General features: G+C 70.1%; 50 protein-coding genes and 1 pseudogene (1 of these 51 running past the window's edge). 18 read left to right on the plus strand and 33 right to left on the minus strand.

All coding sequences use genetic code 11. The features are described 5' to 3' along the window. Positions 1-116: 116 nt before the first annotated feature. From pstA to BLV39_RS40990, 4 genes are all read right to left on the minus strand, one after another. Positions 117-1202, minus strand: coding sequence for a phosphate ABC transporter permease PstA (gene pstA, locus BLV39_RS40975; RefSeq protein WP_090804721.1), 1086 nt, complete (start codon positions 1200-1202; stop codon positions 117-119). A 46-nt stretch (positions 1203-1248) separates the two neighbouring features. Further along, a complete protein-coding gene (gene pstC / locus BLV39_RS40980) occupies positions 1249-2217 on the minus strand; it encodes a phosphate ABC transporter permease subunit PstC (protein WP_239084105.1) in 969 nt (322 codons plus the stop codon). Between the two features lie 3 nt (positions 2218-2220). Next, positions 2221-3327, minus strand: coding sequence for a phosphate ABC transporter substrate-binding protein PstS (gene pstS, locus BLV39_RS40985; protein ID WP_090804722.1), 1107 nt, complete (start codon positions 3325-3327; stop codon positions 2221-2223). Between the two features lie 110 nt (positions 3328-3437). Then, complete coding sequence (locus BLV39_RS40990) at positions 3438-4592, minus strand: agmatinase family protein (protein ID WP_090804723.1); 1155 nt, start codon at positions 4590-4592, stop codon at positions 3438-3440. A gap of 86 nt (positions 4593-4678) precedes the next feature. Between BLV39_RS40990 and BLV39_RS40995 the strand changes: the two genes are divergently transcribed. Next, complete coding sequence (locus tag BLV39_RS40995; protein ID WP_204083033.1) at positions 4679-6094, plus strand: pyridoxal phosphate-dependent decarboxylase family protein; 1416 nt, start codon at positions 4679-4681, stop codon at positions 6092-6094. Here BLV39_RS40995 and BLV39_RS41000 read toward each other — a convergent pair. From BLV39_RS41000 to BLV39_RS41015, 4 genes are read right to left on the minus strand one after another with little or no spacing between them, the layout of a single operon-like run. Then, complete coding sequence (locus tag BLV39_RS41000) at positions 6066-6956, minus strand: alpha/beta fold hydrolase (RefSeq protein WP_090804724.1); 891 nt, start codon at positions 6954-6956, stop codon at positions 6066-6068. The two genes, BLV39_RS40995 and BLV39_RS41000, sit on opposite strands and share 29 nt — an antisense overlap. A gap of 14 nt (positions 6957-6970) precedes the next feature. Continuing rightward, positions 6971-7684, minus strand: coding sequence for an SDR family oxidoreductase (locus BLV39_RS41005; RefSeq protein WP_090804725.1), 714 nt, complete (start codon positions 7682-7684; stop codon positions 6971-6973). A gap of 9 nt (positions 7685-7693) precedes the next feature. After that, positions 7694-8554 carry a DUF427 domain-containing protein gene (locus BLV39_RS41010; protein ID WP_090804726.1) on the minus strand — a complete coding sequence of 287 codons (861 nt, stop codon included), beginning with the start codon at positions 8552-8554 and terminating at the stop codon, positions 7694-7696. Positions 8555-8573: 19 nt separating this feature from the next. Continuing rightward, entirely contained in the window at positions 8574-9293 is a 720-nt protein-coding gene (locus tag BLV39_RS41015) for an SDR family oxidoreductase (RefSeq protein WP_090804727.1), read from the minus strand. 99 nt (positions 9294-9392) lie between these two features. Here BLV39_RS41015 and BLV39_RS41020 point away from each other — a divergent pair, with 99 nt between their 5' ends. After that, positions 9393-12110 carry a helix-turn-helix transcriptional regulator gene (locus BLV39_RS41020; RefSeq protein ID WP_090804729.1) on the plus strand — a complete coding sequence of 906 codons (2718 nt, stop codon included), beginning with the start codon at positions 9393-9395 and terminating at the stop codon, positions 12108-12110. Between the two features lie 143 nt (positions 12111-12253). After that, a complete protein-coding gene (locus tag BLV39_RS41025; protein WP_090804731.1) occupies positions 12254-12679 on the plus strand; it encodes a peptidoglycan-binding domain-containing protein in 426 nt (141 codons plus the stop codon). Positions 12680-12892: 213 nt separating this feature from the next. Here the strand turns inward: BLV39_RS41025 and BLV39_RS41030 are convergent, their stop codons facing one another. After that, a complete protein-coding gene (locus tag BLV39_RS41030; protein WP_090804733.1) occupies positions 12893-13153 on the minus strand; it encodes a YybH family protein in 261 nt (86 codons plus the stop codon). An 82-nt stretch (positions 13154-13235) separates the two neighbouring features. Here BLV39_RS41030 and BLV39_RS41035 point away from each other — a divergent pair, with 82 nt between their 5' ends. The 3 genes from BLV39_RS41035 to msrA all read left to right on the plus strand — a co-directional run bounded on the left by BLV39_RS41035 (position 13236) and on the right by msrA (position 15055). Beyond that, positions 13236-13898, plus strand: coding sequence for a TetR/AcrR family transcriptional regulator (locus BLV39_RS41035; protein WP_090804735.1), 663 nt, complete (start codon positions 13236-13238; stop codon positions 13896-13898). Between the two features lie 135 nt (positions 13899-14033). After that, on the plus strand, positions 14034-14504 hold the full coding sequence (gene msrB, locus BLV39_RS41040; protein WP_090804737.1) for a peptide-methionine (R)-S-oxide reductase MsrB: 471 nt from the start codon (positions 14034-14036) through the stop codon (positions 14502-14504). Next, entirely contained in the window at positions 14501-15055 is a 555-nt protein-coding gene (msrA, locus tag BLV39_RS41045; protein ID WP_090804739.1) for a peptide-methionine (S)-S-oxide reductase MsrA, read from the plus strand. The genes msrB and msrA overlap by 4 nt, the downstream gene beginning before the upstream one ends. A gap of 71 nt (positions 15056-15126) precedes the next feature. Here msrA and BLV39_RS41050 read toward each other — a convergent pair whose 3' ends face one another. The 7 genes from BLV39_RS41050 to BLV39_RS43485 form a co-directional block, all read right to left on the minus strand. After that, on the minus strand, positions 15127-15705 hold the full coding sequence (locus BLV39_RS41050) for an AMIN-like domain-containing (lipo)protein (protein ID WP_204083034.1): 579 nt from the start codon (positions 15703-15705) through the stop codon (positions 15127-15129). Positions 15706-15808: 103 nt separating this feature from the next. Beyond that, positions 15809-16702 (minus strand): DMT family transporter, encoded by an 894-nt coding sequence (locus tag BLV39_RS41055; protein WP_204083035.1) that lies wholly within the window; start codon positions 16700-16702, stop codon positions 15809-15811. 73 nt (positions 16703-16775) lie between these two features. After that, positions 16776-17270, minus strand: coding sequence for a PepSY domain-containing protein (locus tag BLV39_RS41060; RefSeq protein ID WP_090804743.1), 495 nt, complete (start codon positions 17268-17270; stop codon positions 16776-16778). Positions 17271-17327: 57 nt separating this feature from the next. Continuing rightward, positions 17328-18617, minus strand: a complete 1290-nt coding sequence (locus BLV39_RS41065) for a sensor histidine kinase (protein ID WP_090804746.1) — start codon at positions 18615-18617, stop codon at positions 17328-17330. After that, entirely contained in the window at positions 18610-19269 is a 660-nt protein-coding gene (locus tag BLV39_RS41070) for a response regulator transcription factor (RefSeq protein ID WP_090804748.1), read from the minus strand. Before BLV39_RS41070 ends, BLV39_RS41065 begins: the two co-directional genes overlap by 8 nt. Positions 19270-19331: 62 nt before the next feature. After that, the gene (locus BLV39_RS43480; protein WP_176985353.1) at positions 19332-19772 is read right to left on the minus strand and encodes a nucleoside 2-deoxyribosyltransferase domain-containing protein; all 441 of its coding nucleotides are present in this window, start codon (positions 19770-19772) and stop codon (positions 19332-19334) included. Next, the gene (locus tag BLV39_RS43485; protein WP_176985354.1) at positions 19769-20743 is read right to left on the minus strand and encodes a hypothetical protein; all 975 of its coding nucleotides are present in this window, start codon (positions 20741-20743) and stop codon (positions 19769-19771) included. The genes BLV39_RS43480 and BLV39_RS43485 overlap by 4 nt, the downstream gene beginning before the upstream one ends. Positions 20744-20908: 165 nt before the next feature. Between BLV39_RS43485 and BLV39_RS41080 the strand changes: the two genes are divergently transcribed. After that, positions 20909-23686: a TIR domain-containing protein gene (locus BLV39_RS41080; RefSeq protein WP_090804750.1), complete on the plus strand. Its 2778-nt coding sequence runs from the start codon at positions 20909-20911 to the stop codon at positions 23684-23686. Here BLV39_RS41080 and BLV39_RS41085 read toward each other — a convergent pair. Genes BLV39_RS41085 through BLV39_RS41100 form a run of 4 tightly spaced genes read right to left on the minus strand, consistent with a single transcriptional unit; the run spans position 23683 to position 27782 of the window. Then, a complete protein-coding gene (locus tag BLV39_RS41085; RefSeq protein ID WP_090804752.1) occupies positions 23683-24732 on the minus strand; it encodes an LLM class flavin-dependent oxidoreductase in 1050 nt (349 codons plus the stop codon). The genes BLV39_RS41080 and BLV39_RS41085 overlap by 4 nt on opposite strands. Before the next feature lie 10 nt (positions 24733-24742). After that, positions 24743-24994 (minus strand): hypothetical protein, encoded by a 252-nt coding sequence (locus BLV39_RS41090; RefSeq protein ID WP_090804754.1) that lies wholly within the window; start codon positions 24992-24994, stop codon positions 24743-24745. After that, on the minus strand, positions 24991-26502 hold the full coding sequence (locus tag BLV39_RS41095) for an FAD-binding oxidoreductase (RefSeq protein WP_090804757.1): 1512 nt from the start codon (positions 26500-26502) through the stop codon (positions 24991-24993). Before BLV39_RS41095 ends, BLV39_RS41090 begins: the two co-directional genes overlap by 4 nt. Continuing rightward, positions 26502-27782, minus strand: a complete 1281-nt coding sequence (locus BLV39_RS41100; protein WP_090804759.1) for a (Fe-S)-binding protein — start codon at positions 27780-27782, stop codon at positions 26502-26504. The genes BLV39_RS41095 and BLV39_RS41100 overlap by 1 nt, the downstream gene beginning before the upstream one ends. 205 nt (positions 27783-27987) lie before the next feature. Between BLV39_RS41100 and BLV39_RS41105 the strand changes: the two are divergent. From BLV39_RS41105 to BLV39_RS41120, 4 genes and pseudogenes are all read left to right on the plus strand, one after another. Then, positions 27988-28680: pseudogene (locus BLV39_RS41105) on the plus strand (DUF3103 family protein). A gap of 107 nt (positions 28681-28787) precedes the next feature. Beyond that, entirely contained in the window at positions 28788-30560 is a 1773-nt protein-coding gene (locus tag BLV39_RS41110; protein WP_239084106.1) for a VanW family protein, read from the plus strand. 63 nt (positions 30561-30623) lie between these two features. Continuing rightward, positions 30624-31598 carry an arabinan endo-1,5-alpha-L-arabinosidase gene (locus tag BLV39_RS41115; protein ID WP_090804761.1) on the plus strand — a complete coding sequence of 325 codons (975 nt, stop codon included), beginning with the start codon at positions 30624-30626 and terminating at the stop codon, positions 31596-31598. Between the two features lie 91 nt (positions 31599-31689). Further along, the gene (locus BLV39_RS41120) at positions 31690-32718 is read left to right on the plus strand and encodes a YihY/virulence factor BrkB family protein (protein ID WP_090804763.1); all 1029 of its coding nucleotides are present in this window, start codon (positions 31690-31692) and stop codon (positions 32716-32718) included. Between the two features lie 468 nt (positions 32719-33186). Here the strand turns inward: BLV39_RS41120 and BLV39_RS41125 are convergent, their stop codons facing one another. From BLV39_RS41125 to BLV39_RS41135, 3 genes are read right to left on the minus strand one after another with little or no spacing between them, the layout of a single operon-like run. Continuing rightward, positions 33187-33636 (minus strand): group II truncated hemoglobin, encoded by a 450-nt coding sequence (locus BLV39_RS41125; protein ID WP_090804765.1) that lies wholly within the window; start codon positions 33634-33636, stop codon positions 33187-33189. A 47-nt stretch (positions 33637-33683) separates the two neighbouring features. After that, positions 33684-35114, minus strand: coding sequence for a CoA transferase (locus tag BLV39_RS41130; RefSeq protein ID WP_176985355.1), 1431 nt, complete (start codon positions 35112-35114; stop codon positions 33684-33686). A gap of 19 nt (positions 35115-35133) precedes the next feature. Continuing rightward, complete coding sequence (locus BLV39_RS41135) at positions 35134-35730, minus strand: TetR/AcrR family transcriptional regulator (RefSeq protein WP_090804770.1); 597 nt, start codon at positions 35728-35730, stop codon at positions 35134-35136. A 98-nt stretch (positions 35731-35828) separates the two neighbouring features. Here BLV39_RS41135 and BLV39_RS41140 point away from each other — a divergent pair, with 98 nt between their 5' ends. After that, positions 35829-37268: an MDR family MFS transporter gene (locus BLV39_RS41140; protein WP_090804772.1), complete on the plus strand. Its 1440-nt coding sequence runs from the start codon at positions 35829-35831 to the stop codon at positions 37266-37268. Here BLV39_RS41140 and BLV39_RS41145 read toward each other — a convergent pair. After that, on the minus strand, positions 37229-37894 hold the full coding sequence (locus BLV39_RS41145) for a response regulator (protein WP_090804774.1): 666 nt from the start codon (positions 37892-37894) through the stop codon (positions 37229-37231). The two genes, BLV39_RS41140 and BLV39_RS41145, sit on opposite strands and share 40 nt — an antisense overlap. Further along, the gene (locus BLV39_RS41150) at positions 37891-39000 is read right to left on the minus strand and encodes a sensor histidine kinase (RefSeq protein ID WP_090804776.1); all 1110 of its coding nucleotides are present in this window, start codon (positions 38998-39000) and stop codon (positions 37891-37893) included. The genes BLV39_RS41145 and BLV39_RS41150 overlap by 4 nt, the downstream gene beginning before the upstream one ends. Positions 39001-39178: 178 nt before the next feature. Between BLV39_RS41150 and BLV39_RS41155 the strand changes: the two genes are divergently transcribed. Further along, on the plus strand, positions 39179-39622 hold the full coding sequence (locus tag BLV39_RS41155; protein WP_090805020.1) for a DUF6069 family protein: 444 nt from the start codon (positions 39179-39181) through the stop codon (positions 39620-39622). A 46-nt stretch (positions 39623-39668) separates the two neighbouring features. On the opposite strand, the gene BLV39_RS41160 is transcribed toward BLV39_RS41155, so the two are convergent. The 5 genes from BLV39_RS41160 to BLV39_RS41180 are packed head-to-tail and all read right to left on the minus strand — an operon-like array spanning position 39669 to position 48633. Then, positions 39669-40715 carry an amidohydrolase family protein gene (locus BLV39_RS41160; protein ID WP_090804778.1) on the minus strand — a complete coding sequence of 349 codons (1047 nt, stop codon included), beginning with the start codon at positions 40713-40715 and terminating at the stop codon, positions 39669-39671. Further along, on the minus strand, positions 40712-41998 hold the full coding sequence (melA, locus tag BLV39_RS41165; protein WP_090804780.1) for an alpha-glucosidase/alpha-galactosidase: 1287 nt from the start codon (positions 41996-41998) through the stop codon (positions 40712-40714). The genes BLV39_RS41160 and melA overlap by 4 nt, the downstream gene beginning before the upstream one ends. A gap of 40 nt (positions 41999-42038) precedes the next feature. After that, positions 42039-44543: a DUF4832 domain-containing protein gene (locus BLV39_RS41170; protein WP_090804782.1), complete on the minus strand. Its 2505-nt coding sequence runs from the start codon at positions 44541-44543 to the stop codon at positions 42039-42041. Positions 44544-44554: 11 nt separating this feature from the next. Then, complete coding sequence (locus BLV39_RS41175) at positions 44555-47215, minus strand: fibronectin type III domain-containing protein (RefSeq protein ID WP_090804784.1); 2661 nt, start codon at positions 47213-47215, stop codon at positions 44555-44557. 53 nt (positions 47216-47268) lie between these two features. After that, positions 47269-48633, minus strand: a complete 1365-nt coding sequence (locus tag BLV39_RS41180; RefSeq protein ID WP_090804786.1) for a DUF4832 domain-containing protein — start codon at positions 48631-48633, stop codon at positions 47269-47271. Positions 48634-48760: 127 nt separating this feature from the next. Here BLV39_RS41180 and BLV39_RS41185 point away from each other — a divergent pair, with 127 nt between their 5' ends. From BLV39_RS41185 to BLV39_RS41205, 5 genes are all read left to right on the plus strand, one after another. Beyond that, complete coding sequence (locus BLV39_RS41185; protein ID WP_204083036.1) at positions 48761-49639, plus strand: carbohydrate ABC transporter permease; 879 nt, start codon at positions 48761-48763, stop codon at positions 49637-49639. A 10-nt stretch (positions 49640-49649) separates the two neighbouring features. Continuing rightward, entirely contained in the window at positions 49650-50534 is an 885-nt protein-coding gene (locus BLV39_RS41190; protein ID WP_090804790.1) for a carbohydrate ABC transporter permease, read from the plus strand. Positions 50535-50589: 55 nt separating this feature from the next. Further along, positions 50590-51951, plus strand: coding sequence for an ABC transporter substrate-binding protein (locus BLV39_RS41195; protein ID WP_090804792.1), 1362 nt, complete (start codon positions 50590-50592; stop codon positions 51949-51951). 61 nt (positions 51952-52012) lie between these two features. Beyond that, the gene (locus tag BLV39_RS41200; protein ID WP_090804795.1) at positions 52013-53500 is read left to right on the plus strand and encodes a glycoside hydrolase family 36 protein; all 1488 of its coding nucleotides are present in this window, start codon (positions 52013-52015) and stop codon (positions 53498-53500) included. 69 nt (positions 53501-53569) lie between these two features. After that, complete coding sequence (locus BLV39_RS41205; protein ID WP_204083037.1) at positions 53570-54739, plus strand: ROK family transcriptional regulator; 1170 nt, start codon at positions 53570-53572, stop codon at positions 54737-54739. Here BLV39_RS41205 and BLV39_RS41210 read toward each other — a convergent pair whose 3' ends face one another. From BLV39_RS41210 to BLV39_RS41220, 3 genes are all read right to left on the minus strand, one after another. Continuing rightward, positions 54740-55213 carry a carboxymuconolactone decarboxylase family protein gene (locus BLV39_RS41210; RefSeq protein ID WP_090804797.1) on the minus strand — a complete coding sequence of 158 codons (474 nt, stop codon included), beginning with the start codon at positions 55211-55213 and terminating at the stop codon, positions 54740-54742. An 85-nt stretch (positions 55214-55298) separates the two neighbouring features. After that, positions 55299-56636, minus strand: coding sequence for a protein kinase domain-containing protein (locus BLV39_RS41215; RefSeq protein ID WP_090804799.1), 1338 nt, complete (start codon positions 56634-56636; stop codon positions 55299-55301). A 44-nt stretch (positions 56637-56680) separates the two neighbouring features. Further along, positions 56681-57671, minus strand: partial view of an aldo/keto reductase gene (locus tag BLV39_RS41220; RefSeq protein ID WP_090804801.1) — the 3' portion only. 59 nt of this gene lie beyond the right edge of the window; the window shows 991 of its 1050 coding nt (coding positions 60-1050); the start codon falls outside the window, past its right edge; it ends in the stop codon at positions 56681-56683.

A 57671-nucleotide genomic window follows, 5' to 3' on the forward strand; every position in this document is an offset into this window, starting at 1 on the left:
ACCGTCTTCGGCTCCACACGCAGGTTGATGTTGTCGATCGCCTTGAACGAACCGTAGTAGGCGGTGACCCCGGTCGCCTCGACACGCTTGGCCATGTGCAGTCCTCGTTGCTGATGTCAACGGCGGAGGCGATTGCGCCCCGCGAGCAGTTTGGCGGCGATGGTCAGGATGAGCACCAACGCAACCAGGGTGAGCGCCGCGGTCCAGGCGCGCGCCGGCGCGAATCGGGATGCGTCGCCCGCCTGCTGGAAGACGAATAGCGAAAGCGACGTCTGGTTGTTTTCAAATGGGTTGATGTTGACGGCATCGCTGCCGCCTGCCACTAAAAGTACCGGCGCGGTCTCCCCCGCCGCGCGTGCGATCGACAACATGATGCCCGTGATGATGCCGGGAAGAGCCGTCGGGATCACAACCTTGACGATCGTCTTCCATTTGGGTACGCCGAGCGCGTACGCGCCTTCCCGCAATGGCGCCGGGACGAGCCGCAGCATCTCCTCTGTCGACCGGACAATGGTCGGCAGCATCAGCACGCTCAGGGCCAGCGCGGCCGCGAAGCCCGAGAAGGTCGGCTGGCCGTTGTTGAACCAGGGCGTCACGATCAGCACCCAGAACGACAGCACGAACAGGCCGGCGACGATCGACGGGATGCCGGTCATCACATCCACGAAGAACCGGATCGCGAGAGTGAACCGACCGCGGCCGTACTCGACGATGTACACGGCGGCCAGCACCCCCAGCGGGATGGTGATCGCGGCGGCGATGGCGACCTGCTCCAGCGTGCCGATGATCGCGTGGACGGCGCCGCCGTCGGGGTCCCGAGCGCCGATGTTGTTCATCGACGTGGTGAAGAAGTTGAGGTCGAGGCGCTCCCACCCTTTGGAGATCAGCGTCCAGACCACGGAAACGAGCGGCAGCAGGGCGAGCACGAACGCCGAGCGGATCAGGACGCCCCAGGTGCGGTCGCGGGCGGCCCGACGACCCTCGTACCGGTTGACCGCGACGAAGGCGCCGACCAGGTAGAGGATCAGGCCGAGGACGACGGTGAGGACCCAGCCGCCGAAGCCGGTGCCGTAACAGATCGCGGCCGAGATGCCGAGCGCCACGACCGCGACACCCGCCAGGACGAGCACGGGGGTACGGTGCCCGCGCAGCCCGGGGTCCCGCCCCGGAGCGGCGGACGGCGTCTGCGCCGGCGCGGTCATCGCCGCTCCCGATGGTGCGCGGAGGCGCGCGACCGGCCGGGCGCGGTCATGCCGCCGACTCCGTGAACTCGCGGCGCCGGTAGATGATCGCCCGGGCAGCCATGTTGACGACGAGGGTGATGGCGAACAGGACGAGGCCGGAGGCGATCAACGCACCGCGGCCGATCTCGCCGGCCTCGCCGAAGCCGTTGGCGATGTTCGCGGCGATCGAGTTGCCGCCGTTCTGGATGATGTTGACCGTGATCTCGTTGATGAAGCCGAGCGTCAGCGCGAGCGCGATGGTCTCACCGAGCGCCCGACCGAGGCCCAGCATCACGGAGGCGATCACACCCGGGCGCCCGTACGGCAGCACCGAAGTGCGGATCATCTCCCACCGCGTGGCGCCGAGCGACAGCGCGGCCTCCTCGTTCGCGGTGGGCGTCTGCCGGAAGACCTCGCGGGACAGCGCCGTGATGATCGGCAGCACCATGATGGCGAGCACCAGGCCGCCCAGCATGAACGAGCGCCCGAACGGGCCGTCACCGCCGAACAGCGGGATCCAGCTGAAGTATTTGTTGAGCCAGACCGAGAAGCTGCGGACCGGCTCGATGAACACGGTGAAGCCCCACAGTCCGAACACGACACTCGGCACCGCGGCCAGCAGGTCGATGATGAAGCCGAACGTGGTGGCGATGCGCCGGTTGGCGTAGTGGGACAGGTAGAGCGCGATCCCCAACGCGACCGGCACGGCCACCACCAACGCGATCGCCGAGGTGACCAGCGTGCCCCACGCGAGCGCGGCGATGCCGAACTCGGGTGGCGTCTGGTTGGGGAACCACTGGGTCTCGGTGAAGAAGTTGACGCTGTCGGCCTGGAGCGCGGGCACGGCCTTCGCGATGAGGAAGACCGTGATCGCGACGATGATGACCAGGACCATCGTGCCCGCCGCGAGGGTAACGGTGCGGAAGACGGACTCCGCACCGAAACCCTTGCGACGTGGCAGCGCACCGCCGCCCGACCCGGAGTCCGCTGACACCGGTCAGGAGATGCTGTTGACCGAGGTCTGGACCCGGGACTGGACGTTGCCCGGCAGCGGCGCGTAGCCCAGGCCGTTCAGGATGCCCTGCCCCTCGGAGCTCGCCGTGTAGCCCAGGAAGCCCTTCAGCAGCGCGACCTTGTCCGACGGAGCGCCCTTGCTGCAGACGATCTCGTAGGTGGCCAGCACGATCGGATACGCACCCTGCGTCTTCGTGGCGTAGTCGATGTCCAGCGTCACGTCGTTGCCGCTACCCGTGATCGGAGCGCCCTCGATGGTCTTGCTGGCCGCCTCGGGTGTGAGCTCCTGGAACTGCCCCGCGCCGTTCTGGATCTTGGCCATGTTCAGCCCGGCGTTCTCCGCGAACGACAGCTCCATGTAGCCGATCGAGCCGTCGGTGCTCTTCACGGAGCTCGCCACACCGTCGGAGCCCTTGGAGCCGGTGCCGCCCGGTGCCTTCCAGGCCTTGCCGGCGCCGAAGGTCCAGCTGCTGCCGGCCGTGGCCGCCAGGTAGCTGGTGAAGTTGTCGGTCGTGCCCGACTCGTCCGACCGGTGCACGGTCTGGATCGTGGTCGACGGGAGCGACGCGTTCGCGTTGTCGGCCTTGATCGCGCCGTCGTCCCACTGCGTGATCTCGCCGGCGAAGATCTTGGCGAGGACGTCGGGCTTGAGCTGAAGGTCGTCGACACCCGACACGTTGTACGCGACCGCGATCGGACCGATGACCATCGGCAGGTTGACGGCCGGGCCGCCGTTGCACCGTGAGTTCGCCTGGGACTGCTCGTCCGCGGACAGCGCGCTGTCCGAGCCCGCGAAGTCGGCGGTGCCGGCGATGAACGCCTGCACACCGGCGCCCGAGCCGGACGGCTCGTAGTTGATCGTCGAGCCGTTGCACTGCTGCTGGTAGTTCTTGCGCCACTCGTCCATCGCGTTCTTCTGCGCGGACGAGCCCTGCGCGTTGAGGGTGCCCGTGGCGCAGTTGATCGCCTGGGCGACCCCCGCGCCGGCCACCGTCGCGCCGGAGTCCGCACCGTCCGCACCACATGCGCTGAGCGCGAGCGTCGCCGTCACCGCGAGAGACGCGATGATGCCGTACCGCCGGAGTCTCACCTGACGATTTCCCTTCGCGCGTCGTGCGGCGGTCCAGCCGACCACCAAGCACGAGTTAAGTGCACCTAAGGAAGGTTCGCGGGGGTTTCGTCGTAATAGTGCGGTATTCGCTAAGGCCGGGGTCCCCACGCGTGCCGGTTCTTGCGGGCGGCCTTCCTGCCGATCCGGCCCTCGCGCACCATGACCGCGAGCGCGTCGAGGACCACGCGGGAGCTGAGCAGGGCGGTCTGCTCCGCCCAGTCGTACGGTGGGGCGCACTCGACCACCTCGATGCCGGCGAGCCCAGGCGCGGCGACCGCCCGCACGAGGTTGAGCGCCTCGCGGGGCAACAGCCCGCCCGGCTCCGGCCATCCCGTCCCGGGCACGAACCCGGCGTCGATCACGTCGATGTCGAAGGACAGGTAGACGGCCTTCGCGCCCTTCCACGCCGTCTCCAGTGCCACCTCGGCGACCTTCTCGATGCCGACCCGCTCGACGTCGCCGACGGTGATGACGGTCGTGCCCCGCTCCCGGCCGACCTTGACCCCGGCGCGCGGCGACTGCCAGCCTCCGATGCCGACCTGGACCAGGTTGGTGGCCGGCGCGTTCCCGATGTTCGTCGCGTGGAACCACGGGGTCGTGTGCATGCGCTCGTCCAGGTCGGTCTCCTGGGTGTCGACATGCCGATCGAAGTGGATGATGCCGATGTTCCCGTCGACGTGCGGCGCGATGCCGCGGATCGTCGGGTAGCCGATGGAGTGGTCGCCGCCCAGGACCACCGGGAGCACGCCCCGCGCGTACACGTGGGAGATCGCCTGGCTGATCTGGTCGAAGCTCTTCTCCAGGTTGCCCGGGATCGTGAACACGTCACCGATGTCGACCAGGTTGAGCTGCTCGCGCAGGTCGACGCCGAGCTCGTAGCAGTAGGTGCCGAACAGGTTCGTCGAGCGACGGATGCCCTGGGGCCCGAAGCGCGCGCCGGGCCGGTACGTTGCCCCGGAGTCCAGCGGCGCGCCGAAGACGGCGACCTCGGCGTCCTCGACGTCGTTGACGTCCTCCAGGTACGGCGCGTTGAGGAAGCTGCCCCGCTCCCCCGCGAAGTGCGGTAGCTCGCCCCGCGAGAACGTCGGGATGGTCCGGTCGACCAGCGTCGGCGAGCCCGGCAGCCCGAACGCCAGGCCACGCTCGATCTCCTCGTCGTGGCGGAACAGCGACAGCCGCTCCTCGGCGAGCTGCGCCCACTGACCTTCCCGGTTCGCGAAGGCGTCACTGTGCGAGTGCGTCATTCCGGGGACAATAGCCGCAAATCACCAACGTGAGCTTGACGACGTGCCCCTGCCGATTTCCGCAAGCGAGTGCCAGCCTTCGAGTTGTGGAGATCGAACCGGACCGCGCGCAGATGCTGGACCAGGGACGGCTGGTGCTGAACCGGCTGGCCGACTTCGTCGACCGGTTGCCGCAGCGCCCGGCCACCGACCTGACGCCGGTCCTGGGCTCCGCGGAGCTGCACAAGCTCGTCGACGAGCTCTTGGCGCCGCCGCCGGAGCACGGCGGTGACCTCGAAGGGCTGCTCTCGCTGGTCGACCGGGCCGCCGACGTGGCGCTGGAGACCGCGGGACCGGGCTACTTCGCGTACATCCCGGGCGGTGGGCTCTACAGCTCCGCGCTCGCCTCGTTCTACGGCCAGGTGCTCAACCGCTACGGCAGCCTCGCCGCGACCGCGCCCGCGCTCACCGCCCTCGAGGAGAGCGTGCTGCGCTGGATCGCCCAGGACGTCTGCGGGCTCCCCGCGGGCAGCGGCGGCCTGCTGACTACCGGCGGGTCGTTGGCCAACCTCTCCGCCATCGTCGCCGCGCGGCACGACCGGCTCGGCGAGGACATCGCGGACGGCACCATGTACGTCACGCCCCACGCTCACCACTCCGTGGCCAAGGCCGCCCGGATCGCCGGCATCGCCGGCGCCCGGATCAGGGTCGTGCCCAGCACACCGGACCTGCGCATGGACGTCGCCGCGGCCACCGCCATGATCAAGGCCGACCGGGCCGCCGGGCTGCGCCCGTTCCTCGTCGTCGGGTCGGCCGGCACCACGGACACCGGGACCATCGACCCGCTGCGGCGGATCGCCGCACTGGCCGCTCGCGAGGACCTGTGGTTCCACGTCGACGCCGCGTACGGCGGGTTCTTCCGGCTGACCGACCGGGGCCGGGCCCGACTGACCGGCGTGGAGCTCGCCGACTCGGTCACGCTGGACCCGCACAAGACCCTGTTTCTGCCCTTCGGCACGGGCGCCCTCGTCGTACGCGACCCGGCCAAGTTGGCCGCGGCGCACGAGGGCACCGCCGACTACCTGCAGGACCTGGGCACGCTCGAACTGCCCGACTACGCCCACCTCGGCCCCGAGCTCAGCCACGAGGCGCGGGGACTGCGCGTCTGGCTGCCGCTGCACCTGCACGGTGTCGGCGCGTTCCGGGCGGCGCTGGACGAGAAGCTGGACCTGACGGACCACGTGTACTCGGCGCTACGCGCGGTGCCGAACCTGGAGGTGCCGTGGCTGCCGGACCTGAGCACGGTCGCGTTCCGGGTCCGCGCGGCGGACGACGACGCGGCCGACGCGGCCACCCGGGCGGTGCTGGCCCGCGTCAACGCGAGCCAGCGGGTCTACCTGTCCAGCACGGTGGTCGGCGGGCGCCAGACGCTGCGGGTGACGGTCGTCGCGCACCGCAGCCACGCACCCCAGGTCGACGAGGCCATCGCCCTGATCACCGCTGCGGCTGCCGCGGTCGGGTAGTCACCGTCCGGTCCAGGAAATTGTGGGTGAGCCGCGCGACCTCGTCGCCGTCCGACTCCAGCACGAAGTGGCCGCCGTCCAGCAGGTGGATCTCCGCGTCCTCGACGTCGTCCGCGAAGGCGCTGGCGCCGTCGGGGCCGAAGATGGGGTCGTTGCGGCCCCAGACGGCCAGCACCGGCACCTGGGTGTCCCGCAGGTACGCGTGCAGGCGCGGGTACATCGGCGCGTTGGTCGCGTAGTCCCGGAACAGGGCTAGCTGCACCTTGTCGTTGCCCGGCCGGCTGACCAGCGCGTAGTCGTGGTTCCACGTGTCCGGGCTGACCAGGCTCGGGTCGGGCGTGCCCGTGACGTACTGCCACTTGATCATGTCGAGGCTCAGCGCTTGGCGGATCGCGGCCTCGGTGTCCGGCGTCTGCGCGTGCTGGTAGTCCCAGATGGTCTTCCAGAAGCCCTCGACGAAGCCCGAGTCGTACGCGTTGCCGTTCTGCGTGACGATCGCCGTGACGGCGTCAGGCTTTCGCAAGGCGAGCCGCCAGCCGATCGGTGCGCCGTAGTCGTGTACGTAGACGGCGTAGCGTTCGATGCCCAACTGGCCCAGCAGCTCGGTCGTGTGATCGGCGAGGTTGTCGAACGTGTAGTCGAACTCGTCGACACCCGGAGCGTCGGAGAACCCGAACCCGATGTGGTCCGGGGCCACGACGTGGTAGCGGTCGGCGAGGGCCGGGATCAGGTCGCGGAACATGTACGAGCTGGCCGGAAAGCCGTGCAGCAGCACGATCGCCGGCGCGTCGGTCGGTCCCGCCTCCCGGTAGAACATCTGTCGGCCCTGGACGGTGGCGTAGCGGTGATGCGTGGTGTTCATGGCTGTTCCCTCCTTCAGACCAGGGTTTCCCCGCCGTCGACATGCAGGCAGACACCGGTCAGGAACGTGTTGGTCAGGGCGAAGACGACGGCATCCGCGACGTCGTCGGAGGTGCCGACGCGGTGGGCCGGCACGTGGGTGCGGCGCTGCTCGTACAACTCGGCCTTCTTCTGCTCTCCGAGTGCGTCGTAGGCGCCGGTGTCGATGGTGCCCGGCGAGATGGAGTTGACCCGGATCGGCGCGAGCTCCACCGACAGCGATCGGGCGACGGCGTCGACGGCGCCGTTGGTCGCGGCCACGGCGAGCATCCCGACCGTCGGCTTGTCCGCGGTCGCGCCGGAGAACAGGACGAACGAGCCGTCCTCGGGCATCCGCCCAGCGAAGTGCTTCGCGAGCAGGATCGGGCCGACCACCTTGGTGTTGAAGGACGCCATGACGACCTCCGGCTTGAGGGCGTCGACCGTGCCACGGGCGCGGGCGGAGGCGGTGGAGACGACGTGGTCGACGTGGCCGAGCCGCTCGGCCAGAGACTCCACACTGGACTCTTCGGTGAGGTCGACGCTCTCGGCCACGATGCCGGGATCGTCGTAGGCCTCGTCGAGCGCGGCGGCGTCGCGGCTGGCGACTACCACCTTGGCGCCGGCGGCGCGGGCCGCGAGCGTGGTGGCCCGGGCGATGCCGCTGCCGCGGCCGACGACCAGGACTGTGCGGTCTAGCAGTGCGGACATGGTTTTCTCCTATCTGGTGCTGGTGAAGACCTCGTCGAAGTCCCGGTCGATGCCGTGCGCGACGACGGACTGGCCAGGCTCGAGCGTGAGCCCGCACCCGTCGAGGTTCACGTCGATCTTGTCGGGCTCGAACGAGACGAAGTTCGAGACGAGGTGGACCTCGGGCCACGCCTCCTCGTAGGACCAGGCGGCCCGGGCTCGGTCACCGATGTCGTAGTAGCTGGCGAGCCCCTTGTACGGGCAGAACGTCTGGCGGTCCACCGGGGCCAGCGCGCCGGCCTCGACGTCGGACCGCGGCACGTACCAGCGCGGTGCGAAGCCGGACTCGTAGAGGACGTGCGGCCGGACGGTGTCGGCGACGATCCGCTCGCCGTCGCGGACCACCAGGTGCCGCGAGGTCCGGCGGATGTCGATGCGGTGGTAGCTGTCGGCGGCGTGCCCGAGGATCCGTTCGTCCTCCTCGTAGAAGGCGTCCATCGGATGCCAGGCGAAGGCCGTCCGTCCCCGCAGCGGCTCCGCGTACGCGGGCAGGTCGGCGAACCGCCAGGCGGCGCGCTCGGCGTGCGTGTCCCCATGCTGGACGGTCAACCACCGCGTCGGCCCGAGTTGCGGGTGGTTGGTGACGTGGTCGGTCGCCCGCAGCGCGTCGGGTGCGATGGCCGGCTCCGGGAAGTACGCCACCGGGTAGCGGCCCGGCTCGTGCAGCAGCACGACGTCCTCGCTGTCGGCGATCCAGTCGCCGCCGAACCGGACCCGCAGGCGGCGACGCAGCGGCTCCGCGTACAACAGTCGCTCGGGCAGTGGATCGGGAACCAGGAAGCGACCGACGCTGTGCGCGGCCAGCGGCCCCTGCTGCCAGGAGAGTCCCATGGTCTGTCCCTTTCGCTTGTCAGGTCAGTGGCTCGCCGCCGTCGATGTGCAGCGTCGTGCCGGTCAGGAAGGGGCTCGTCATCGCGAACAGCACACCGTCGGCGATGTCGCCCGTGGTGCCGATGCTGTGGGTGGGATTGCGGCGCCGGATGTTGTCGATGTAGGTGCGCTTGGCTTCGGCGCCCAGGTCGTCCCAGGCCCCGCTGTCGATCACGCCGGGAGAGATGGCGTTGACCCGGATCGGGGCGAGCTCCAGCGCGAGCGAGCGGGCCAGGATGTCGGCGGCGCCGTTCGTGATCGCCACGGCCATGGTGCCGACCGCGATCTTGGACGCGGCGACGCCGGAGAACACCGTGATCGACCCGCCCGCGCCCATTCGGTGCGCGAGATGCTTGGCCAGCATCAGCGGGCCGATCACCTTGGTGTCGAACGACTTGCGCACCGCATCCCGGTCGAGGTCGGCCAAGTAGCCGCGGGCGCGCGCGGAGGCGGTCGAGACCACGTGGTCGACGGTGTCCAGGCGTTCGCCGAGCGCGGCGATCGAGGCCTCGTCGGTGAGGTCGACGGTGTCGGTGGTGATGTCCGGCTCCCCCGCGTACGCGTCGGCCAGCCCTCGCCCGTCACGGCCGGCGGCGACAACCCGTGCGCCGGCGTCCCGGGCAACGACCGCGACGGCGCGGGCGATCCCGCTGCCGCGCCCGACGACGAGCACCCTCTGGTCTTTCAGCAGCCCAGGCATTTTTCCTCCCGGGGACAGATGGCTAATGCGAAAAGCTTGCTCGCCGGCGTTTGTGCGGCGCATCCGCCAGTGGCCAGCCGACCCCGCTAGCGTGGGGTTGTGCACGGCTCCGCCGGACTCACCGGCCGTCGCACCGAGTGCGCGGTGCTCGACGACCTGGTCAAGGCCGTCCGTGGGGGCGCGAGCCAGGTGCTGGTGTTGCACGGTGAGGCCGGTGTGGGCAAGACGGCGCTGCTGGACCACGTGGCCGCCCGGGTGGGTCCGTGCCGGGTCGTCCGGGCCGCCGGCGTCGAGTCGGAGATGGAGCTTCCGTACGCGGGCGTGCACCAGTTGTGCGGGCCGCTGCTCGACCTGCTCGACCGCCTGCCGACACCGCAGCGGGAGGCGCTGGGCACGACGTTCGGCATCAGCGCGGGTCCGCCGCCCGAGCGGTTCCTCGTGGGACTGGCCGTGCTGAGCCTGTTGTCCGCGGTGGCCGCCGACCGGCCGCTGGTCTGCCTGGTCGACGACCTGGAGTGGCTCGACCGGGAGTCGGCGCAGGTGCTCGCGTTCGTGGCCCGCCGTCTGGAGGTGGAGTCGGTCGGCCTGGTCCTCGCGGCCCGCGCCGTTCCCCCTTCGCTGGCACACCTGCCGTCGGCCGAGGTCGGCGCGCTGCCCGACCCGGATGCGCGCGCCCTGCTGGACGCGGCGCTGGCGGGTCCGATCGACATCCGGGTACGCGACCAGATCGTCGCCGAGGCGCACGGCAACCCGCTCGCGCTGCTGGAACTGCCCCGCGGGATCGGCCCGGCCGACCTGGCGGGCGGGTTCGGCCTCCCGGCGGCGCTGACCGGCGGGATCGAGTCGCAGTTCCAGCGCCGGGTGGACCAGCTTCCGGAGCCAACCCGGCGGCTGTTGCTGCTGATGGCCGCGGACCCCTCTGGCGACGCCGCGCTGGTCGCCCGGGCAGCGCAGCGGTGGGGGGTCGACCGGTCGGCTTTCGGGCCGGCCGCCGACGCCGGACTGACCGATGAGGGCGTCCGGTTCCGGCATCCGCTGGCCCGGTCCGCGGTCTACCTGGCGGCGCCGGCCGACGAACGACGCGCGGCGCACGAGATGCTGGCCGCCGCCACCGACGCCCGGACCGACCCCGACCGCCGAGCGTGGCACCGGGCCGCGGCCGCGGCCACCGAGGACGAGGACGTGGCGGTCGAGCTGGAGCGCTCGGCCGGGCGGGCGCAGGCGCGCGGCGGTCCGGCCGCGGCGGCCGCGTTCCTCCGGCGGGCGGCGGCACTGAGCCCCGCACCGGCGAAGCGCGGCGTGCGGGCGTTGGCGGCGGCGCAGGCGGAGGTGCGGGCCGGCGGGTTCGAGGCGGCGCGGGACCTGTTGGCCACGGCGGCCGCGGCGCCCTTGACCGACCAGCAGCGGGCTCAGGCGGATCTGACCTCGGCCGAGCTCGCCTTCGTGACGGACCGGGGCCACGACGCCGCACCGCTGCTGTTGCAGGCGGCGCAGCGGCTCGAACAGGTCGACGCGGCGTTGTCCCGGGCCACCTATTTGGAGGCGCTGTCGGCGTCGATCTTCGCCGGGCGGTTCGCCGTGCCGTCCGCCGACGTGCGGGCGGTGGCGCGAGCGGCGCGGGCCGCACCGCCGGCTCCGGCACCGTGCGCCGCGGACCTGCTCCTGGACGGGACGGCGCTGTCCTACGACGAGGGGTACGTGGCCGGGCTGCCGGTGCTGCGGGCGGCGCTGGCGAGGCTGCGATCCGCCTCCACCGCTTCCGGGGATGATCTGAATCTACTGTGGATGGCCGTGACGACGACGCTGCGCGTCTGGGACGACGACGGTTGGGACGCGCTGTCCGACCGGTACCTGCGGTTGGCCCGCGAGACCGGCGCGCTCGGCCACCTGCCACTGGCGCTCACGGCGCGGGCGTACCTCCAGCTCTTCAGCGGCAACCTGGCCACGGCGGCGTCGCTGACGGACGAGATGACCGCGATCACGGAGGCGACGGGCAGCAGCCAGGCGCCGTACGGGGCACTGGGCCTGGCCGCCTTCCGCGGCGACGCGAGCGCGGGCCCGGCGCTGGTCTCGGCAACCAAGGCGGACGTGGCGCGGCGGGGCGAGGGCGTGGGGCTCACCTTCGCGGAATGGGCGTACGCGTTGCTGCACAACAGCTTGGGCAACTATCCGGAGGCGCTGGCGGCCGCCGAGCGGGCCACGGCGTACCCGCAGGATCCAGGATCGTTGATCTGGGCGGCGCCGGAACTGGTCGAGTCCGCGGTCCGGACGGGCCGACCGTCGGCCGCGCACGACGTCTTCGCGCTGCTGACCGACATGCGCGTGGCGTGCGGCACGGACTGGGCGCTGGGCATCCAGTCGCGCTCAGAGGCGCTGCTGACGGACTCCGAGCCGCTGTACCGGTCGGCGATCGAGCACCTCGGCCGCACCCGGATGCGGGTGGACCTGGCCCGGGCGCATCTCCTTTATGGCGAGTGGCTGCGGCGGCGGCGTCGGCGCACGGACGCCCGCGCTGAGCTGCGAACGGCGTACGACACGTTCACGGAGAGCGGTGCGACGGCGTTCGCGGCGCGGGCCGGCCGCGAACTGAGCGCGGCGGGCGGCAACACGCACCCGCGCGCGCCGGCCCGCGACCACAACCTGACCACCCAGGAGTCCCAGATCGCCCGCATGGCCGGCGAAGGCTTGTCGAACCCGGAGATCGCGACGCGCCTGTTCATCAGCGCCCGCACGGTCCAGTACCACCTACGCAAGGTCTTCACAAAGCTCGGCATCACGTCCCGCACCCAACTCCCCCGGGTGCTCCCCACGCGGTAGTCGCCGCAGGAACTTCAGTCGGCGTTCGCTTCGCGAATGGCGCAGGGCGCCACGGAATGCCTTGATACTTCTAAATCTGTCTACTAGTTTCCGCTCCGGAATGCGCTTTCTAGCGCTCTGTTACGGGGAAACGGGGTAGCGAAGTGTCCATCAAGTCACGAACTCTCAGCATCGTCGCGGCCGGCGCGCTCGGCGTCGCGGGCGCGGCCCTGCCCGCGTCGCCCAGCCTCGCGGCATTGCCAACCTGCAACACGGCCAGCCCGACTCCTAATGCAAGCGCCGTGCCGCTGTGGGCGACGTTCGGGCCGACCTGGGAGAGCAGTTGGGATTGCCTGCTGCGGCAGGGCAACACGGGCGACGGCGTCAAGTGGCTGCAGGAGAACCTGAACCGCTGTTACGGCGCCGGCCTCTCGGTCGACAGCAACTTCGGCCCCCGCACCCGGTCGGCACTCGTCTCGGCGCAGCGCCGCGCGGGCACAGGTGCCGACGGCGTGTACGGACCCAACACCCGCCGGGCACTCCTCTGGTTCGCCTACTTCCACCCGGGTTGCCAACACGCCGGCGTCTGACCTGGCAACGGCAGAGAACCGCCATCTGTCCGCTCAGGTGTCGGTTCTCTGCCCCGGCGTCAGGGGCGCCGCTAGCCTTCACCGTTGTCGCGGGTCTCGATGGCCTTGATGGCGTGCTCGGCTGTGCCAAGTTGCCTGCGGCCTCCGGCTCGGGACGGTCGGCCAGCGTCATACCGGCCGTTCCCGCGGCCTCATCCGTGACCACAATCGCTTTCATTGCCGCACCGTTGTCCCGAGGTTGTTGTCGATCACGTACCGCCAGAATCCGTCCGCGCCGCGGCGTACGACATCGCATGCCGAGCCTCCGACGTGCACGCGCTCGCCGTCGCGACCCGTGCCGTCGATCGACCAGTCCAGCACGATCTCGGCGACGTCGCCGGCGACGAACACGTGGCGGGCGATCTCGGTGTGGCCGGTGACGGTGCGCCCGTCTTGCACGACGAGCACGGCCTCCGGCTCGTACAAGGGCAGCATCGCTTCGACCTCGCCGGAGTTGACGTTAACTGGACCATTTCGTCCAGTTTAGCGAGGCGGTCGCACTGGATAGACTCCACTGGTGGGCGACGAGCTGATGGTTGCGCCGGCGAAGCGGCAGAGGATCAGCCAACGCGGGATAGCGACCCGGGAGCGGATCCTCGATGCGGCGAATCGGCTGATGCTCGTGCGCGGTGTGAACGCCACGACTCTGGACGACGTCCGCGAGGCGAGCCAGACGAGCAAGTCTCAGCTTTACCGCCACTTCGCCGACAAGCAGGAGCTCGTGCGCGCGTTGGTCGAATATCGGGGCGCGCTCGTGCTGCAGCGCGAGCGCGGAGGGCTGGAGCGACTGAGATCGTTCTCGGGGCCGGTCCGGTGGCGCAACGCGCTGGTACAGGCCAACTCGCTGAACAACGGCAGGTACGGGTGTGGCCTCGGTTCGATGGCCGTCGAGCTCTCCGATCAGGACGAGCAGTCTCGATCGATGCTGTCCGAGACGTTCGCGGAATGGGAAAAGCTCATCAGTGACGGTCTGCACCGGATGCGGGACAGCGGCGCACTGCGCCAGGACGCTGACCCGGAGAGGTTGGCCACGGGGTTGATGGCCGCCCTGCAAGGTGGCTACCTGCTGGCGAACGCCGCGCACGACGTCGCACCCATGGAAGTCGCTCTCGACATGGCCCTGGAGCACATCAGGTCGTTCCTCGTCGAGCCGTCGACCGGCTCTGTCGGCCAGCCGTAAATTGGACCATACGGTCCACCACCACAACGAGACCGCGGTCACAGCGAGGTTCTCAGGGGCCGAGGGACCAAAACCGTTCGCGGCAGTGTTGTTGCAGATGACGCCGCAGCCAGCGGCGGCAGGAGGGAAGAGATCGTGTCACACGACTACAGCAAGACTCCGGAAGCACTCAGCCGCCTCACTGACAACCAGTTCCACGTCACTCAGAAGGACGGCACCGAGCCCGCGTTCCGGAACGAGTACTGGGACAACCACGAGCCCGGGATCTACGTGGACGTGGTCTCCGGCCAGCCGCTGTTCTCGTCGACCGACAAGTACGACAGTGGCACCGGATGGCCCAGCTTCACCAAGCCGATCGAAGGCAACGTCGTCCGCACAAAGACCGACAGAACGCTCTGGATGAGCCGCACCGAGGTGCGGTCCGCCGGCGCCGACAGCCACCTCGGCCACCTTTTCGACGACGGCCCTGCCGACGCCGGAGGCCAGCGCTACTGCATGAACTCGGCCGCGCTGCGCTTCATCCCGGTCTCGGAGCTCGAGGCGCAGGGCTACGGGGAGTACCGCTCGCTGTTCGAGCCGGCCGTTACGAAGGAGAACGCATCATGACCAGCGGAATCAACGACACCGGACGGGTCACCCGCGAACCGGGCACGGAGACGGCCGTCCTGGCCGGCGGGTGCTTCTGGGGCATGGAGGATCTCATTCGCCGGCAGCCAGGGGTGGTGGACACGCGCGTCGGATACACCGGCGGCGACAACGACCACGCGACGTACCGCAACCATCCTGGCCACGCCGAGGCGGTCGAGATCGTCTTCGACCCGACGCAGACGACGTACCGCGACATCCTGGCGTTCTTCTTTCAGATCCACGACCCGTCGACGCTGAACCGCCAGGGCAACGACATGGGCTCGAGCTACCGCTCGGCGATCTTCCCGCTCACCGACGAGCAGGAGCGCGTCGCCCGCGACACGATCGCGGATGTCGATGCGTCAGGTTTGTGGCCGGGCGAGGCGGTCACGACGATCGAGCCGGCCGGCCCGTTCTGGGAGGCCGAGGCCGAGCACCAGGACTACCTGATCAACTACCCGAACGGCTACACCTGCCACTTCCCGCGGCCCGACTGGGTGCTGCCCAGGCGCACTGCGACCTCCGCCTGACGAGAGGCTGAGCGGGCGCGTTCACCGCCGACAGCGATGGACGCGCCCATGGCCGTGGGCCGGGAAAGCACCTACGACCAGCGATGAGCGACGTCGATGACGATTCTCGATCCCGCACCGGGACCGTCCAGCGTGAACGCCCGGAACGGCAGGCGGGCGCGTACGCCGAGACCGATGGTGCTCTCGCCCTCGAAAGTGCCGCCCCAGCTCACTTGGCGGAACGTCCGCCATCCCGAGACATTGACCAGCTCGGTTGGCTTCGCGGGTCGGTAGGTGGGCCGGTAGTCGTCGTCGTGCGCGGGAGCGAAGGCGATGATGGACAGGCGTGCGCCGCCGCGCAGCGGGACCGGACGCCCGGATCCGCCCCGGTAGACCTGGGTCACGTACTCGACCCGGTATCCGTCGGCCTTGCCGGACACGTCGACGACCAGACGGTCGAAGCACGCATGCCGGCCGGCCCGCACGTTCACCAGCGGCGCCACCGCCGTCGCGGTGTGTTGCTCAAGCAGCGAGCCCCAGCGGAACCCGCAGTACGGGGTGGCCGCGGCCGAGGCTGCGACGGGCTGGGCCGCCGCGACCGTGGCAGTCGCCCCGACGTCGAGGACCGCGGCGGCCAACCCGACCACCAAGAATGTTCGCCAGTAACGCATGGAAGCTCCCTCCTCGGGTCAGCCGGTTCTCCGGCGTGTGGAGGTGACGCGCATGCGGGTTCCGGCGTTGACCGGCCGTCAGCTATTTGTCACACAACGCGAGTCAGCTCAAGACGGCTCGGGGTGTGCGGACCAGCGGTGAGTGCGCCAACCCGATGGCGCCGAAAGCGATGAGGGCGCCCGCGGCTGCCAGGCCGACCAGAGCGGCGGCCGTGTTCGGCGGCTCGACCGCGAACGCGTAGACGCCGAGCAGGTAGCTGGCCACCGGGTTCGTGATCGACATGGCGGCCACGGCGGACGGCAGCGATCCCGCCGCCAACGCGCCCTGGCCCAGGACCAGGCCGCTCAGCGTGGACGCCGCCAGGACGTAGCCGGGCCAGTCGCGGGCTGTCGCCAGCACGCCGCGTGCCAGTAGGTCGTCGGTCGTCAGCTTGATCATCGCGGCGCTGACCGCGTAGCAGATGCCGGCCGCGATCGCGATCATCGTCGCCCGGACCAGGCGCGGGCGGCCCTCGCTGAGCGGCAGGATGAGCAGGACCGCCGCCGCCGCGACGATGCAGCCCAGCAGCAGGTGGGTCCGGTTGGGTTCGCCGTCCTGAGGTGCGATGCCGCGGACGGCGAAGAAGGTCACGAGGCCGCCGCAGATCAGGATCGCGGCCGTCCAGTCGCGCCGGCCGGGGCGGCGCCGCTGCCAGGCGGCCGCCATCGGCAGGGCGAAGAGCAACTGGGTGACCAGCAGCGGCTGCACGAGCGCGACCGACCCGAAGCGCAGCGCGATCGCCTGGGCGCCGAAGCCGCCGAGGTTGGTCACCCAGCCGATCAGCCACAGGGGCTCCCGGACGAGCCGCCTGATGAGCCGCACCAGGCCCACGAACACGTCCGTGCGCCGGTGCGGGCCGTCGTCGACCTGATGCCGCTGGGCTGCCTGTTGCTGGAGCGAGGCGGCGGAGGCGAACAGGAACGCCGCCAGTACGCCGAATCCAACAGCCAGGGTCACGCCGCGGGACTCTACGACGCGCGCCGGGGTGGTGGCCATCCGGCCGCCGCCCCGGCGCTCCTGCTCACACTGGTCAGTCGTCGGCCGTCTTGCTCAGCACCTTGAACCCCGCGTCGAGATCGACGTTCCACTCGGCGTTGGCGGCGTCGCGGACGTCGACCTCGTAGGCGACGCCGTCGTCGCCGGCCTCCACCGAGGTCACCGTGCCACCGCCGACGGCCGCCACGGCCGCCTGCTCGGCCGAAGCCCGCTCGGCGGCGCTCAGCACCCGGTCGTCGCTGTCGGAGGCGTCCTGGCCGACCACCTTGAGGTCCTTGTCGAGGGCGACGTCCACCTCGGTGCCGTCGGCCTTGCGGACCTCCACCTCGTACGCCTCACCGGGGTCGTCGCTGGTCTCGACGTCCTCCACCGTCCCCGGGACCGCCTGGGTGGCCGCGTTGGCGACCCGCTCGCGCTCGCCGCCGTCGACGTCGGAGGCGCTGGCCGTGGTGGCCCACACCGTCCCACCGATTCCGAGGACGACGACGGCCGCGACGGTGGAGATGAGAACGCGCTTGGGAATCTTCATGGGACGCAGCGTGCCTGAAGGTCCCTGAAACCCACCTGAATGCGCCTGAAGTCCGTTTCAGGAAGGGAGTCGTACGACGAACCTGGCCCCGCCGAGCGCCGACGACGAGACCGCGACGGTCCCGCCGTGGGCCGTGACGATCTCCTTGACGATCGCCAGGCCAAGACCGCTGCCGCCGGCATCCCGGGTACGCGCCTCGTCGAGCCGCACGAACCGCTCGAACACCCGCTCCCGCGCCGGCACGGGCACCCCGAGACCGTCGTCCTCGACCACGAGCTCGACCGAGCCGCCCGCCGACCGGACCGCCACGGCCACCTGCCCCTCGGCGTGCCGGGCGGCGTTGTCGACGAGGTTGCGCACCACCTGGCCGAGCGCGGTCGGGTCGCCCCGCACCCGCCCGGCCCCGACGCCGGCGGTGTCGACCTCTAGCCCGGTCCGGGCGACGCGGCGCGCCTCCGCCAGGGCCAGGTCGTCCAGGTCGACGTCGTGCGGTGCGGCGGCGACTCCGCGGGTGAGCAGCAACAGTTGCGACACGAGCCGCTGCATGCGGGCCGACTCCTCCAGCACGGCGTCGGCGAGGTCGCCTTCGGGCAGGGCGCCGGGGTGGTCCCGGGCGACCTCGGCCGCCTGGCGGATGGAGGCCAGCGGCGAGCGGAGCTCGTGGGAGGCGTCGGCGACGAACCGCTGCTGCCGGTCGCGGGCGTCTTCCAGCCGGCCGAGCATCTGGTTCATGGTGCGGGCCATGCGGTGGACCTCGTCGCGGGAACGCGGTTCGGGCACCCGCCGGTCGAGCCGGTCACCGGTGATCTCCTCGACCTCGCGCCGGATGCGCTCGATCGGGGCCAGCGCCCGGCCGGCGACCACCCACACCGTGCCGCCGACCAGCAGCAGGAGCGCCGGCACACCGACCACCAGCGGGGTGACCAGAGCGGCTGTCGAGTCGGCGACCTCCTCCAGGGAGACGGCGACGGAGACGACGTAATCCTGAGCGTCGGAACTCACGACCAGATAGCGGTCGTCGGCGCCCTCGATCGTCGCCGAGCGCCTGTCCTCCGTGGGCAACGGCTCGCGCAGCGGCTGGGACGCACGCAGGACCGTGCCGTCGGTGGAGGCCACCTGCCAGACGAGGTCGTCCACCTCGTCGTCCGCCGGCCCCGCCGCGGGCAGGCCCGAGACCGCGATCTGCTCGGCGAGGCCCGTGGCGCGCTGCTCGGCCGTGGCCTCCAACCCGTCGCGCAGCGACGCGCGCATGAGTGCCACGAGGGCGAGCGCGCCCAGCAGCAGGGCGACCGCGACCACGAGCACGGCCACCGCCGTCGTGCGCAGGCGCACCGAGGCCTCAGCCATTGCGCAGTCGGTACCCCGCGCCGCGCAGGGTCTGGATCGCCTCTCGACCGACCTTGTTCCGCAGATGCCCGACGTACACCTCGACGATGTTGGGATCGCCCACGAAGTCGACGTCCCAGACCCCGTCGAGGATCTGCCGTTTCGAGACCACGTCGCCCGGGCGGCGGGCCAGGAACGCGAGCAGCGCGAACTCGCGGGCGGTGAGCTCGACCTCGACGCCGGCCCGCCACACCCGCCGGGCGGCGGGGTCGAGCCGGATGTCGCCGACCTCGAGCGTGGCGGGCCGCTCGCGCGCGCCCCGCCGGGCCACGGCCCGCAGGCGCGCAACGAGCACGGGGAAGGAGAAGGGCTTGGTCAGGTAGTCGTCGGCGCCGGTGTCGAGCCCCTCCACCTGATCCCACTCGCCGTCCTTGGCGGTGAGCATCACGATCGGGGTCCAGTCCCGCTCCGCGCGCAGCGTCGCGCAGACCTGGTAGCCGTTCAGGCCCGGCAACATCAGGTCGAGGACGATCGCGTCGTACGCGTTCTCGCGCGCCAACCACAGCCCGTCGGTGCCGTCGTGGGCCAGGTCGACCGCGAAGCCTTCCGCCACGAGCCCGGCCCGCAGGGACGCGGCGAACCGCTTCTCGTCGTCGACGACGAGCACGCGCATGAGCTCCTCCGAGGGCGGTCGGGAAGGACCATCCTGGCCTACCCGGCTGAACCCGCGCTGAATCAGCGCGCGACGAGGCGAACGACCTCTTCGACCAGCTCGTCCAGGCGATCGCGCACCGATGTGCCGTACACCTCGGCGGTGATCTCGAGGTTGCGCCGCCGGCTGTAGGTCTGGTCGGCTCCGACGACGAGTTTGCCGGATCGGAGGTGCAGGCCTGTTTCGAGCAGCGAGATGGGTGCCGACGAACCCGCCGGGAACCACATGAGGATCAGGTCGGCGGCCTCGAGGGCGTGCAGTTCCCAACGGATCTGCTGGTCGAGCTCGGCCGGGTCGAAGTCCGGGCGCCGGGGGTTGAGCAGGACCAGGTCGTCGTGACCGGCCAGCGCCCGGATGACGTCGGCCTGCCAGTCCGGTGCCGCGCCCAGGTCGATGGCGCCACCCAGGAAGACCCGTTTCCCTGGCACGTCGACCGAGCCGGGTGGGCCGATCACCACCGTCACCGGGTTACCTCGGGCTCTCCCGGCGTCAGCTTTCCTTCCGCGTTCAGCGTCCAGATCGTGGTCGCTTCGCCGGTCGGGCAGCACGTCATGTCGCTCTGGCGGAACCAGACCTCGTGCGCGACCGCCGTGCCCGGCCTGAGCTCGAGCTTGTCGAACAGCGTCGGCAGGACTCCGTCTTCCTGCTGCTGCCCGTTGATCACGCCGAGCACCCGGAGCTCGTCCACTCCGCCAACATAGACGACGTACGCCCGCGCGATGCGCCCCGCGGCCAACCCACTGCCGGTCGTGCAGTCGAGCAACACCGCCACCTCGTCGGTGCCGTCGCCGTCGACGTCGCCGCGCACCTCCTCGCCGGAGAACACGTCGATGTGCGCCTCGCCCCACCGGCCCGAGTTGGTCACCGCACCGCCTTGCGACAACCGCACGAGCCCGTCCACACCGCAGAACTCCCCGGGTACGCATACGCCGTCCCAATCCGCGGCGATGGCGGCGTCGACACCCTGGCGCCCGCAGTCCGGCACGCCCTCCGTGGGTGGGGCGGACGTAGCGGCGGCGCAACCTCTGACCGCCCGAAGCTCGTCGGGCAGCCGGGTGCAGAGCTCGTCGTCCTCACCGAACTGACGCCAGTAGTCGTCGACCGTCCACTGCCAGGTGCCGTCCACGTACCGCAGGACGACCCAACCCGCGCGGCCGTTGTCGAACGAGACGTCGGCATGCGCCCAACCCGGCGCGCACGTGACGGCACCGTCGACCCGCACCGTCACCGACGATCCTTCGAAGATGACCGGTGCCAGCTCCGTCGCGCGGGCGGCGAACTCGTCCCCGCTCGGACACGGCGGGTGGGCACCGGCCGGCGGGGGTGCGGTGGTCGACGGTCTGTTGAGGAAGACGGCCGTCGCCACCAGAGCCAGGGTCAGCAGTGTGCAGCCCGCCAGCAGCCACCATCGGCGACGCCTCAGCCAGGAGAACATGATCGACCGCCTCAGCCGGCAAACGTTGTGGGAAATCCAACCAACCGGATTCCTCCGGCAGTACCCACTTAGGGGTGAGGCCCAGCGACGATCGCCAATTCGCCCATCCGATCATCGGAAACAACGGGCGGATCGGGTTACCGGGGTATCCGGTATCAAATACGTATGCGCCGGCCGGCACCTGAGCACTTCGATGCGTTCATCTCCTACAGCCAGGCCCTCAGCGGAGAGCTCGCGACCCAGCTCCAACGCTGGCTGGAACGGTTCGCGACGCCCTGGTACCGGCCGCGCACACAACGAATCTTCCGCGACTACACCAACCTGTCCTCGACCCACGACCTCACAGGCGCCATCTACGACGCGCTGGCGATTTCCCGCTTTCTCGTGATCCTCGCGTCGCCGGCGGCGGCGCAGTCGAAATGGGTGAACAACGAGGTCACGTGGTGGCGTGAGAACCGACCGGCCGAGCAGGTCATCGTCGTGCTGACCGCCGGGGAGCTTCGGTGGGACGACGAGGCGAACGACTGGCACTGGGACGAGACGACGCCCCTGCCACCGGCCGCGCGCGGGATGTTCACCAGCCAACCACTGTGGACAGACCTGAGCTCGATCGGGGACGCGCGTGAGCTCGACCGGTCGAATCCCGTGCTGCTCAACAGCGTCGCGCAGATAGCCGCGCGGCTCCGGAACACGGAGCTGGACCAGCTCGTCGGCGAACACATCCGGCTCCGGCGGCGCACCCGTAACACCATCCGAGCGGTTGTCGCCACCCTCACGATCCTGCTCCTCGCGACCCTCGCGGCGACCTGGGTGGCAGTGGACCAGCGCGACAGCGCGGTCGAGGCGGCCCGGATCGCGGTGTCGCGCCAACTCCTTGCCGAGTCGTCCAGCTTGCAGCTCCTCCAGCCCGGGCTCGCCCGACAACTGATGGCCGCCGCCTATCGGATGGCGCCGAACGACCAGACCTACGGGGCGCTGCTGCAGAGCCCGGCCATGCCGGGAATGCTCCAGCGGGACGAGGACGTCAGCGCGGTCGCCTACACCGCGGACGGCCGGACCCTCGCGGTCGCGGACGGCGACTCGATCTCGCTGATCGACACCACGGACGACGCGACCGTGAGCGTCCTTGCGGGCTTCGGACTCGGCGTGTCCGACATCGGCTTCGACCGGTCGGGTCGGCGGCTCGTCGGCACCGGACGCGACGGGACGATCCGCGTCTGGGACCTCGCCGATCGGGAGAACCCGCGGCTGGTCGGGAGTACGTCCGTCGACGGCTCGATCGACCAGCTCGCGCTCAACGCCGACGGCACCCGGCTCGCGACCGTCGAACGCGGTCAGACCTGGCGGCTGTGGGACGTCAGCGACGCGGCGCCACCGACGGTCCTGGCGACCCTGCGGGGCCCCGGCACCACCGGCTCCCCGGTCATCGCGCTGACCGACGACGGTGCGCTCCTGGCGACCACGGACGAAGAAACCGGAATCCTGCTCTACAGCCTCGCGTCTCCGCGCAGCCCGAAGCTGGCGGCGACGCTCACCGGCCACACCGGCGTCGTCGAGACCCTCGACTTCAGTCCGGGCGGTGCCGTGCTGGCATCGGGCGGCGCGGACGACACCGTCCGCCTGTGGGGCACGTCGAACCCGGGCAAGCCGCGACCCCTGCCTGCCCTCGTCGGACATGCGGGCAAGGTCGGCGTCGTGGCCTTCAACCGGGACGGAAGCCGGCTGGCGTCCGCCGACTGGACCGGCTCGGCGCGCATCTGGGACACGTCCGACCCGGTGCGTCCCCCACTCGTCGCGGAGTTGGCGGGTCATCGCGAGTTCGTCAACGACGCGGCTTTCAGCCCCGACAGCCGGGTGCTGGCGACCGCGAGCAGCGATGACACCGTGCGGCTGTGGTACGCCCAGCGACCAGGAGCGTCCATGCCGCGTGCCGAGGTCAGCGCCGGCGCGTCACACGTTTTCGCCCTCGACCCACGCGCGCCGCGGCTCCTTGCCGGCTCCGCCCTCCGGATGTGGAACATCGCAGGGTCCACGGTCCCGGAGCCGACCAGACCGCTGGTCCCGACCCGGCCGGGACCCGACGCCGCCGCGTGGTCACCCGACGGGCGCCTGCTCGCGTCGGACGCCGACGCGGAAGGCGTCCGCTTCTGGGACACCGAAAACGCGGACGACGTCCGACCGGCGGGCCGGCTCCCCATCAGCAGCGGCACCGTCGACGCCCTGGTGTTCAGCCCTCGGGACAGGACCCTGGCCGTGGCCGGGGCCGATGCAGGCGTATTTCTCAGCGACGTCACCGATCCGCGCCGGCCCGGCCCTCCACGCACGGTTCCCGTGCAGCAACCGGTCGCTGGGGGCGACCTCGCCATCAGCGGCGACGGTAACCGTCTTGCCGTCACGACGCCCGAAGGATTCGAGTTGTGGAACATCGCCGACTGGCGGGAGCGGACACCGTCCCGCGTCGCCGCCGTCACCGACGTCGGCCGGGTCGACGCGGTCGCGTTCGCGCCCGGCACGACGAGGCTTGCCACGGCCGGGGAAGACGGACAGATCCGCATCTGGGACCACGGCTCCGACACCTGGCGACAGGTGAACAGCATCTCCGGCCACCGCGGCGCGGTCAGCGCCCTGACCTATCTGCCCGACGGCCGCACGCTGGCATCGGGCGGCGAGGACCAGACCGTCCGCCTGTGGCGCACGCCGCCGGACGGCGACCCCGCGTCGGTCGCCACGTTCTCCGGGCACGCCACGTCCGTCTGGGGGCTGGCGGCCGCCGCGGATGGGAGCATCCTGGTCTCGGCGGACCAGAACGGATACGCGTTCGTCTGGCAACTCGACCCAGAAACGCTGCTGAGCGACCTCTGCCGGCACAGCGGTCCCTCGATCACCGCCGACCAGTGGCGGGTGTATGTCGGTGAGGCCGATTTCCGGCCACCCTGCGTCTAGGGGAAGGCCGGCATCACCTCGTCGTGGATGAGCTGTAGCTGCTCGTTGACCGAGGCGACATTGTCGAGGTCCCGGCCCATCAGGGCCTTCACCAGTGCGGCGTCGGTGATCGCGAAGATCAGGTGGTTGACGCCCGCGTCGACGATCTCGCTGCGCAGCTTGGCCACGCACTCCTCCGGTGTGCCCGCCACCGACAGCCGTTCGGCGACCTCCGGCGGGGTGAGGTCGATGGCGCCGGCCAGGTCTCCCTTGCCGAGTACCTCGATGACCGGCTGCAGGTCGGCCGGGTCGACTCCGTTGCGCCGGAGTTGCTCCTCGGGCATGGACGACGCGTACAGGCCGACCATACTGCGCGCCGCCTCCTTCGCCGCCGCCGAGTCGCGGCCGACCGCGAAGACGATCCAGGCTCCGATGTCCAGCGACTGCCAGTCCCGGCCCGCCTTCTCAGCGCCCTGGCGGACGTTGGAGACCAGATAGTCGTACGCCTCCCGCGTGTAGCTCAACGCGTGGTGCACGCCGTCGGAGATCTCGCCGGCCTTGCGGAACGAGCGCGGACCACGCATCGCGCCGAGCAGCAGCGGCATCCGTTCCTGCACCGGCCGGGCGAAGGTGAACAGGCCCGTGTACTTGTAGAACTCGCCCTCGAAGTTGATCGCGCCCTCGTCCAGCAGGGTCCGCATCACGTGGTGGGCTTCCAGCGTCCGGGACAACGGCCGGGTCTGCGCCCAGTCGATGTGGTACTGAGCGAGGAGCCCGAAGTTGCCGCAGGAGATGACGCACTCGGCGCGCCCGCCGGTCAGTTCGTCCAATGTGGCCGCCGCCTGTGCGATCAGCGTCGGCTCGCGCAGCACGACACCGGACAGCGAAGGCCCGAACCGGATGTTGGTGGTCTTGTCGGCCGCGGCGGCGAACAGCAGCCACATGTCCTTGTGCCACGTCTCATCGGCCGCGTAGCAGCCGTAGAAGCCGAGCTCGTCAGCCTTCTTGATGGACTCCATCGAGTCGGCGAGCGGATAGTCGGGAAGCATCACATAGCTGAACCTCATCGGGGAGTCCTCACTCTTCGGCGGACATCAGCTCCTCGCCGGACACGACCGAATCGGCCCAGTGGGCGTGCATCCACGCCAGGTGCTCCCACCGGCTGTCGACGATGCGGCGCGTGTCCCACGCCGGTAGGTCGTGCTGCTGGAAGTGGTCCCGCATCAGGGCGGGGTCCACTTCGTACACGTGGTCGAAGCGTTGCACCACCACGTCGTTGACCCGCCGCGGATCCGGCGGGCGTTGGGCCGACAACCGAAAACCGATCATGACGGGCCGTCCTCGTACGCCTGGTCGAGCAAGTATTTGCCGGGGTTCATGATGTTGAGCGGGTCGAGCACTCGCTTGACCTTCTTCATCACGTCCCAGCCGCCGCCAAGCTCTTCGGGCACCAGGTCGACCTCGCCTTCGCGGCAGGCGCCGTGGCAGGCGCTGATCGAGCCGCCGTGCGCGATCGACACCGCCGCGATGTCGCGCTTGGCGGTCACCCACGCGTCCCACGCCTCGTCGTCGAGCTCCTGCTCCCAGATGCCGACATCGATCTCCGTGAGGTAGTCGCCCCACGGTTTGAAGGCGCCGTTGGTGTAGGCGAACATGCCCCAGTCGTCGAAGATCCGGAAGCGGTCGCCGAGCCGGGCGACGATGTCGTGCCACTTCTCCCGCACCGCAGGCAACTGCGTCCAGTTGATCGACGCGTCCTCGCAGTGCCAGCTCATCGGCACCACCTGGCCGTCGCGCAGCCGGCCGTGCAGCGGTGTCGCGTAGCGGTCGTGGCGCGAGGCCCAGTCGCCCTGCGAGATCTCGTCACCGAGGTACGCGCCTCCGGTGTCCTTCCCGATCCGCAGCAACCGCTTGGCGCCGGGGCGCACCTCGTCGGTGGTGCCGTACATCGCCGTCGCGACCACGCAGCGCACGTCGTCGGGCTGCGGGATGTATGCCTCGTCGTCGCGGCGCAGGTAGGCCAGCTTCCACTCGTCGAAGAGCACGACACCGGCGAGCGTGGCCAGGCCGGATTTCGCGAGCGCACCGGTCGACCGCCAGGCCGTCTCGTAGTCGGGGTACGAGAAGAACGCCGCGAACTCGGCCTCGGGGCGCGGCACCAGCTCGAGGACGGCCTCGGTGACGATGCCCAGCGTGCCCTGGTGACCCATGAAGAGGTGCTTGAGCTGGTAGCCGGTCGAGGACTTGCGCACCTTGCGGCCGCCGCCGTCACCCACCCAGATCAGCTCGCCGGTGGGCAGCACGATCTGGAAGCTGATCACCAGGTCGCGGGTGTGCCCGTACCGGCCGCCGATCAGCGACCAGCCGCTCGTGCCGATCCGGCCGCCGACCAGGGAGCACGGGTAGGACGCCGGGTCGTCGGGGTAGATCACCCCGTGCTTCTGGAGCTCCTCGTTGAGCTTGAGCATGTTGATGCCGGGCTGCACGGTCACCGTGCGGTCGTCGAGGTCGAGCTCCAGGATCTTGTTCATCAGCTTGACGTCGACGACGATGCCCTGCCGCAGCGGCACCGCGCCGTCGGTCAACCCGGTGCCGCCCGCCCGGGGCACCACCGGGATCCGGTAACGGTTGGCGAGCTTGACGACCTCGGAGATCTGCTCGGCGGTGGTCGGGAGCACGACGACATCGGGTACGTGCTCCGCCCACCGGTGCACCGGGAACGGTGCCGGCACCCGGGCCCGGTTGACCCGCGAGGACCTGTCGGCGAACACGTTGTCGGGGCCGCAGATGCCGATCAGCTCGTCGATCACCGGGTCGGTGACCATGGTGGCGGTCATCAGTCCTCCAGGCCCGCGGACAGCGCGACGATCTCCAGCAGGTCGAGCACCTCGATCGGGTCGGCCCGCTTGCCGCCCTGCTCGGTCAACGGCCGCTCGGACCAGACGCATGCGCTGACCAGCGTGTCGACGTCGAGGGCGGCGGCCTGTTCGACACGGCGCCGGCTGATCTCCGCGGTGAGGTCGGGCCGCTCGATCGGCAGCCCGCCACCGGCACCCGAGCAGTAGGACCACTGGGTGACGTGGTCGACGTCCTTGAACGTGATGCCGGGGACCGCCCGCAGCACCTCTCTCGGCGCCGCGTGGATGCCCTTGCGCTTGTTGAGGCGACAGGCGTCGTGGTACGTGACGACCCGGTCGACGGGGTTCGTCAGCTCGAGCCGGCCGTCCCGGATCAGCTCCGCGAGTAGCTCGACGAAGAGCACGATCTCGAAGTCGTACTCGTCGCCGAAGTAGCTCGGGTAGTCCTCGGTGAACGAGATGTAGTCGTGGGGGTCGAAGACGATGATCCTGCGCGCGCCGACAGCCCGCCAGTCGTCCACGTTGTGCCGGGCGAACTCCTTGGCCCGCTCGACGTAGCCCATCTCGGCGGCGGGGCCGCCGCAGCACCACTGCTCGCGCATCAGGCCGAACTCGACGCCGGCCGCTTTGAGGATCTTCGCGGCGGCGCGGGGCACCGAGGTGCGGTGGAAGGCGCCCTCGCAGTCGCAGAAGAGGATGGTCTCGCCGCCGATGGGTAGGTCGAGGCCGGCCGCCCAGTCGGCCACGTGCTCCTGGCTGACCGGCACCTCTCCGCCGAGCACGGGCTCGGACTTCTGCCGACTGGTCGCCTCGACCCAGCGCTGCCAACCGGGCTGGTGGATGCCCTCGTCGACGGCCAGGGCGCGGGCGGCCTTGACGAGCTGCACGGTGCGGGTGCGGAAGCGGTAGAAGTCGCCGGTGAAAAGCGTGTTCGGGCAGCGCAGCTCACAGGCGCCGCAGCCGGTGCAGTGCACGTAGTCGCGGGCCACGTCCGCAATGGACAGCAGGCCCTTCTCCATCGCGACGACGTTCGCGTGGAAGGCCGTGGGCGTGTGCACCTCGTTGCGGGTCACCTGCATCACGGGACAGACCTCGCGGCAGAACTTGTGCCCAGAGCTGTAGCAGTTGTAGGCAGCATTGCGCCATTCCTGGACGAACTCGGCCGTGCCGGCCTCGTCATCCGGCTCTTTATCCGTCCCGCCAGCGGGCTCTTCTTCCGTCCCGCCAACGGGATCATGCGCGCGTTCGGTCGAAGACATCGTCGTCCTCCCATGTCGCGTGACCATCGTGCCCCGTGGGGCCGGTGCGCGTAAAGGGGGTCGACTGTTCACGTGCCGCTCGATGATCGTCTATCGATTCATGTTCGGCTATGCCACGATCGATCGGCTCACCCGCGAGTTGACGGTGACGCTGCGCGACCCCTCTGCGATCCTTCGCGCCGCTGGCGAGTCGGTTGATCTGTCCATGGTGGACGCCGGCTCGCGCTTCCGTCGCGCCGTCGAGCGGGCCAACGCCGACGTCGCCGCGGCCAAGGGCCTTCCCGCCGGCGCCGTGCTGCTCGTCGAGGTCGACACGGCGAAGGCGCTCGACCTGGGCGTCACCGTGATCAAGAGCGAGTTGGCCGCGCGCGGGCGGCTCGCCGCCGCTCCGACGCGGGCCCGGGCGGCCGGATACTGGGCCACCAAGGTCAACGCCGTTCGGCTCAGCGACGACGAGGAGCCGTGGATCAAGGGCGGCGCGGAGATCTTCAGCGTGGTCACCGGCTTCGGCCTCGACGGCGTGCCCCGAGCCGACATCGTGCAGATGCCGTACCGCGACAACGACGGCACGACCTACTATCCGAACCAGCTCCTGGTGCACTTCTCGGCGTACAAGTACAACCTCACCGACGTGGTCATGATGGGGGACGACGGGGACACCAACTACCAGGCGCTGGCTTAGGCCATCGCGACGGCGCTGTTGACCATTCTCGATCTCGGCGTGTACGCGCCGCTGGTCGACGCGGTCCTCGCCGCGATACCGACCTCGTGGTACACCGACGACCCGGACTACGTCGACTCCTGGTGCACGCTCTCGACCGCCAGCAGCGGTCGGCTCAACGGCGCGGCCGGCAACGGCTGGCTGGACGTCAGCCCGTACTACGTCCAGCCCCTGTAGCCCACCTCGGTTTCGGCGGCGCGGCGGCATTCTCGCTAGCATCCCGGCGGGCGCCCATCCGGGCGCCCGTCGGCCGCCGGCCGATCCGTCCGAGCCCGAGGTGGCGTGTGAGCCAGCACCCGCAAGCCAGCGATGCACCGACCGTGCAGTTCCCGGTGCAACGCCTGGGAGAGCCGTCGGCACCGCAGGCCACCCCCGTCGAAGCGTTGCGCCCGCGACGCCGGCTCTTCATGGTCGGCGGCCTCGCCGCGGCCGTGCTGGGCGCGATCGGTGGGGCGGGCGCCTACGCGTACGCCGGTGAGGTGCCGCGCGGCACGTCGGTGTTGGGTGTCGACATCGGCGGCAAGAGCCGGTCCGAGGCGGTCGCCGCGCTCAAGTCCGGGCTGGCCTGGAAGGTGCGGACGCTCGGCGCCCCGGTGCCGGTCCGGGTGGGCGAGCAGGCCGCCGAGGTCAACCCGGCCGACGTCGGCCTCGCGGTCGACGTCGAGGCGACCGTCGCGGCCGCCATCGAGCGGAGTGCCGACCCGGTCAGCCTCCTGTTCGGCTCGCATGAGCTCGACCCGGTCGTCACGGTCGACGAGGGCAAGCTCCACGACGTGCTGGGCGCGGCCCTCGGCAAGGACGCGCGGGCGATGAAACTGCCGTCGATCACGTTCGCGGGCACGACGCCGAAGGCGACCTACCCGGTGCCAGGGCGTGGCCTGCACGCCGAGAAATCGGCGGACGCGGTGCGCGACGGCTGGCTCGGTGGCGCGCCGGTGGTCGTGCCGATCGTCGAGATCCATCCCACGACGACGAAGGAAGACGTCGACAAGCTGATCGCCGAGTTCGCCCGGCCGGCGGTGGCGGCCCCGGTCACCGTCACGACCGAGCGGGGCGACGTGACGGTCGCCCCGGCGGCGATCGCGAAGAGCCTGCGGCTGGTCGCCGACAAGTCCGGCCGGATCGAGCCGGGGCTGGACGCGAAGAAGTTGCGCGCCGCGCTCGCCGGCCCGCTCGGCGCGGTCGAGGTGGCGCCGAAGGATGCCCAGGTCTCGATCGTGGGCGGGAAGCCCCGGGTGACCGAGGGCGCGGAGGGCCGACAGGTCGACGTCGGCGCGCTCGCCCCCGCGCTGTTGGAGGTGCTGCCGCTGCGAGACGGGCGCACGGTCGCCGGCAAGCTCGTGACCGCGAAGCCCGCGACCAGCGCGGCCGACATCGCCAAGCTCGGCATCAAGGAGCGGGTCTCGACGTTCACCACGAACTTCACCGGCGGCCTGTCCGCGCCGCGCAGCCAGAACATCGTCCAGGCCGCCAAGGAGGTCGACGGCGCGCTGGTCAAGCCGGGCGCGGTGTTCTCGCTCAACGGCCGCACGGGCGAGCGCGGCTACGCGCAGGGCTACCGGGACGCGCCGGTCATCCTCGACGGCAAGCTGGTGCCGGGCGTCGGCGGCGGCACGTCGCAGTTCACCACCACCCTGTTCAACGCGGCCTACTACGCCGGGCTCGAGGACATCGAGCACAAGCCGCACTCGTACTATTTCAGCCGTTATCCCGCGGTCATCGAGTCGACGATCTTCTGGCCGAACCTCGACCTGAAGTTCCGGAACGACACCGACTACGGCATCGTCATCGACACCTCGTGGACCGCCGACTCGATCACGGTCTCGATGTACAGCACGAAGGTCTGGGACAGCGTGAAGACCCAGTACGGCCCGCGGCGCGACATCACCAGCCCGAAGGTGACCAAGCTGCCGAAGGGTCCGACCTGCATCCCCACCAACGGCATCCCCGGCTTCACCCAGGACGCCTTCCGGGTCTTCAGGAAGGCCGGCAAAGAGGTCAAGCGGGAGAAGTTCACGTGGACCTACCTCGCGGAGCCGCGCTTCACCTGCGGGTGAACCTGTCATTGACATCCGTCTATTGTTAATGGTGACGCCGTTCTATCCCAGTGGGAGGGCGTCATGGCCTCATGTGCGCGCATCGCCGGCTCGTTCGTCGCCGTGGTCCTCGCCGTCACCGGTATGACCGTGATCGACGTCCGACCGGCGTCCGCGGCGTACCCCAACCCGGGACGGGTGACCGGGGACGTGACGGTGCACGACCCGGCGATTGTCCGGCGGCCGGGCGGCGGATACCTGTTGGCCCACACCGGCAACGGCATCAGCCTGAAGACATCCTCGGATCGCACGGCGTTCCGCGCCGCCGGCGCGGCCTTCCCCGGCGGCGCCTCGTGGACGACGACCTACACGGCCGGCAGCCGCAACCTGTGGGCGCCGGATCTGACCTACCGCAACGGCCGTTACTGGATGTACTACTCGGCGTCGACGTTCGGCTCCAACCGGTCGGCCATCTTCCTGGCGACCAGCACGACCGGTGGCTCCGGCACCTGGACGCACGCGGGCCTGGTCGTCGAGTCCCGCACGACCGACAATTTCAACGCCATCGACCCCAACCTGGTGGTGGACGCCGCCGGCCGATGGTGGTTGAGCTTCGGGTCGTTCTGGTCCGGGATCAAGCTGGTGGCGCTCAACCCGTCGACAGGGCTGCGCTCAGACGGCACGATCGTGAGCGTCGCAGGCCGCAACGGCGGGGCGATCGAGGCGCCGTTCATCGCGCGACGCGGTTCGTACTACTACCTCTGGGTGTCGTTCGACCGCTGCTGCCAGGGGGCGTCGAGCACGTACCGCGTGATGGTCGGTCGTTCGACCAGTGTCACCGGACCGTACGTCGACCGCAACGGCGTGGCGATGACGGCGGGCGGCGGCACACAGGTGCTGGCCGGCCACGGCAGCATCCACGGCCCGGGCCACCAGGCGGTGCTCGCCGACACCGACGGCGACGTGCTCGTCTACCACTACTACGCCGACAACGGCACCTCGCTGCTGGGCATCAACCGCATCGCGTACGACAGCGCCGGCTGGCCCTACGTCTACTGAGGAGCGTGCACGTCGGGCACGCTGTGCATGGCGAGGCCGGCGGCAGGGTATTACCGCGGGTGTGTCGATCGCGGAGCTCAGGACGCGCGGGGTGAAGTCATGGCTGCGCGCCCGCGACCGGCACGCCTGGCTGGACCACGTGGCCCGCGCGGTGGTGCGCTACGACCAGGCCGACGGTGGCCGTCTCGCCGCCGCGGTGACCTACTACGCGTTCTTCGCCACGTTCGCACTGGCCCTGTTGAGCTTCGCGTTGTTCGCGTTCGTGCTCGACGACCCAGTGGTGCTCCGGGCGATCCAGGGGTACCTCACCGAGAACCTTCCCCGGGTCGACGTCCAGGCGGTACGCGACGCCCGCGGCACCGTCGGCGTGATCGGGTTCATCGGCCTGCCGATCATCGGCTGGTTCTGGGTCGACGCGCTGCGCTCATCGATCAGAGCGGTCTGGGGACTGCCCGAGTATCCGGGCAGGTTGCTGGTCCGCGTTCTGATCGACCTGCTCGTGCTGATCGGGCTCGGCCTCCTGCTGGCTGTGTCGCTGGCCGCGGTGTTCACCACCGAAGCGGGCGCGGGCTGGCTGGTCACCGCCGCCGGCGTCGACGGCGCACCTTCCCGATGGCTGCTAGGTGCTCTCGGGTTCGTGCTGGAAGCCAGCGTCAACACCCTGTTGGCGATGGCCATCCTCACGGCGCTGCCCCGGCTGCGCATGCCGCTGCGCCGGGCCCTGGGACCAGCGCTGTTCGTCGCCGCCGGGCTGGAGTTGCTCAAGACCCTCGGCCGGCTCTACGTGCGAGGCGCCGAGAACAACGCGGCTTACCTGGTCGTTGCCGGCGCGGTCGGGTTGCTGGTCTTCCTCAACGTCGTCAACCAACTGATCCTGTTCGCCGCGACGCTGGCCGCCACCAGCATCAACGGGCAGGTCACCGACCTGGCCGCACGCCCGCGCGAACGCCAGGTCACCGGCCTTCTGGGCCGCCGGTCGGCCATACCACTTCCAGGCCGTGGTCGGTGGCGTAGAGCAGGTACGGCCGCAACTCAGGGGCGTACTCCAGGTCGCGGCGCAGCGCGTACAGAGGAGCTGACCTCGCCGCCAGGAACGGTTGGGCGGCGAGCAGGCCCCTGAGATCCCCGAACCGCCAATCCGCACCCAGCAGCTTCCTTGCCCGCACCAGGAGCTGAACTCCATCGACCGGAACCTTGCCCACATAGACGTCGGCGGTTGGCGGCAGGTCCGGCTCCGGGTCGGCCGGCAGAGCGAAGCCGGAACGCAGCCACACCTCGAACGCGGGGGCGGCGACGTTGAGGTCGACTTCGCCGCGACCGCCCAGGTCGGCCCAGAACACCGCGCCGCCGCCGTCGTCGCACCCGAGGAAGAATCCCCGATCGCTTTCTTGGCCGATCATGAGGTAGCGCGTGAGCCACTGGCCGATTCCGTAGGTCGTGTTGCGCTCCAGCAGGGACTCCAGGCAGTACACGACGACGCCATCGGCGACGACGTCGTCGGTGACCGACGCCAACCATCGCTGGTAAGCGGCATCCGTCCGGGAAATGAGCTGCTCGACCATCTCCACCAAATCCTTAGCGGGCTTGATCAGGTCGTGTCTTGGCGCGCCCAGGTCCAGGCTGGAACGGCGCGGATCGGATGCAGGTCGGCGTCGGTCTCGGCCAACGAGTTCTGTTGGGCGACCTGGGCGCCGAACTCGACATGCTCGCGGACCGCCGTGCGGAAATCGGGGTCGTCGGGCAGCCCGGCTTCGTCGATGGCCTCCAGGTAGACCTCGACGAACCGATCCCGTTGCTCGTCGGTGATCTTCAGGTGACGGTGGACGTCGATCAGGTATTGGAAGCCGAGCGCCGTGGTGAATCGGTCCGGGCCGCCGAAGGACTCGGCAGTGAACCACGTCAGGTGGTCGACGTGGCCGGGCTGGCGGACCGGAAACACCTCGCGCAGCACGGGATCGGCCAACGCCTTGGCGTAGAACAGCTCTTCGAGGCGGTGCAACGCCTCGTCACCGCCGGCGAACTCGAAAAGAGTTGTCATCGCTTTGGCACCCTACGCTGTCCGCCGCGCGCCCAGTGCCGGGCGGATCAGGCCGACGGCCACGCCGGCGGGTCGGCGCCGTAGGGCACCAGTCGGTCGGCGGCGGGCAGGGTCAGGTTGGTGAACGTGACCGCCGGAGCCAGGAAGGTCACGGCACCATAGGTGGTGTCGACGGAGAACGTCTCCGCCGGGTAGGTGTCGGTTCCGGGGACCTCGTCCTGGGTCGCGACATCGAGCAGGCCGAGATCCTGGACCCACATGACGCTGCGGGTCAACGACAGTTTCACCTGGTACGAGCCGCCTTCCGTGGCGCGCAGCAGCAGGGCCGCCATCATTCCGGCGGCGGCGCAGTAGCCGGTGATCAGATCGGCCACGTAGAAGACGGGCGAGAACTTCGGCGGGCCGCCCTGGCCTTCCTCAAGCGCGAACCCCGAGGTCACCTGCCCGTTCTGGTCGAACCCGGGCCGTCGCGCCCACGGGCCGTCGTGGCCGTAGGCGTTGGCGGACATGTAGACCATCCCGCGTTCGCTGGCGGCGGCCAGGTTTTGCGGCCCCAGGCCGAAACGCTCGATCACCGTGGGGCGGTAGGTGCAGGCGAAAACGTCGGCGGTCGCGGCGAGCCCGCGCATCGTCGCCAGGTCGTCGTCGGAGCGCAGGTCGAGGTAGGCGTCGTACTTGCCGGCGTCGACACCGAGGTGCTGCGCGAGCGAGTCGGCGAACCACGGCGAGCTGATGTGGAGTACGTCGGCGCCGTACTCCGCGAGCGTCCGGGCGCTGCGGGGGCCGGCCAACACGTGCGTGAAGTCGAGCACCCGTACGCCATCCAGGGGTGAGGTCGGGTTGTCCGCGAAGGGAACCGGGTCGCCGTCGGCGAGCTTGACGATCTCGATCTGTGGCACCGCCGCGAGTGCCTGACCCTGCGGGTGGGCGAGCCAGTCCGCGCGGGTCCTGGCCCGGCAGGCAGGGAGTCCGGCGTCCGAGAGCGCCTGCACCAGATCGTCGGCGGCCCAGGTGGCGACCTCGCGGGCGAAGGACTTCTTGTTGTTGCCGCAGTCGAAGAAGTTGAGGTAGCCGTTGAGCAGCTTCTGGTACGGCGGCCCCGCCTCGAGCATCACATGGTGGCCGTCGCGGGTCGGGAAGACGCCGTTGACCTGCACGAACTCGGCTCCGACGTTGCTGGAGTAGCCGGCCTGCTCGACGAAATGGGTCGGGTGCAGATGATGCAGTCCGTGCACGACATCCATCGAGATGTCGGTGGGCTCGCCGCCGCGGTGCTCCCAGATCGCCGCGCCGGCGGCGGCGATCAGCAGGTGCGCGGTGCAGGATGCCTCCGCGAGGCGGTGCGGCGAGCGGATGACCGGATCCGACCCGAAAATGGTCGCTTCACCGGTGAACCGCCCGGCCAGTCCGACCTGCGCCATGAGGTCTGCCAGCGGCTCCAACTCACCACGCCGAAGACGGCGCGCGTCGATTCCCATGACATCCACCATTCTTCTCCTACCGCTCGCCGGAGACGAGCGGTAGGAACAGGTCGTCCACGATCTCCAGGATCCGCTTGTCGCTGATGGGCTGGAACGTCATCAGCATGTCGTGGCGCATGAGGTCGAAGGGCATCGTCAGGACGACCGGGGGGATGCGGGCCAGGTCGATCTCGCCCCGCTCGTGCGCCCGACGGTAGAGCTCCGCGGACCTTGGCTGGCGGTTGCCGAGCAGCTTCTCGCGCACCTGGGCCGGAGTGAGGCCGCTGCTGGCCAGCAGGCCCGAGAAGGCCGCGCTGACGACCGTGACGAACGCGATGCGGCCGCTGCTGGCTCCCCTGAGCAACGCGACCAGGTCGCCGCGCAGGCTGCCGGTATCGGGGATCTCGACGGGGTGCGTATCGCCGAAGTGCTGGATCGCGGCGAGCGCCAGGTCGTCCTTGCGCGGCCAGCGCCGGTAGAGCACCGCGACCCCCGTCTTCGCCCGGGCCGCGACCGACTCCATCGTCAGCCGGGCGAAGCCGACCTCGACGAGCTCGTCCCACGCGGTCTCCAGCAGCGCGGTCTCGAGCGCCTCCCCGCGTCGGCGCCGTGCGGGCGCAGCCTGTTCGGTCATGCCCCACAGCCTAGCAGCGATAAGAGAGGCTTGCGTTTCTTAACGGTACGACCTAGCTTCATAAGAGAAAGAGACCTCTCTTATGAAGGCGGGCCGGCATGGTCACGACATCCGAGAAGCTCGACCCAGGGGTGGTCAGGACAGCCCTGATCCTCATCGTCGGCGCGATGGCCGTCGTCTTCGACACGACGATCGTCAGCGTCGCCCTGCACACCCTCGCCGCGGACCTGGACACCTCGGTCACCACGATCCAGTGGGTGACCACCGGCTATCTGCTGGCCCTCGGCATCGCGGTGCCGCTGAGCACCTGGGGTCTCCAGCGGTTCGGCGGCAAACGGCTGTGGATGTTCTCCCTGGCCGTGTTCCTCGCCGGCTCGATCGGGGCCAGCCTCGCGTGGAACGTCGACTCGCTCATCGGCGCTCGGGTGGTCCAGGGCATCGGCGGTGGTCTCATGCTCCCGCTGATGACCACGCTCATCTTCCAGGCGGCGCACGGCAGGTCGCTGGGACGGCTCGTCACCTACGTCGCGCTGCCGGTGCTGCTCGGCCCGATTCTCGGACCGCTGCTCGGCGGCGCGATCCTGACGCACCTGAGCTGGCGGTTCATGTTCGCGGTGAACGTGCCGTTCTGCGTGGCCGGCCTCCTGCTCGCGCGGCGTTACCTGCACCTCGACACCCCGGACCCCACCAGCGACAAGCCGAGACTCGATGTCCGCGGGCTCGTCCTCCTCGCGCCGGGCATCCTGCTCGTCCTGCTGGGCTTGGCCAACGCCGGCGCCGCCGCCGGGTTCGCCCACCCGGACGTCGTCGTCCCGCTGATCGTCGGAATCACACTGCTGGCAACCTTCATCGGGTACGCGCTGCGCAAGAGCCACCCGCTCGTCGAGATCGGCCTGCTGGCCAAGCGGTCGGTCGCCTCCTCGAGCGCGGTGCTGTTCTTCTCCGGCTTCTCCCTGTACGGCGCGATGCTCCTGATGCCCCTGTACTACCAGGGCGTGCGCGGCACCACCGCGCTGACCGCCGGCCTCATGCTCGTACCCCAGGGGGTCGGCGCCCTCTTGTCCCGCACCGTCGTCGGGAGCAACGTCGACCGGCTCGGTGCACGCGTCATCGCCCTCGCCGGCTTCGCCGTCGTCGCCGTCGCGACCGTTCCGTTCGCCCTGGCCGGGCCGCATACCAGCGCCTGGCTGCTCGCCTTCTGGATGGTCGTGCGCGGCTTCGGTCTCGGTGCCGTCACCATGCCCGTGATGGTCGCCGGCTACCTCGGCCTGGACAAGCAGCAGATCCCGCACTCCAGCGTCCTGACCCGCACCGCGCAGCAGATCGGCGGCTCGTTCGGCACGGCCGTCCTCGCGGTCATCCTCGCGACCGCCACCACCGCGCACCACGAGTCGCTGGCCCAGGCGTTCCACGTCGCCTTCTGGTGGTCGGTCGGCTTCTCCGCCGTCGCCGTGGTCCTGTCCCTGTGGCTGCCCGGAGCGCAACAGTCCCAACAGCGTCAGGCGGTGGTGCCCGGTCGCACCAGTCCCGTCTCGTAGGCCAGCACCGCGGCCTGGACGCGGTCGCGCAGGTCGAGCTTGGTCAGGATGGCCGAGATGTGCGTCTTGACCGTGGCCTGCGTGAGGAAGAGCCGTTCGGCGATCTCGGCGTTGGTCATCGCCCGCGCGACCAGGGTCAGCACCTCGACCTCCCGGGCGGTGAGCGGTTCGAGCCGCCGGTCCGGCCCCGACCGGGCCGGCAGGCCGGTCGCGAACCGGTCCAGGAGGCGCCGGGTCACCGTCGGGGCGAGCAGCGCCTCGCCGCGGGCCACCACCCGGACCGCGTCGGCCAGGTCGGCCGGGCGGATGTCCTTGAGCAGGAAGCCGCTGGCCCCCGCCCGCAGCGCCGCGAACACGGGCTCGTCGAGGTCGAACGTGGTGAGCATGACGACCCGGGCGGTGCTGCCCGCGTCGACGATCCGGCGGGTCGCCTCGATGCCGTCGAGCCGGGGCATCCGGACGTCCATCAGCACCACGTCGGGCTTGGTCTCGGCGGCCAGCGCCACCGCCTCCAGGCCGTCGCCGGCCTCGCCGACCACCTCGATGTCGTCACGGGCGCCGAGGATCATCGCGAAGCCGGCCCGGACCAGCTCCTGGTCGTCGGCGAGCAGGACGGTGATGGTCACGCGGATGCTCCCAGGGGCAGGCAGGCCGAGACACGGAACCCGCCCTCGTGCAGCGGACCGGCGTCGAGGCTACCGCCGACCAGCCGGGCACGTTCGCGCATACCGGCCAGGCCCGCGCCGGACCCACCACCGAACGCGGCCGGTACGCGGGCCGCGCTGGCCGTGCCGTCGTCGGTGATCTCGAGGTGCAACGCGGCGTCGGTCCAGCGCAGGTGCACCTCGGCCCGGGTCGCGCGGGCGTGCCGCAGGGTGTTGGTCAGCGACTCCTGGACGATGCGATAGACCGACAGGCTCACGTCGGCGGGCACGTCGCGGGCGTCCCCGGCCCGGTTGACGGCGACCGGCAGCCCGACCGCCCCGAGCGAGGCCGCCAGCGAGTCGAGCTGGTCGAGGCCGGGCTGCGGCGCCCTCGGCTCGGTGCCGTCGGGGCGCAGCGTCTGGAGCATGGCCCGCAGCTCGCCGAGGGCGGAGCGGCCGGCCTCCTGGATGGTGTCGAGGGCGGCCAGGGCCTGGTCGGGCCGCCGTTCGAAGACGTCGGCGGCGGCACCGGCCTGCACCACCATCAGCGACACGTTGTGCGCGACCACGTCGTGCAGTTCCCGGGCCAGCCGCGCGCGCTCGTCGGAGACGATCCGCCGGCGTTCCTGCTCACGCCGGATGCACCGGGACCGGTCGAGCTCACCCCACGTCCAGCCGAGCAGCGACGCGAAGACGGCGATGACCACCTCACGCCAGCCGCCGCCGTCCACCAGCTTCCACGGGGTCAGCGCCACCATCACGCCGAGCGCCCAGAGCGACACTCTCGGCGGCCGGATCCGGGCGAACGCGATCAGCGGACCCGCCGCCAGGCCCAGCCAGCCGACCTGCGGCGCGAACGCCTCGACGCCGATGCCCGCGGCGATCGCGAGGGTGATCGCCCACTCCGGCCGCCGCCCGATCAGCAGGACCGACGCCGCCTGCGCGAGCCCACAGGCCAGGGCCAGGGCCGTCGTCAGGGGTGTGTCGGGGCCGCCCGGCACGACCAGGATCAGCACGGTGAGCAGGACCGCGACCACGCCGGCCCACGTCGCGCCGACCGCCCTCGGTGGAACCCGGGAAGACTTCATGTGCTTCACCGTAGGCGGCCGGCGGCAACGGTCCATCGGCCGCCAGACCGACCCGGTCGCCCGCCCGCATCCGTCCGCAGACGGAGATCGGATCCCGTCCCGCGCCCGATCCGGGATGAGGCCCGCACACCGGAGAGTGATGCCAGACAACGAACAGCGCCGATCCGAGGAGTACGACATGACGACCACCGCCACCACGGCCACCCGCACTCTCACCCCCGCCGAATGCGCCCGCAAGCGCCGCCGTGCCCGTGGCCTGGCCGTGGTGGCGGCCACCGCGGCGACGTTCACGGTGTGGACGGTCGCTCACCAGATCGCCGGCGTCGACCTGGTCGTCGACTCCGGTTCGGGCGCCACCACGGTGACACCGCGTGCCGTGGTCCTCGTGACGGTCCTGGCCGGCCTGGCCGCGTGGGGGCTGCTGGCCCTGCTCGAGCGCTCCACCAGTCGGGGCACGCGAATCTGGACCTGGATCGCCTCGGCCGTCCTGGCGGTCTCGCTGCTCGGCCCGGTCGGCTCCGCCGACGGGACCGGCGCGACGCTGGCTCTGCTGGCGATGCACCTCGCGACCGGTGCGGTGCTGATCCCGATCATGGCTCGCAGCAACCGCCACCCCGCCTGACCCGCAACTTGCTGGCCCGGTGCGCCGCGTGCGTGCCGGGCCAGCTTCAGTCGGACAGGCCCAGTAGGCGCAGGGCGTTGGCCGCGTACACCTGGGTCAGGACTTCCGTCGGGAGGTTGACGGCGGAGATGTCCCAGCGGCCCTGTGGCGGGATCGGACAGCCCGGGGCGTACGGGAAGCACTCGTCCTCGGTCTCGAGGAAACGCCAGTAGACCTCGTACGCCGCCCGGCCGGGTGGGAAGGCGTCCGAGCCGAACAGGACGCGGTCCGGGTGGGCCAGGATCAGGCGGCGGGTGGCGCGTGGCTGGCGGCCCAGTTCGGCCAGCCGGCCGCCCAGGTCGACGTGGAAGTTGGGGTGGCGGGTCAGCATGCCGTCGACCCAGCCCAGGTCCTCAGCCGCGCAGCCCACGTGCGCGCCGATGAACGTCGTGCCCGGTGCGGCCGCCACCACCGTCTCCAGCGCGGTCATCAGGCGGTCGAACGTGGGATAGCCGGGTGCCCCGAACCACCACGAAGGGTTCTCCGCCAGCTCCTCCCACCGCTCGTTGCGGGCGTCGAGCGGCGCGAAGAACGCGATCGGGTCCGCGGTGTGGATGAGGATCGGCAGGCCCAGCTCCCCCGCCGCCGCGAACACGTCGGTCAGGCGCGGGTCGTCCGGCAGCACCTTCGCGCCGGTGTCGTCGGTGACGGTGAGGCCGAGGTCCTTCCACACCTTGACCCCTCGGGCTCCGGCGTCGCGAGCGCGGCGCAACGAGGCGATCAGCGCGCCGGCCGGGTCGGGGCCGTGCAGCAGCGACCAGTCGAGATGGCAGAAGGTCACGAAGCGATCGGGATGGACCGCGTCGAGGCGCGCGATGTTGGCCGATAGCTCGGCGTCCCAGCGGCCGTCGAGGTTGACGATCGTGCGGACGCCGACCTCGTCCATCAGGTCGATCAGCGCGGGCACATCGGGCACGAGCCAGTCGCCGTCGCCCAGCCAGCGGCCGAGGTGGTTGTGCGCGTCCACGGCGGGCACCGCCGCCCGCGGCACATGGGTCGACGGGCGACGGATGGCCGGCACCGGCGCGTAGTCGCGCAGCCGCAGATCCGTCATGCGCGCAGTCCTTCGGGCAGGAGGTCGCCGTGCGCCGAGGTCAAGGCGTCGCACAGGTCCCAGATCGCGTCCACCGTCAGCGAGGCGGCGGTGTTGGGGTCGACCATCGCGGCCTGGCGGACGAAACGCGGGTCCCCGGTGACCGCAGCCTCGACCGTGAGCTCGCCGACGCTGACGTAGGGCCGGTTGACCGCGGCTAACTGCACCGGCAACGAGCCGACCGGCGAGGGTCGGGCGCCCGTGCCGTCGACGGTCGTCGGCACCTCGACCGCGAACCCGGACGGCAGGTTGTCGATCAGGCCGCGGTTAGCGACGTTTGCGACGATCCGGCGCGGTGTGCCCGTCACCATGCTGTGGATGACCTGCGGTGCGTACTCGGTGGTGTCCCGCGACAGGTCGACCTCGGCAACGCCGTCCCGGGTCGCTGCATACGAAGCCAGGTTGGCCTCGCTGACCGCCAGGTACTCCCCCACCGGAATGCGCAGCCGCGAGATCTCCGTGTCGTGGCGCAGGTACCAGGGCACGTACTCGGCGGAGTGCTCGCTCGTCTCGGTCGGGTAGTAGCCGAGCCTGCGGTACAGGTCCACGCGTACGCGCCGGCGAAGTTGAGGATCGCGAGCGATTGCCGCGTCGAGCAACGGGTAGAGGTCGACGCCGTCCCGTTCCCAGCGCAGGATCCACGCCTGGTGGTTGACGCCGGCACTCTCGAACCGGACCTCTTCGAACGGCACGTCGACGAGGGAGCAGAGGCCCTGCACGGTCCAGTAGACCGAGTGGCACAGGCCGAGCACCTTGAGCTGTGGTGCGATCCGGGCCAGGTACGTGATGTTCATGGCCATCGGGTTGGTGTAGTTCAGCAACCATGCGTCCGGACAGAGCGCGGCCATATCGGCGGCGATGCCGGCCAGCACCGGGAACGTCCGCAGACCCCTGAAGATGCCGCCGATGCCGATCGTGTCGCCGATCGTCTGGCGCAGGCCGAACCGGGCCGGCACGTCGAAGTCGACGCGGGTGGCCGCGTACATGCCGACCTGGATGGAGTTGATGACGAAGTCGGCGCCGTCGAGAGCGGCGCGGCGGTCGAGGGTGGCGACGATCGACGGCCGGACACCGTACGCGTCGGCGACGCGGCCGGCGAGCGCCTCGGCGGTCGCGAGCCGCTCCGGGTCGATGTCGTGCAGCACGATCCGCGCGTCGGCGAGCTCAGGGAAGCCGAGGATGTCGACGAGCAGCTCGCGGGTGAAGACGACGCTGCCCGCGCCGAGGAAAACGATGGTTGTCATGCCTGTCCTCCGAAAACGACGCGGGCAGCGCCTGATGTGCCTACTGGAAAGAGAAGTGGTCGATGGTGATGGTCGAGGTGCCGCCGTACCAGAAGCCCATGGCGAGCTGCGAGGGCGAGTTGCGGTTGATGCCGTTGGCCGCCATGGGAATGCGGATGTCCTGATAGCTGGTCGTGATGACCGGGTGGGCACCGCCGTCCAAAGTGAAGTCCGCGAACAGCTTCGTCGACCCGCCGAGGCCGAGGTTGAAGCGGTTCTGCTCTCCCCCGGCCGCACCCTTGATGCGCACGACCAGATAGGTCCGCGAGCTCAGGTCGACACCGACGTCGGAGCCGAACCAGCCACAGTTGTTGTAGCGCAGGCTCAACGCCCCACCCGTGACCACGCCGGCGCCACCGCCGTCCAGGAAGCAGTTCCCACCCGTCCACTTACCCAGATCATTCGTGGAGGGGTACGCCGGTGTCCCGTCGAAGTTGTCCAACACCAGCCCTGTCGGCGGTGGTGGAGTCGCGTCGGTGGTTACGGCGACCGCATTGCTGGCCACCGAACGGTTCCCGGCCGCATCCCGCGCCTTGACCGTGTACGAGTAGGCCGTCGAGGCGGTCAGACCCGTGTCGGTGAAAGACGTCCCGGCCGGGCTGCCGACCAACGTCACACCCCGGAACACCTCGTACCCGGTCACGCCGACGGTGTCCGTCGAACCCGTCCACGAGAGCGAGACCGTGGTGTCGCTCTTCGAAGGCGACGACAGCGTCGGCGCACTCGGCGCGGTGCAGTCGCCCGAACACCCGCTCGTGGTCCCCGACGCCGTCGCCGACAGACCAGACTGATTGCCCGCGGCATCGACCGCCCGCACCTGGTACTGGTACGTCTGTCCCGGCGAACGTCCGGTGTCCGTGAACGAGGTGCCCGTCGGCGAACCGGCCAGCACGCCGTTGCGCCACACCTGGTAGCCGGTAACGCCCACGTTGTCGGTGGCGGCCGACCACGACAGGGACACGCTCGTGTTCGTCACCCCCGACACCGCGAGCCCGGACGGCACCGACGGCGCGGTGCAGTCACCCGTGCACGACCCGACGGTCACCGAGTTGGCCAGGACGTTGTAGCCCTTGGTCGCGTCCCAGGTGCCGGTGTTCGCCAGCCGCACGGAGTAGGCCGGCCGGCTCTGGAGCGCGGCCACCGGGTCGGGCAGCCACAGAGCCAGCTTGTACGTGCCCGCGACCGCACCACCGGGAACGGTGACGCCGCCGGTGACAGTGCTCGCGCCGGCCAGCCAGGTACGCGGGTCGACGCCGGACAGCGGCAGGTTGTAGCGCTGCGTCCCGTTGTCGAGCACGAGATAGACCTGCCGGGTCTTGACGAGCCCGGACCAGCCGTCGTTGGACAGGTGCGCGGTGACGCTCAGACCGCCACCGGGTGCGACGGTCGTCGGGAAGGTCGCGTCGAGCAGCCTGAGCCGATAGCCGAGCTTGCGCTTGATGCGGACAAAGCAGGTCTCGGCCGGGTCGTTGCCGCTGGCGGCGAGGTTGGCCGCCTTCCACTTGTCGGTGTTGACCGCCGCGTAGTCCTCGTTGATCTCGGTGAAGTTGAGCTTCTGCATCTCGGACTGCGCGTTGACGCACGCGGCGTCGTTGTAGCCGTCGGCGCCGCACGTCTCGCCGCCGACCATCTTGTTGTGCCCAGCCGAGGTGGCCAGGTCGTACATCCACTGCTTCTTCTGCTCGATGTAGTACCAACCCATCCAGGACGGGTTGTCGTAGGTGCCCATGTCGTTGTAGTCGGCCAGGAAACAGTCGTTGTGGAAGCCGATCCGGTCCTTCTGCGCCTGCGTCAGGTTGCACCCGCCCGGCACGACACACGAGGTGGGATCGACCACCTCCTTGATGTAGATGGGGTAGCGCATCGCGAGCGGGATGGTGGCTGGGGTGGTGTCGGCGATCCGCTTCATGATGCGGTAGCGGGCCGGCGCCTCCTCGACCGACGACGGGTTGGTCAGCCCGCCGGTGTGCCACTCGCCCCACGCGCCGAGGTAGCCGGTCTCCAGGTGCAGGACCACGTCGGCGTTGGCGGTGATGACGGCGTTGAGCTGGCTGATATGCGCCAGGATCTGCGCCTCGTCGACGCTGACATAGCCGTCCCAGGTGTACGCGGGCCGCAGCACGGCCTTCATGCCGGCCGCCCGGACCGCCGCGAGGCCCGATGCGAGATTGTCCAGCAACGCCTGCGGCAGGGCCTGCGTCCTGTACTTGTCGAGGTGGACATAGCTGTGGATCAGCGTGTTGCCGTTGTTCCTGGCCCGAGTAAAGGTCCGGTCGAGCAGGTCCGGGTTGAAGCCAGGAATGGTGGCGGCGTTGACGTAGTCGTTGACAGCCGGGTCGTTGATGATCTCGTAGCGGTTGTGGTAGCCGCGTTCCGGGTTGGCGACCGCGGAGGCCAGATCCGCCTGGTAGGTCACGGTGGCGGCCTGGGCCGGCGCGGCACCGATCGCCACCGTTGCCGTGAGCACCGTGCCCACGGTCAGCACCCGCAGGGTGCGAGCGAACATGATGCTCTCCCCTACTCGAAGCTGATGTGGTCGATGGAGATGGTGGAGTTGCCGCCGTACCAGAAGCCCATCGCGAGCTGCGACGGCGAGTTGCGGTTGATCCCGTTGGCCGCCATCGGGATCCGGATGTCCTGATAGCTCGTGGTGATGACCGGGTGGCCGCCACCGTCCAACGTGAAGTCGCCGAACACCTTGGTGGAGCCGCCGAGCCCGAGGTTGAAGTGGCTCTGCTCCCCGCCGGCCGCACCCTTGATGCGCACGACCAGATAGGTCCGCGAGCTCAGGTCGACACCGACGTCGGAGCCGAACCAGCCACAGTTGTTGTAGCGCAGGCTCAACGCGCCACCCGTCACTACTCCAGAACCACCACCGTCGAGGAAGCAGTTCCCACCCGTCCACTTATTCAGATCATTCGTGGAGGGGTACGCCGGGGTGCCGTCGAAGTTGTCCAACACCAGCCCGGTCGGTGGCGGCGTCGCGGCGTTGGTGGTCACCGTGACCGTGTTGCTGGCGGCGGACCGGTTGCCGGCCGCGTCGCGAGCCTTGACCGTGTACGAGTAGGCCGTCGAAGCGGTCAGACCGGTGTCGGTGAAGGACGTCCCGGTCGGGCTGCCCACCAACGTCGCACCGCGGAACACCTCGTACCCGGTGACACCGACGCTGTCCGTCGCGCCCGTCCACGAGAGCGAGACCGAGGTGTCGGTCTTCGCGGGCGACGACAGCGTCGGCGCGCTCGGTGCCGTGCAGTCGCCCGAACACCCGCTCGTGGTCCCGTTCACCGTCGCCGACAGACCGGACTGGTTGCCCGCGGCGTCGACCGCGCGCACCTGGTACTGGTACGTCTGCCCAGGCGAACGGCCGGTGTCCGTGAACGAGGTGCCGGTCGGCGAACCGGCCAGGACGCCGTTGCGCAGCACCTGATACCCGGTCACACCCACGTTGTCGGCGGACGCCGACCACGACAGGGACACGCTCGTGTTCGTCACCCCCGACACCGCGAGCCCGGAGGGCACCGACGGCGCGGTGCAGTCACCCGTACACCCGCCGGTGGTCATGCTGCCGAGGTTGACCCAGCCGTCCGTGCCCTGGTTGGCGTTGGCGAACGACAGCGGCAGAGCCGGCCGCCACTGGTCGATGATCCAGTCGGTGAGCCGGCTGGCGGCCGGACGCGCGCGCAGCACGTCGGCCGTCACGGTTTCGAGGGGGTTGCGGACCTTCAACACCAGGCTGTACGAGCCGGCGGGCACACCGGCCGTGCTGAGGTTCGCGGAGAAGTTGACCGGGCGGCCGAAGTCGAGATAGGTCGGGTCGCCGCCCACGTTCCAGTCGGGGAACGCCCGGATCCGCAACGGCTGCACCTGCCGCAGGTCCCAGCTCGTGTCCCAGGTCTTGACGATCGCCCCGGACGCGTTGCGCAGGCCGATGACCGTCGTCCACGGGTAGTAGAACGGCGCCACACCGTTGTTCTGCATGGTGACGCCGACCTTGAACGTACCCGAGGCGCCGCTGTTGAAGTTGGCCTGCGGGATGTGCAGGTTGTAGCCCATCTTGCGGACGCCGGCGGAGACCTTCGCGTCGCCGGTGCTGTAGCCGCCGGCCCCGGTCTGGTTGATCATCCAACTGATGTGGGTGAGCTCGGTCGCGGCGAGCACGTCGTCGACCTGGCCCGAGCCGCCGGGCCAGTTGGCGTACAGGCTGCCCTGGATCTCGGGCCGGGCCTCGCCGCCGATCGACTGGGTGACCCACCGGTTCTCGGTGCCGGTGTTGAGCTGCAACTGGAGGAACGCGTCGTCCCAGCCGTTCATCGAGACGGGCAGGGTCATGCCTTTGAGCGCGTTGCCGCGCCATTCCTTGTACGGCCAGGAGTCGTCGTGGAAACCGATGTTCGCGTTCTCGGTGCCGGCCAGCGGGTAGCGGACCTCGAGCTGGATGTTGTTGAAAGCCGTGTCGAAGGCACCCATCAGCGTGCGGATGGTGGTGTCCGTGGGCATCAGGTTGGGGTAGCCGTCGGCCAGGTCGCGGTCGTAGGGCCAGGTGTGCCACTCACCCCAGAGGCCGACCAGGCCCATCGTCATGAACCCGATGCGCGGGTCCGCGGTGCCGCCGGGACCGGCCCGGTCGTAGCGGTTCGCGAAGGCATTGATGAAGCTGGTGAGCGCCGCGATGACGTCGGGGTCGTCGTAGTCCGGGCTGACGGTGCCCCAGAAGCCGTTGGTACGCAACGCCATCTTGCCGTTCAGGCACGGCGGGATGCCGTTGCCGGGGTGCGTTCCGCTGCCGCCGGGATACTCGACGTAGAACCGGAAGGCGACCTGGCGGCCCCAGACGGCGGCTTCGTCGAGCGCCTTCTCGAAGACGCTCCAGTCGAAGACCGAGCAGCTACTGGGGTCCTTCATCACCTCGTTGAGGGCGAAGTAGCTCCAGACGAGGCCGCCGGGATACTTCGCGCCCAGGTTGTCGCCGGGGAACAGGTAGGGAGCGAAGCCCTTGAGCGGTTGCCCGAGCGGGGCGTCGGCGTAGGTGTAGGAGTGGGTGGCCAGGCTCGTGTCGGGACCGGGGCCGGCCGGCGGGCGGGACGGTGGGCCCGCCGGCGCGGCGACCGCGGTGCTCGACGCCAGCACCAGGGTGAGCACCGCGGCGCTGGTGACGAGCAGCTTGCGTAGTGATGCCATGAACCGTGTTCCCTTCGGGACGGAGTTAGGAACAGGTGCGGGGGTGCGTGCCGTCAGCGGGTCGTGACGGCACCGAGGTGCAGCCAGCCGGACTGGTTGTCCTGACCGGTGTTCGCGAACCGCAACGGGATGCCGTTGCGCAGCGGGTTGGGCACGCGCAGGACGATGTCGTAGCTGCCGCGCCGCAGGCCGTGGGTGTTGATCCGGGTGCTCAGCAGCGTCGGGTCCTGGCCCGGCTGGATGCCCGCCACGGACCACGGGGTGTGCCAGCGCTTGACGATGCGGCCCCGGCTGTCGACCGCGGCGAGCTCGGCGGGCCAGTCGTAGTAGAACGGCGCGGCGCCGCGGTTGGCCACTTTGACGGAGACGCGGTCGCGGGACAGCGCCGCCTGGGTGACGGTCAGCTCGTAGCCCAGCGACCGGGACGCGGCCAGCGCGCGGGCCTTGTTGTCGCCGTCGTAGCCTTCGCCGGCGAACGCCGCGTGGTTGATGAGCCACGACGCGTGGGTCCGCTCGACCGACTCCGCGTAGTCCTCGTACTGGCCGCAGCTCACCGGCTGGTCCCACAGGCACGACTGGATCTCGGGTCGCAGCTCCCCGCCGATGGGCTCCTGGCGCCACTTCTCGGTCACGCCCTCGTCGATCAGGCGCTGCACGAAGTGCCACGACTGGTTGGGCAGCGTCTCGAAGGCGAACGAGTCGTCGTGGTAGCCGATGCCGAGGCTCTTGTTCTCGGGGCTGGGATAGCGGGCCAGCAGCCTGGTCTCGTCGAACGCGGCCTCGTAGCTGCCGAGCACGCGGGACAGCACGTCGGTGCCGGGCATCCAGTTCTCCGGCTGGGTCCAGCCGTCGTACGGCCAGGTGTGCCACTCACCCCAGAAGCCGACCAGGCCCAGGGTGATGAACCCGATCCGCGGGTCGCCGTCGTACCGCCGGCCCAGCGCGCTGATGAAGCTCTCCAGCGCCGAGACGAGCCGTGGGTCGGTGTAGTCCGGCGAGACGCTGACGCCGTTGTTGCCGAAGTCCGGGTACGGGCGGGTGACCAGGCCCTGGTCCAGCAGGTACTGCGGGATGCCGGTCGGCTTGCCGGGATAGTCGAGGTAGAACCGGAACACCGCCTGGTGGCCGCGCGACGAGATGTCGTCGAGCTGCTGTTCGAGCGCGTCCCACCGGAACTTCTTCGGCCCGGTCATCACGTCGTTCAGCGGCAGGTAGAACCACTCCATGCTGTACGGGAAGGTCTCGTAGCTGCCGGCGTACGGCAGGAAGCCCTTGAGCGGGTTGTCGGCGGGCGCGGGTGCGTAGGCCAACTGCGTCCACTGTGGATGTGATGGTGGCTGGGCCACGGCGGGTGTGCCCGTGGCGAGCACCAGGCTCGCCAGCAGGGCTATGGACAGGCGCAGGGCGCGACGGATCATGATCGCGGCCTCCTCGGCAGCTTCTGAAGTAATACGAAGAGGTGTTGACAAAATTCCGAAGGTCTACATCATTATTCGAGAACGGGGCGGCTGGCAAGAGCCAGGCGAGATGGATCAGAGGCGATCTATGAAGACGAAACGGCGCGACGACCGTCGAGCGGCGTGGTGGTTCCTGTTACCGGTGCTGGTGGGCTTCGCCGTCTTCTACGGCTACCCGGCCATCCGCGGCGCCTGGTACTCGGTCACCGACTACACGATGCTCAACCAGCCCTCGTTCGTGGGCGCGGACAACTACACGGAGCTCGCCCGCGACGGCGAGTTCTGGCACTCGCTCCTGGTCACCGTCTGGTACGTGGTCCTCAACATCGGCTCACAGACCCTGCTCGCGCTGGGCGTCGCGTCGCTCATGCACCGGCTGACCCGTTCGACGGTGCTGCGGGCCGCGTTGCTGCTGCCCTGGCTCGTACCCAACGTCACCGTGGGTCTGCTCTGGATGTGGCTGCTGGACACCAACCTCGGGTTCGTCAACCACCTGCTGACCTCGCTCGGCGTCGGCCCGGTCGGGTTCCTCACGGACGCGACCTGGGCGATGCCGTCGGTCGCGGCGATCAACACCTGGGCCTACACCGGCTACACCGCGCTGCTGCTGTACGCCGGGATGCTCCAGATACCGCAGTACCTCTACGAGAGCGCCGCGATCGACGGTGCCAACGAGTGGCGGATGTTCCGGCGGATCACGCTGCCGCTGCTGCGTCCGGTCCTGGCGCTGGTGCTCGTGGTCTCGCTGATCGGCTCGTTCCAGATCTTCGACACGATCGCGGTCACCACGTTCGGCGGCCCGGTCTCGGCGACGCGGGTCATCTACTACTTCATCTACGAGCAGGCGTTCCGGTATTTCCACATGGGCTATGCCGCCGCCGCGGCGATCTGCCTCGCGCTGATCCTCGGCGTGCTCACCGCGATCCAGATGCGCCTGCTGCGCGCGTCCCGGTCGGACCTGGCGTAGGGGGCCTCGCATGCGTACCCGAAATCTGAGTGCCGGCCGGGTCTTCGCCTGGATCGCGATGATCACGTTCCTGGTGGTCACGATCTTCCCGTTCTGGTGGATGGTCCGCACCGCGCTCACGCCGGCCGGCGACCTGTTCACCGACAACGCCGGGTTGCTGCCACACGACCCGACGTTCATCAACTTCCTCCGGGTGCTCGGCCTGACCACCGAAGCCGAGGCCCGCGCCGCCGGCGGTTCCGGCGCGAAGATCGACTTCGCCCGGTACCTGCTCAACTCGATCATCTACTGCGGACTGATCGCCGGGTTCCAGACGCTGTTCTGCGCGATGGCCGGCTACGCCTTCGCCCGGCTGCGTTTCCCCGGTCGCGACGCGGTCTTCGCGATCCTGATCGCCGCCCTGATGGTCCCGCCGATCTTCACGCTGCTGCCCAACTTCATCCTGGTCAAGGACCTCGGTCTGATCAACACGATGGCCGGCATGGTCGCGCCCACGATCCTGATGACGCCGTTCGCGGTGTTCTTCCTGCGCCAGTTCTTCCTGTCGCTGCCGCGCGACGTGGAGGAGGCGGCGATCCTCGACGGCAACGGCCCTTGGGGCATCTTCTGGCGGATCGCGCTGCCGATGAGCCGCGGCCCGCTGATCACCATCGGGCTGACCACGATCGTGTGGGCCTGGAAGGACTTCCTGTGGCCGCTGCTGGTCGGCCGCGGCGAGGACAACCGCCTTGTCACCGTCGCGCTCGGCGTGTTCCGCCAGCAGTCGCCCAACACCGCACCGGACTGGACCGGCCTGATGGCCGCCTCGACGCTCTCGGTCCTGCCGGTCCTGATCCTGCTGGTCTTCATGGGCAAGCGCCTGGTCCAGTCACTGAACTTCACCGGTAGTAAGTGATCACTAACCAGCAAGCGAGTGAGCGATTACCAACCCGCAGAGAGAGAAGGACGAGATGATCCGCAGATCACGCGCCGGGGCAGCTCTGCTGTCCTTGGCGATGGCCGCCGGCCTGGCCGGCCTGGCCGCCTGTAGTGGCGACGACTCCGGCGACGGGGCCGACGGCGCCGTGACGCTGGACTACTGGCTGTGGGACGACAACCAGAAGGCGTCGTACCAGGCCTGCGCCGACGCGTTCCACACCTCGAACCCGAACATCACGGTCCGGATCACGCAGTCGGCGTGGGACCAGTACTGGCAGAACCTGACCACCCAGCTCGCCGCCGGCGAGGCGCCCGACGTGTGGACCAACCAGGGCTCGTACTACCCGCAGTTCGTCACCTCGGGTCAGATCCTCGACCTCCAGCCGTACGTCAAGGCCGACAACGTCGACCTGTCGCAGTACCAGGGCGGCCTGGCCGACCTGTTCGTCAAGGACGACGCCCGTTACGGGCTCCCGAAGGACTGGGACACCATGGCCCTGGTCTTCAACACCGACCACCTCAAGGCCCAGGGCGTCGACGCGGCTTCGCTGAAGGACCTGACCTGGAACCCGACCGACGGCGGTACGTTCGAACAGCTCATCGCCAAGGCCACTGTGGACGCCAAGGGCAAGAACGGGCTGGACCCCGCGTTCGACAAGTCGAAGATCAAGACGTTCGGCTTCCTGCCGGAGTTCAAGGACGGCTCGCAGGGCCAGAACGGCTGGGGCAACTTCGCCGCCTCGCTCGGCTTCACGTACCTCGACAAGAACCCGTGGGGCACGCAGTACAAGTACGACGACCCGCGGCTGGCCCAGGTGATCGACTGGTACAAGTCGCTGATCGCCAAGGGCTACAGCCCGGCGCTGGACAAGGCCTCCACGCTCGCCAACGACGCGCTGATGAACGCGGGCAAGGGCGCCATCACCATCACCGGCTCCTGGATGATCAACAGCTACCTCGGTGACACCGCGAAGGTGAAGTTCGCGTTCGCACCGCTGCCGGCCGGTCCGCAGGGCCGCAAGTCGGCGATCAACGGCCTGTCGGACGCGATCTGGACGGGCACCGAGCACAAGGACGAGGCCTGGAAGTGGGTCAAGTTCCTCGCCTCCCCCGACTGCCAGAACATCGTCGGTGGCAACGCCGTGGTCTTCCCCGCCCTCAAGGACGCCAGTGAGAAGGCGCTCGACGCCCACAAAGCCAAGGGACGCGACGTGCAGGCGTTCATCGACGAGGCCTCGGCACCCGGCGGCACGTTCTTCCTGCCCATCACCGACCACGGCAGCGAGGTCAGCCAGATCGTGCAGGACGCGATCCAGTCGGCCGTGCTCGGCCAGACCGACTCGGCCTCCGCGCTGAAGAAGGCCAACGACCAGGTCAACGCGCTCTTCAAGTAGCCCAACCGGTGCGGCGGGGCGCCCTGGCCCCGCCGCACCTCTCACCTCGCCGAGGAGAACAATGGCACTGCTGATCGAGCTGGCCGGGCGCACCTTCGCCCTCGAACACGACGGCACCGGCAGCCCGCAAGCAGCCGACGGGGGTCTGATCCTCCCGCCCGGACGCGTCGCACTGTTGCACGGACTGGGCGACGCCCTGTTCTACCGGCACGGGCAGAACTCCTGGAGCCCCTGCGGATGGCGGCGGCTGAGCGAGCCCCCGCTGCGCATCGCCAACCCGCAACGACGCGTCACGGCCGACGACGACGTCTGGGACGACCCGGCCCGCCACCACTCCTCCGCCGTGGCCGCGCTCGACACCGGCGACGGCAACGTCCTGCTGCTCGGCGCGCTCGGCCTGGGCACGCCCCGGCTGACGGCCGACCGCGACACCCTGGCCGGCTGGTACGAGCGCGGTGCGTCACCGTGGTTCGCCGCTTACGGCCCTGAGGAAGAGGTGTTCGCCGCGTACACCCGGCACCTGGCGGCCAGGCTCGGCAGCAGCACCCGCCGGGCGGGCAACGTCTGGTGCTCCTGGTACGCGTACTACGAGACCATCACCGAGCAGCAGCTCGCCAAGGACATCAACGACCTGCGCGGCCTGCCGTTCGACGTCGTGCAGATCGACGACGGCTGGGAGCGGCTCGTCGGCGACTGGCAGCCCAACCACAAGTTCCCGTCGGGCATGCGGGCGCTGGTCGACCGCATCACCGACGTCGGCATGGTGGCCGGACTGTGGCTGGCCCCGTTCATCGCCCTGCCCTCGGCTGGCGTCCCGCGGTCGCTCCTGCTGCGCGACGCCCGGGGCGACCTGGTGATCGCCGGGCACAACTGGGGCACCGGCTACCACGCCCTGGACCTGTCCCGCTCTGACACCCTCGACTATCTCGGCTCGCTGATCGACCGGGTGGTCCACGAGTGGGGATTCCGCTATCTCAAACTCGACTTCATCAATGCGGGAGCGGTCCCTGGGGTACGTCTTGACGACGCCGAGCGGGAACAGACGTACCGTGATGCCCTCGCCCTTGTGCGCCAGGTCGCCGGTGACGACGTCTATCTGCTCGGCAGCGGCGCGATCCTGCTGCCGTCCCTGGGGATCCTCGACGGGCTGCGCAGCGGACCCGACGTGGCGCCGATGTGGCAGAACTACGCGAGCGACGACCCGTCCGACGCGATGGCCCGCAACGCCGTGGTCAACACGCTGCACCGGCTGTGGCACCAGCCGGTGGTCGAGGTCGACCCCGACGTCATCTACTTCCGCAGCCGGCTCAACCTGCTCACCGACCAGCAGCTCGCGTGGCTGCGGGACCTGGCCGACGTGAGCCGGTTCCGGGCCGTGTCCGACCCGCCGAGCTGGCTGACGCCCGGCGAGCTCGACGACATGCGGACGTACCTGTCGACGCGACCGGAGATCCGGCGGTTGAGCCGCTACGAGTACACGATCGACGGGCGGGCCGCCGACTTCACCGGCGCCGTTAGTCCCGCGGCGGCCGCGTACCCCATCTCGTGAGGGTTGCTATTTTGTAAAGGTCAAAGCGTATTAGCGCGGGCCCACCGCGCTCAGGAAAAGGGATGCAACGTGACAGAACTGGCGACGACCGGCGCGGACCTGTCGCGGCTGCGTGAGCTCAACTCGCTGAGCATCGTGCGTGCGCTGCGGCAGCACCCACCGTCGACCGTCACCGAGCTGTCGCAGCGCACGGGACTGTCCCGGCCCGCCGTCGACGTCATCGCCCAGGGGCTGGTCACGGACGGTTGGGCCAGCGTGATCGAGCCCGGAGCGAGCAGCGCGGTCGGCCGGCCGGCACGCCGCTACCAGTTCCGGGCGGACGCCGGCCACGTGCTCGGCGTCGACGTCGGCGCCCACAAAATACTGGCGCTGCTGGCCGACCTCGACGGCAACATCGTGCAGACGGTGCGGCACTCCGTCTCCCCGGATGCAGGGCCGGAAGAGCGGCTCGCCGAGCTCGACAGCGTCATCAACGCGTGCGTGTCCGAGGCCGGCAAGTCGTTCGGCGACATCTGGGCGGTGACGGTCGCGGTCACCGGTGCCGTCGACGCGGCTGGGCAGACCAGCTTTTTCACCCCCCTTCCCGGTTGGCAGCAGGTCAACCTGGCCAGCCATCTGGGTGCCCGGTTCACCTGCCCGATCCTTGTTGAGAACGACTGTAAGTTGGCAGCGTTGGCCGAGCGTTGGAAGGGCGCGGCCCGCGACGCGGACGACATCGTCTATCTGCTGGCCGGCATGCGCAACGGCGCTGGCCTGATCATCGATGGCGTGCTGCGCCGGGGTTTCGGCGGCGCGGCGGGCGAAATCGGTGCGCTCAAACAGGTTCGGTGGCTGAACGCGCCGGAGCACCTGCAGAACTGCCCGGGAGTGCCATCCACCGTCAGCCCCGACGACGCGGCGGCATGGGTGTTCAACGCGGCCCGCTCCGGCAACCGGGCGGCGCGGGCCGCGGTCAACCGCTACGTCAAGGACCTGGCCGTCGGTGCCGCCGCGCTCGTACTCACGCTCGACCCGCAGGTGGTTATCTTCGGCGGCGGCTTCTCGCGTTCGGCGGACCTCGTGCTAGACCCGCTGCGCAACGAGCTCGAGCGGTTGTGCATTCGCCTGCCAGAAGTCCGCGCCTCGACGCTCGGCGCGGACTCCGTGGCCCTTGGCGCGTTGAAGCTGTCGCTCAACGAGGTGGACGACCGGTTGTTCAGCGCTGGGCTTTCCGCTCCGGTCGCCCCCCGCCGTCAGTAACTAGCTCCACTGGCCCGGCTGGTAGTCGCCGGCCGGCTGCTGGGTAATGACGTTCACCCGGTTGAAGGTGTTGATGATGGCGATCGTCAGCACGAGGGCGGCGAGCTCATCCTCGTCGTAGTGCTTGGCCGCGTTCGCCCACGCCTCGTCCGTGACACCGCCGGCCGCGTCGGCGATCCTGGTCCCCTGCTCGGCCAGCTCCAGAGCGGCCCGCTCGGCGTCGGTGAACACGTTGGCCTCCCGCCAGGCGGCGACCAGGTTCAGGCGCAACGCGCTCTCCCCGGCATGCGCGGCGTCCTTGGTGTGCATGTCGACGCAGTACCCGCAGCCGTTGATCTGGCTGGCCCGCAGCCGGACCAGCTCCTGCGTAGCGGCGGGCAGGGTCGAGTCGGCGGTCGCCTTGCCGGCCGACGCGAGGTACTTGAAAGCCTTGGTCGCGACCGGGCTACCGAAGAGGTTCAAACGGGGATCCATGGTTCGCACTCCTGTGCCGTCGGTTGTGATGCCTACTCACATCCGACGAGGTGGCCCGCCGGGATGTGAGGTCAGCGCCGACGGACTAGGCGCGATGTCGACCGACCGCGTCGGCTTCGGCTTGGTGGTCGGCCCGGGCTTCGGCTCCGGCTTTGACCTGGTGCTCGGCCCAGGCGCCGGCTCCGGCTTCGGCTTGGTACTCGGCCGGGGCTTCGGCTTGGTACTCGGCCGGGGCTTCGGCCCCGGCGTCGGCTTGGTGCTCGGCTCCGGCTCCGGCTTGGTGCTCGGCCCAGGCTTCGGCCCCGGCGTCCGCTTGGTGCTCGGCCCAGGCGCTGGCCCCAGCGTCAGCTTGGTGCTCGGCCCAGGCGCCGGCTCCGGCTTCGGCCTGGTGCTCGGCCCGGACTTCGGCCCAGGCGCCGGCTCCGGCTTGGTGCTCGGCCCGGGCTTCGGCTTGGTGCTCGGCCCAGGCGCTGGCTCCGGCGCCGGCTCCGGCGTCGGTTTCGGCCTCTGCCAGGTCCGTCGGGGCCTCCGCGGCCGTGCGGGTCCACGGTGACAGCGCCTCGTCGGGTTCGTCCGCCGGCGGCGGTAGCGCCAAGGGTGGCAGGTGCACGCGCGCGTCGACGGCGTCGGCCAGGAGCAGGGCCGTCGCGAAGCTGCTGGGACGGGCGGCCGGATCAGGGTCCAGGCAGGACAGGCAGATGTCGGCGACCTCGCTCGGCAGGCCCGGGATCGCCGGCAGCCGCGGCGGCTCCGCCGGCGGGGTGGCCACCCGGCGTCCCGACATGAGCAGCGGCGGGAACGGGAGGCGCCCGGCGAGGCAGAGGAAGAGCAGCACGCCGAGCGCGTACATGTCGCTCGCCGGTGCCGCCGGCAGGCCGCGGAAGCGTTCCGGCGCGATGAAGGCCGGTGTGCCGACGATCGCGCCGTCGGAGTGGCCGTCCTGGCTGCCGGCCATGATCGAGATGCCGAAGTCGAGGACCTTGACGCCGTACGGGGTGAGCACGACGTTGGCCGGCTTGACGTCCCGGTGCACCAGCCCGGCCAGGTGCGCGGCGGCGAGGGCGGCACTGACCTCGGCGCAGACCCGGACCGCGATCTGCCAGTCCAGGGCGCCGGCCCGCAGGTGCTTCGCGAGCGTCTCACCCTCGGCGAGCTCCATCACGATGTAGCGCAGCGCCGGGCCCTCCGGGACGCTCCAGACACCGATGTCGAACACCTCGGCGATGTTCGGGTGAGCCAGCGCCGCCACGGAGCGGGCCTCCGCCAGCACAGGCTCCGGCCCCTCGTCCATGGCGGCCATCACCTTGACCGCGACCGGGCGGCCGAGCGTCTCGTCATGACCGCGCCACACTTCGGAGGCACCGCCGATCGCGATCCGGCGCTCCAGCCGGTATCGGTCGTTGAGACGCCGCTCCTCGTTCATCGCTGACAAGAGCTACCCAGCCGCCGGACGCGGAAAACCCCAGATCAGGCGTTCGGGCGTACCCCGTTGATCGTGGTGTTGCCCTGCTGCGCCGGGAACCCGAACGTCGCCAGGAACGTGGCCGGGAAGTTGAGGTCCGGCACGGTCAGGCTGTCGAGCTCGGCCAGCTCCTTGCGAGTCAGCTCGACGTCGAGCGAGGCCAGGTTCGCCGCGAGCTGGTGGGGAGTGCGCGCGCCGAGCACGGTCGAGGTGACCAGGGGCTGCTGGCGTACCCAGGCCAGCGCGACGGCGGCCGGCGTGGCGGCGTGCGCGTCGGCGATGCGGCCGAGCGCGTCCAACAGCTCGAACGTGCGCTCGCGCAGGTGCCGGCCGACGAAGATGCCCCGACCGGAGCCGTCCGGGTAGTGGTTGGCGCGGGTGTACTTGCCGGTCAGCACGCCGTTCGCGAGCGGGCTCCAGGGCAGGACGGCCAGGCCGAGCGCGCGGGCGGCGCCGAAGAGCTCGCCCTCGGAGGTGCGCTCCAGCAGGTTGTACTCGACCTGGATCGCGGCGACCGGCGCCCACCCGCGCCACTCGGCCAGGGTCGCCATCCGGGCCACCGCCCACGCCGGCGTGTCCGAGAGGCCGAGGTAGCGGACCTTGCCCTCGCGTACCAGGTCGTCCAATGTGGAAAGGGTTTCGTCAAGGGGTGTGTGGGGGTCCCAGTTGTGCTGCCAGTAGAGGTCGAGATAGTCGGTGCCGAGCCGGGCCAGGGACTCCTCGACGCGGCGGCGGATCGCCTTGCGGCCCGCGCCACCGTTGTTCGGGTCGTCCGGGTCCATGCTGAGCGCGAACTTGGTCGAGATGACCAGGCGGTCGCGCAGGCCGGGACGCTTGGCGAGGTAGGTGCCGAGCACCTCTTCGGCCCGCCCGCCCATGTAGGCGTTGGCGGTGTCGACGAAGTTGCCGCCGGCCTCGAGGTAGGCGGACAGGATCTCGCCGGACGTCGCGTCGTCGGCACCCCAGGACGGGTCGCCGAAGGTCATCGTGCCCAGC

The organism is Asanoa ishikariensis, from assembly GCF_900107455.1.
GTDB classification, from domain to species: domain Bacteria; phylum Actinomycetota; class Actinomycetes; order Mycobacteriales; family Micromonosporaceae; genus Asanoa; species Asanoa ishikariensis.

Coding starts and splice junctions, on each gene's coding strand:
- pstA (WP_090804721.1), bottom strand. CDS start 1,202: ATGACCGCGCCGGCGCAGACGCCGTCCGCCGCTCCGGGGCGGGACCCC.
- BLV39_RS40990 (WP_090804723.1), bottom strand. CDS start 4,592: ATGACGCACTCGCACAGTGACGCCTTCGCGAACCGGGAAGGTCAGTGG.
- BLV39_RS41000 (WP_090804724.1), bottom strand. CDS start 6,956: ATGAACACCACGCATCACCGCTACGCCACCGTCCAGGGCCGACAGATG.
- BLV39_RS41005 (WP_090804725.1), bottom strand. CDS start 7,684: ATGTCCGCACTGCTAGACCGCACAGTCCTGGTCGTCGGCCGCGGCAGC.
- BLV39_RS41010 (WP_090804726.1), bottom strand. CDS start 8,554: ATGGGACTCTCCTGGCAGCAGGGGCCGCTGGCCGCGCACAGCGTCGGT.
- BLV39_RS41015 (WP_090804727.1), bottom strand. CDS start 9,293: ATGCCTGGGCTGCTGAAAGACCAGAGGGTGCTCGTCGTCGGGCGCGGC.
- BLV39_RS41030 (WP_090804733.1), bottom strand. CDS start 13,153: ATGCTGCCCTTGTACGAGCCGGAGGCCGTGCTCGTCGTGCAAGACGGG.
- msrA (WP_090804739.1), top strand. CDS start 14,501: ATGACCAGCGGAATCAACGACACCGGACGGGTCACCCGCGAACCGGGC.
- BLV39_RS41050 (WP_204083034.1), bottom strand. CDS start 15,705: ATGCGTTACTGGCGAACATTCTTGGTGGTCGGGTTGGCCGCCGCGGTC.
- BLV39_RS41060 (WP_090804743.1), bottom strand. CDS start 17,270: ATGAAGATTCCCAAGCGCGTTCTCATCTCCACCGTCGCGGCCGTCGTC.
- BLV39_RS41065 (WP_090804746.1), bottom strand. CDS start 18,617: ATGGCTGAGGCCTCGGTGCGCCTGCGCACGACGGCGGTGGCCGTGCTC.
- BLV39_RS41070 (WP_090804748.1), bottom strand. CDS start 19,269: ATGCGCGTGCTCGTCGTCGACGACGAGAAGCGGTTCGCCGCGTCCCTG.
- BLV39_RS43485 (WP_176985354.1), bottom strand. CDS start 20,743: ATGTTCTCCTGGCTGAGGCGTCGCCGATGGTGGCTGCTGGCGGGCTGC.
- BLV39_RS41080 (WP_090804750.1), top strand. CDS start 20,909: ATGCGCCGGCCGGCACCTGAGCACTTCGATGCGTTCATCTCCTACAGC.
- BLV39_RS41085 (WP_090804752.1), bottom strand. CDS start 24,732: ATGAGGTTCAGCTATGTGATGCTTCCCGACTATCCGCTCGCCGACTCG.
- BLV39_RS41090 (WP_090804754.1), bottom strand. CDS start 24,994: ATGATCGGTTTTCGGTTGTCGGCCCAACGCCCGCCGGATCCGCGGCGG.
- BLV39_RS41095 (WP_090804757.1), bottom strand. CDS start 26,502: ATGACCGCCACCATGGTCACCGACCCGGTGATCGACGAGCTGATCGGC.
- BLV39_RS41100 (WP_090804759.1), bottom strand. CDS start 27,782: ATGTCTTCGACCGAACGCGCGCATGATCCCGTTGGCGGGACGGAAGAA.
- BLV39_RS41115 (WP_090804761.1), top strand. CDS start 30,624: ATGGCCTCATGTGCGCGCATCGCCGGCTCGTTCGTCGCCGTGGTCCTC.
- BLV39_RS41125 (WP_090804765.1), bottom strand. CDS start 33,636: ATGACAACTCTTTTCGAGTTCGCCGGCGGTGACGAGGCGTTGCACCGC.
- BLV39_RS41130 (WP_176985355.1), bottom strand. CDS start 35,114: ATGGGAATCGACGCGCGCCGTCTTCGGCGTGGTGAGTTGGAGCCGCTG.
- BLV39_RS41135 (WP_090804770.1), bottom strand. CDS start 35,730: ATGACCGAACAGGCTGCGCCCGCACGGCGCCGACGCGGGGAGGCGCTC.
- BLV39_RS41140 (WP_090804772.1), top strand. CDS start 35,829: ATGGTCACGACATCCGAGAAGCTCGACCCAGGGGTGGTCAGGACAGCC.
- BLV39_RS41150 (WP_090804776.1), bottom strand. CDS start 39,000: ATGAAGTCTTCCCGGGTTCCACCGAGGGCGGTCGGCGCGACGTGGGCC.
- BLV39_RS41155 (WP_090805020.1), top strand. CDS start 39,179: ATGACGACCACCGCCACCACGGCCACCCGCACTCTCACCCCCGCCGAA.
- BLV39_RS41160 (WP_090804778.1), bottom strand. CDS start 40,715: ATGACGGATCTGCGGCTGCGCGACTACGCGCCGGTGCCGGCCATCCGT.
- melA (WP_090804780.1), bottom strand. CDS start 41,998: ATGACAACCATCGTTTTCCTCGGCGCGGGCAGCGTCGTCTTCACCCGC.
- BLV39_RS41170 (WP_090804782.1), bottom strand. CDS start 44,543: ATGTTCGCTCGCACCCTGCGGGTGCTGACCGTGGGCACGGTGCTCACG.
- BLV39_RS41175 (WP_090804784.1), bottom strand. CDS start 47,215: ATGGCATCACTACGCAAGCTGCTCGTCACCAGCGCCGCGGTGCTCACC.
- BLV39_RS41180 (WP_090804786.1), bottom strand. CDS start 48,633: ATGATCCGTCGCGCCCTGCGCCTGTCCATAGCCCTGCTGGCGAGCCTG.
- BLV39_RS41185 (WP_204083036.1), top strand. CDS start 48,761: ATGAAGACGAAACGGCGCGACGACCGTCGAGCGGCGTGGTGGTTCCTG.
- BLV39_RS41190 (WP_090804790.1), top strand. CDS start 49,650: ATGCGTACCCGAAATCTGAGTGCCGGCCGGGTCTTCGCCTGGATCGCG.
- BLV39_RS41195 (WP_090804792.1), top strand. CDS start 50,590: ATGATCCGCAGATCACGCGCCGGGGCAGCTCTGCTGTCCTTGGCGATG.
- BLV39_RS41200 (WP_090804795.1), top strand. CDS start 52,013: ATGGCACTGCTGATCGAGCTGGCCGGGCGCACCTTCGCCCTCGAACAC.
- BLV39_RS41210 (WP_090804797.1), bottom strand. CDS start 55,213: ATGGATCCCCGTTTGAACCTCTTCGGTAGCCCGGTCGCGACCAAGGCT.
- BLV39_RS41215 (WP_090804799.1), bottom strand. CDS start 56,636: ATGAACGAGGAGCGGCGTCTCAACGACCGATACCGGCTGGAGCGCCGG.